At 71.5% G+C, this 57,456-nt stretch carries 51 protein-coding genes and 1 tRNA gene (2 of these 52 running past the window's edge); 25 read left to right on the forward strand and 27 right to left on the reverse strand.

Going from position 1 to position 57,456, the window contains the following annotated elements:
• Positions 1–1,355 carry the 5' portion of a dihydroxy-acid dehydratase gene (ilvD, locus tag FE634_RS14880; protein WP_138876316.1) on the reverse strand. Its footprint begins 346 nt before the window's first position, so 1,355 of the gene's 1,701 nt are visible here — the first part of the coding sequence; it begins with the start codon at positions 1,353–1,355; its stop codon lies beyond the left edge, outside the window.
• A gap of 145 nt (positions 1,356–1,500) precedes the next feature.
• Here ilvD and FE634_RS14885 point away from each other — a divergent pair, with 145 nt between their 5' ends.
• The 5 genes from FE634_RS14885 to FE634_RS14905 all read left to right on the forward strand — a co-directional run bounded on the left by FE634_RS14885 (position 1,501) and on the right by FE634_RS14905 (position 6,372).
• On the forward strand, positions 1,501–2,355 hold the full coding sequence (locus tag FE634_RS14885; protein WP_262347441.1) for an EamA family transporter: 855 nt from the start codon (positions 1,501–1,503) through the stop codon (positions 2,353–2,355).
• Positions 2,356–2,457: 102 nt separating this feature from the next.
• Entirely contained in the window at positions 2,458–2,685 is a 228-nt protein-coding gene (locus tag FE634_RS14890; RefSeq protein ID WP_138876317.1) for a hypothetical protein, read from the forward strand.
• Between the two features lie 93 nt (positions 2,686–2,778).
• Positions 2,779–3,714 carry an alpha/beta fold hydrolase gene (locus FE634_RS14895; protein ID WP_138876318.1) on the forward strand — a complete coding sequence of 312 codons (936 nt, stop codon included), beginning with the start codon at positions 2,779–2,781 and terminating at the stop codon, positions 3,712–3,714.
• Between the two features lie 4 nt (positions 3,715–3,718).
• Positions 3,719–4,918, forward strand: a complete 1,200-nt coding sequence (locus FE634_RS14900; protein WP_222847587.1) for a PQQ-dependent sugar dehydrogenase — start codon at positions 3,719–3,721, stop codon at positions 4,916–4,918.
• 116 nt (positions 4,919–5,034) lie between these two features.
• The gene (locus tag FE634_RS14905) at positions 5,035–6,372 is read left to right on the forward strand and encodes an HAD family hydrolase (protein ID WP_138876319.1); all 1,338 of its coding nucleotides are present in this window, start codon (positions 5,035–5,037) and stop codon (positions 6,370–6,372) included.
• A 51-nt stretch (positions 6,373–6,423) separates the two neighbouring features.
• Here FE634_RS14905 and FE634_RS14910 read toward each other — a convergent pair whose 3' ends face one another.
• From FE634_RS14910 to FE634_RS14935, 6 genes are all read right to left on the reverse strand, one after another.
• A complete protein-coding gene (locus tag FE634_RS14910; protein ID WP_138876320.1) occupies positions 6,424–8,787 on the reverse strand; it encodes an ATP-binding cassette domain-containing protein in 2,364 nt (787 codons plus the stop codon).
• Positions 8,788–8,872: 85 nt separating this feature from the next.
• Positions 8,873–9,790 carry an AEC family transporter gene (locus tag FE634_RS14915; protein ID WP_138876321.1) on the reverse strand — a complete coding sequence of 306 codons (918 nt, stop codon included), beginning with the start codon at positions 9,788–9,790 and terminating at the stop codon, positions 8,873–8,875.
• Positions 9,791–9,934: 144 nt separating this feature from the next.
• Complete coding sequence (locus FE634_RS14920) at positions 9,935–10,339, reverse strand: VOC family protein (RefSeq protein ID WP_138876322.1); 405 nt, start codon at positions 10,337–10,339, stop codon at positions 9,935–9,937.
• A complete protein-coding gene (locus FE634_RS14925) occupies positions 10,336–10,959 on the reverse strand; it encodes an HAD family hydrolase (RefSeq protein ID WP_222847588.1) in 624 nt (207 codons plus the stop codon). The genes FE634_RS14920 and FE634_RS14925 overlap by 4 nt, the downstream gene beginning before the upstream one ends.
• A complete protein-coding gene (locus FE634_RS14930) occupies positions 10,956–11,750 on the reverse strand; it encodes a 3'(2'),5'-bisphosphate nucleotidase CysQ (protein WP_138876323.1) in 795 nt (264 codons plus the stop codon). The genes FE634_RS14925 and FE634_RS14930 overlap by 4 nt, the downstream gene beginning before the upstream one ends.
• Before the next feature lie 83 nt (positions 11,751–11,833).
• Positions 11,834–13,474, reverse strand: coding sequence for a hypothetical protein (locus FE634_RS14935; RefSeq protein WP_138876324.1), 1,641 nt, complete (start codon positions 13,472–13,474; stop codon positions 11,834–11,836).
• Positions 13,475–13,785: 311 nt separating this feature from the next.
• Here FE634_RS14935 and FE634_RS14940 point away from each other — a divergent pair, with 311 nt between their 5' ends.
• Both FE634_RS14940 and FE634_RS14945 read left to right on the forward strand, forming a co-directional pair.
• Positions 13,786–14,763 carry a glycoside hydrolase family 26 protein gene (locus tag FE634_RS14940; protein ID WP_138876325.1) on the forward strand — a complete coding sequence of 326 codons (978 nt, stop codon included), beginning with the start codon at positions 13,786–13,788 and terminating at the stop codon, positions 14,761–14,763.
• A gap of 188 nt (positions 14,764–14,951) precedes the next feature.
• Entirely contained in the window at positions 14,952–15,746 is a 795-nt protein-coding gene (locus FE634_RS14945; protein WP_138876326.1) for a hypothetical protein, read from the forward strand.
• Between the two features lie 87 nt (positions 15,747–15,833).
• On the opposite strand, the gene FE634_RS14950 is transcribed toward FE634_RS14945, so the two are convergent.
• A complete protein-coding gene (locus FE634_RS14950) occupies positions 15,834–18,872 on the reverse strand; it encodes a fibrinogen-like YCDxxxxGGGW domain-containing protein (RefSeq protein WP_148240736.1) in 3,039 nt (1,012 codons plus the stop codon).
• A gap of 311 nt (positions 18,873–19,183) precedes the next feature.
• Between FE634_RS14950 and FE634_RS14955 the strand changes: the two genes are divergently transcribed.
• Positions 19,184–20,440: a hypothetical protein gene (locus FE634_RS14955; protein WP_148240737.1), complete on the forward strand. Its 1,257-nt coding sequence runs from the start codon at positions 19,184–19,186 to the stop codon at positions 20,438–20,440.
• A gap of 30 nt (positions 20,441–20,470) precedes the next feature.
• On the opposite strand, the gene FE634_RS14960 is transcribed toward FE634_RS14955, so the two are convergent.
• From FE634_RS14960 to FE634_RS14970, 3 genes are read right to left on the reverse strand one after another with little or no spacing between them, the layout of a single operon-like run.
• Entirely contained in the window at positions 20,471–21,373 is a 903-nt protein-coding gene (locus FE634_RS14960; protein ID WP_138876329.1) for a sulfotransferase family protein, read from the reverse strand.
• A 10-nt stretch (positions 21,374–21,383) separates the two neighbouring features.
• The gene (locus FE634_RS14965; protein WP_187366716.1) at positions 21,384–22,955 is read right to left on the reverse strand and encodes an oligosaccharide flippase family protein; all 1,572 of its coding nucleotides are present in this window, start codon (positions 22,953–22,955) and stop codon (positions 21,384–21,386) included.
• Position 22,956: 1 nt separating this feature from the next.
• A complete protein-coding gene (locus FE634_RS14970; RefSeq protein WP_148240738.1) occupies positions 22,957–24,513 on the reverse strand; it encodes a Wzz/FepE/Etk N-terminal domain-containing protein in 1,557 nt (518 codons plus the stop codon).
• Positions 24,514–24,611: 98 nt separating this feature from the next.
• Here FE634_RS14970 and FE634_RS14975 point away from each other — a divergent pair, with 98 nt between their 5' ends.
• A complete protein-coding gene (locus tag FE634_RS14975) occupies positions 24,612–25,985 on the forward strand; it encodes an O-antigen ligase family protein (RefSeq protein WP_148240739.1) in 1,374 nt (457 codons plus the stop codon).
• On the opposite strand, the gene FE634_RS14980 is transcribed toward FE634_RS14975, so the two are convergent.
• On the reverse strand, positions 25,933–26,469 hold the full coding sequence (locus FE634_RS14980; protein WP_222847589.1) for a serine acetyltransferase: 537 nt from the start codon (positions 26,467–26,469) through the stop codon (positions 25,933–25,935). The genes FE634_RS14975 and FE634_RS14980 overlap by 53 nt on opposite strands.
• Positions 26,470–26,656: 187 nt before the next feature.
• Here FE634_RS14980 and FE634_RS14985 point away from each other — a divergent pair, with 187 nt between their 5' ends.
• Both FE634_RS14985 and FE634_RS14990 read left to right on the forward strand, forming a co-directional pair.
• On the forward strand, positions 26,657–27,565 hold the full coding sequence (locus tag FE634_RS14985) for a sulfotransferase (RefSeq protein ID WP_222847590.1): 909 nt from the start codon (positions 26,657–26,659) through the stop codon (positions 27,563–27,565).
• A 2-nt stretch (positions 27,566–27,567) separates the two neighbouring features.
• Positions 27,568–28,506, forward strand: a complete 939-nt coding sequence (locus FE634_RS14990; protein WP_138876336.1) for a glycosyltransferase — start codon at positions 27,568–27,570, stop codon at positions 28,504–28,506.
• A gap of 4 nt (positions 28,507–28,510) precedes the next feature.
• Here FE634_RS14990 and FE634_RS14995 read toward each other — a convergent pair whose 3' ends face one another.
• A complete protein-coding gene (locus tag FE634_RS14995; protein WP_138876337.1) occupies positions 28,511–29,371 on the reverse strand; it encodes a glycosyltransferase family 2 protein in 861 nt (286 codons plus the stop codon).
• A 215-nt stretch (positions 29,372–29,586) separates the two neighbouring features.
• Between FE634_RS14995 and FE634_RS15000 the strand changes: the two genes are divergently transcribed.
• The 3 genes from FE634_RS15000 to FE634_RS21115 all read left to right on the forward strand — a co-directional run bounded on the left by FE634_RS15000 (position 29,587) and on the right by FE634_RS21115 (position 33,513).
• Positions 29,587–30,792 (forward strand): Gfo/Idh/MocA family protein, encoded by a 1,206-nt coding sequence (locus tag FE634_RS15000; protein ID WP_138876338.1) that lies wholly within the window; start codon positions 29,587–29,589, stop codon positions 30,790–30,792.
• Entirely contained in the window at positions 30,789–31,691 is a 903-nt protein-coding gene (locus FE634_RS15005; protein WP_222847591.1) for a hypothetical protein, read from the forward strand. The genes FE634_RS15000 and FE634_RS15005 overlap by 4 nt, the downstream gene beginning before the upstream one ends.
• 520 nt (positions 31,692–32,211) lie before the next feature.
• Positions 32,212–33,513, forward strand: coding sequence for a LamG domain-containing protein (locus FE634_RS21115; RefSeq protein WP_187366719.1), 1,302 nt, complete (start codon positions 32,212–32,214; stop codon positions 33,511–33,513).
• Positions 33,514–33,550: 37 nt separating this feature from the next.
• Here the strand turns inward: FE634_RS21115 and pth are convergent, their stop codons facing one another.
• Positions 33,551–34,138, reverse strand: coding sequence for an aminoacyl-tRNA hydrolase (pth, locus tag FE634_RS15015; RefSeq protein WP_138876339.1), 588 nt, complete (start codon positions 34,136–34,138; stop codon positions 33,551–33,553).
• Positions 34,139–34,274: 136 nt separating this feature from the next.
• Positions 34,275–34,964, reverse strand: a complete 690-nt coding sequence (locus tag FE634_RS15020; protein WP_137293317.1) for a 50S ribosomal protein L25/general stress protein Ctc — start codon at positions 34,962–34,964, stop codon at positions 34,275–34,277.
• Between the two features lie 294 nt (positions 34,965–35,258).
• On the opposite strand from FE634_RS15020, the gene pepN reads away from it, so the two are divergent.
• Positions 35,259–37,688: an aminopeptidase N gene (gene pepN / locus FE634_RS15025; protein ID WP_138876340.1), complete on the forward strand. Its 2,430-nt coding sequence runs from the start codon at positions 35,259–35,261 to the stop codon at positions 37,686–37,688.
• A gap of 30 nt (positions 37,689–37,718) precedes the next feature.
• Here pepN and FE634_RS15030 read toward each other — a convergent pair whose 3' ends face one another.
• From FE634_RS15030 to glmU, 3 genes are read right to left on the reverse strand one after another with little or no spacing between them, the layout of a single operon-like run.
• Positions 37,719–38,897, reverse strand: a complete 1,179-nt coding sequence (locus tag FE634_RS15030) for an MFS transporter (protein WP_138876341.1) — start codon at positions 38,895–38,897, stop codon at positions 37,719–37,721.
• A gap of 36 nt (positions 38,898–38,933) precedes the next feature.
• Positions 38,934–39,878, reverse strand: a complete 945-nt coding sequence (locus tag FE634_RS15035; RefSeq protein WP_262347675.1) for a ribose-phosphate diphosphokinase — start codon at positions 39,876–39,878, stop codon at positions 38,934–38,936.
• A 45-nt stretch (positions 39,879–39,923) separates the two neighbouring features.
• Positions 39,924–41,402: a bifunctional UDP-N-acetylglucosamine diphosphorylase/glucosamine-1-phosphate N-acetyltransferase GlmU gene (gene glmU, locus FE634_RS15040; RefSeq protein ID WP_138876343.1), complete on the reverse strand. Its 1,479-nt coding sequence runs from the start codon at positions 41,400–41,402 to the stop codon at positions 39,924–39,926.
• A gap of 352 nt (positions 41,403–41,754) precedes the next feature.
• Here glmU and FE634_RS15045 point away from each other — a divergent pair, with 352 nt between their 5' ends.
• Positions 41,755–42,885, forward strand: a complete 1,131-nt coding sequence (locus FE634_RS15045; protein ID WP_138876344.1) for an ImmA/IrrE family metallo-endopeptidase — start codon at positions 41,755–41,757, stop codon at positions 42,883–42,885.
• Positions 42,885–43,367 carry a hypothetical protein gene (locus FE634_RS15050; protein ID WP_138876345.1) on the forward strand — a complete coding sequence of 161 codons (483 nt, stop codon included), beginning with the start codon at positions 42,885–42,887 and terminating at the stop codon, positions 43,365–43,367. Before FE634_RS15045 ends, FE634_RS15050 begins: the two co-directional genes overlap by 1 nt.
• Here FE634_RS15050 and FE634_RS15055 read toward each other — a convergent pair.
• Complete coding sequence (locus tag FE634_RS15055) at positions 43,362–44,201, reverse strand: DUF6602 domain-containing protein (protein ID WP_138876346.1); 840 nt, start codon at positions 44,199–44,201, stop codon at positions 43,362–43,364. The two genes, FE634_RS15050 and FE634_RS15055, sit on opposite strands and share 6 nt — an antisense overlap.
• Positions 44,202–44,511: 310 nt before the next feature.
• Positions 44,512–45,492 (reverse strand): hypothetical protein, encoded by a 981-nt coding sequence (locus FE634_RS15060; RefSeq protein WP_138876347.1) that lies wholly within the window; start codon positions 45,490–45,492, stop codon positions 44,512–44,514.
• A 209-nt stretch (positions 45,493–45,701) separates the two neighbouring features.
• On the opposite strand from FE634_RS15060, the gene FE634_RS15065 reads away from it, so the two are divergent.
• The gene (locus FE634_RS15065) at positions 45,702–46,589 is read left to right on the forward strand and encodes a hypothetical protein (protein WP_138876348.1); all 888 of its coding nucleotides are present in this window, start codon (positions 45,702–45,704) and stop codon (positions 46,587–46,589) included.
• Between the two features lie 58 nt (positions 46,590–46,647).
• Here the strand turns inward: FE634_RS15065 and FE634_RS15070 are convergent, their stop codons facing one another.
• Positions 46,648–47,070, reverse strand: a complete 423-nt coding sequence (locus FE634_RS15070; protein ID WP_138876349.1) for a hypothetical protein — start codon at positions 47,068–47,070, stop codon at positions 46,648–46,650.
• A 247-nt stretch (positions 47,071–47,317) separates the two neighbouring features.
• Here FE634_RS15070 and FE634_RS15075 point away from each other — a divergent pair, with 247 nt between their 5' ends.
• Positions 47,318–47,632, forward strand: coding sequence for a hypothetical protein (locus tag FE634_RS15075; RefSeq protein WP_138876350.1), 315 nt, complete (start codon positions 47,318–47,320; stop codon positions 47,630–47,632).
• Between the two features lie 200 nt (positions 47,633–47,832).
• Here FE634_RS15075 and FE634_RS15080 read toward each other — a convergent pair whose 3' ends face one another.
• From FE634_RS15080 to FE634_RS21120, 5 genes are all read right to left on the reverse strand, one after another.
• Entirely contained in the window at positions 47,833–48,483 is a 651-nt protein-coding gene (locus FE634_RS15080) for a hypothetical protein (RefSeq protein ID WP_138876351.1), read from the reverse strand.
• A gap of 221 nt (positions 48,484–48,704) precedes the next feature.
• Positions 48,705–49,313, reverse strand: a complete 609-nt coding sequence (locus FE634_RS15085) for a hypothetical protein (RefSeq protein ID WP_138876352.1) — start codon at positions 49,311–49,313, stop codon at positions 48,705–48,707.
• Between the two features lie 196 nt (positions 49,314–49,509).
• Positions 49,510–50,223, reverse strand: a complete 714-nt coding sequence (locus FE634_RS15090) for a helix-turn-helix domain-containing protein (RefSeq protein WP_148240740.1) — start codon at positions 50,221–50,223, stop codon at positions 49,510–49,512.
• 192 nt (positions 50,224–50,415) lie between these two features.
• Positions 50,416–50,703, reverse strand: a complete 288-nt coding sequence (locus FE634_RS15095; protein ID WP_138876353.1) for a hypothetical protein — start codon at positions 50,701–50,703, stop codon at positions 50,416–50,418.
• A complete protein-coding gene (locus FE634_RS21120) occupies positions 50,700–51,026 on the reverse strand; it encodes a helix-turn-helix domain-containing protein (protein WP_187366720.1) in 327 nt (108 codons plus the stop codon). The genes FE634_RS15095 and FE634_RS21120 overlap by 4 nt, the downstream gene beginning before the upstream one ends.
• Positions 51,027–51,073: 47 nt before the next feature.
• Here FE634_RS21120 and FE634_RS15105 point away from each other — a divergent pair, with 47 nt between their 5' ends.
• Positions 51,074–51,679, forward strand: coding sequence for a hypothetical protein (locus tag FE634_RS15105; RefSeq protein WP_138876354.1), 606 nt, complete (start codon positions 51,074–51,076; stop codon positions 51,677–51,679).
• Between the two features lie 36 nt (positions 51,680–51,715).
• Positions 51,716–52,912, forward strand: a complete 1,197-nt coding sequence (locus tag FE634_RS15110; RefSeq protein ID WP_138876355.1) for a site-specific integrase — start codon at positions 51,716–51,718, stop codon at positions 52,910–52,912.
• Positions 52,913–53,040: 128 nt separating this feature from the next.
• On the opposite strand, the gene FE634_RS15115 is transcribed toward FE634_RS15110, so the two are convergent.
• Positions 53,041–53,119 (reverse strand) — tRNA-Gln (locus FE634_RS15115).
• A 308-nt stretch (positions 53,120–53,427) separates the two neighbouring features.
• Here FE634_RS15115 and FE634_RS15120 point away from each other — a divergent pair.
• The 4 genes in view from FE634_RS15120 to FE634_RS15135 are tightly spaced (at most 25 nt apart) and all read left to right on the forward strand, a layout consistent with a single transcriptional unit that may run on beyond the window.
• On the forward strand, positions 53,428–54,570 hold the full coding sequence (locus FE634_RS15120; protein WP_187366721.1) for an ATP-dependent DNA ligase: 1,143 nt from the start codon (positions 53,428–53,430) through the stop codon (positions 54,568–54,570).
• A gap of 3 nt (positions 54,571–54,573) precedes the next feature.
• Positions 54,574–55,113, forward strand: coding sequence for a hypothetical protein (locus FE634_RS15125; RefSeq protein WP_138876356.1), 540 nt, complete (start codon positions 54,574–54,576; stop codon positions 55,111–55,113).
• Positions 55,114–55,138: 25 nt separating this feature from the next.
• Positions 55,139–55,987 carry a hypothetical protein gene (locus FE634_RS15130; protein ID WP_138876357.1) on the forward strand — a complete coding sequence of 283 codons (849 nt, stop codon included), beginning with the start codon at positions 55,139–55,141 and terminating at the stop codon, positions 55,985–55,987.
• On the forward strand, positions 55,984–57,456 hold the 5' portion of the coding sequence (locus tag FE634_RS15135; protein ID WP_138876358.1) for a stealth conserved region 3 domain-containing protein. It continues 1,242 nt past the right edge of the window; 1,473 of the gene's 2,715 nt are visible here — the first part of the coding sequence; it begins with the start codon at positions 55,984–55,986; the stop codon falls past the right edge of the window. Before FE634_RS15130 ends, FE634_RS15135 begins: the two co-directional genes overlap by 4 nt.

The raw sequence follows: 57,456 nt of genomic DNA on the forward strand, positions 1-57,456 counted from the left end.
GGGCCGCCCTTGGGGCCCTCGTAGCGGATGACGACGACGTCGCCGGCGCCGATCCGGCCGTCGGTGAGCGCGTCCATCGCGGCCCGCTCGCCGTCGAAGACCCGGGCGGTGCCGGAGAAGACGGACTCGTCGAAGCCGGCCGACTTGACCACCGCGCCCTCGGGGGCGAGGGAGCCCTTGAGGATGGTCAGCCCGCCGGTGGCGTGGATGGGCCGGTCGAGGCTGCGGATGACGTCGCCGTCGAGCGCCGGCGGGGCGAGGGCCTCGAGGTTCTCGGCCATCGTCCGGCCGGTCACGGTGAGGCAGTCGCCGTGCATCAGGCCGGCGTCGAGGAGGGCCTTCATCACCACCGGGATGCCGCCGATCTTGTCGACGTCGTTCATCACGTAGCGCCCGAACGGCTTGAGGTCGGCCAGGTGCGGCACCTTGTCGCCGACCCGGTTGAAGTCGTCGAGGGTGAGGTCGACCTCGGCCTCGCGGGCCATCGCCAGCAGGTGCAGGACGGCGTTGGTGGACCCACCGAGCGCCATCACGACGGTGATGGCGTTCTCGAAGGCCTCCTTGGTCATGATCTGGCGCGCGGTGATGCCGTGGCGCAGCAGGTTCACGACGGCCTCGCCGGAGCGGTGGGCGAACCCGTCGCGGCGGCGGTCGACGGCCGGCGGCGCGGCCGAGCCGGGCAGCGACATGCCGATCGCCTCGGCCACGGCAGCCATCGTGTTGGCGGTGTACATCCCGCCGCAGGCCCCCTCGCCGGGACAGATCGCCCGCTCGATCCGGTCGACCTCGTCGCGGCTGATCTTGCCGGCCAGGCAGGCACCGACGGCCTCGAAGGCGTCGATGATGGTGACGTCCTTGCCGTCGACCGACCCCGGCATCGTGGAGCCGGCGTAGAGGAAGACCGAGGAGAGGTCGAGGCGCGCGGCGGCCATCATCATCCCGGGCAGCGACTTGTCGCACCCGGCGAGCAGCACCGAGCCGTCGAGGCGCTCGGCCATCATCACGGTCTCGACGGAGTCGGCGATGACCTCGCGGGAGACCAGCGAGAAGTGCATCCCCTCGTGACCCATCGAGATGCCGTCGGACACCGAGATGGTGCCGAACTCGAGCGGGTAGCCGCCGGCGGCGTGCACGCCGTTCTTCACGGCCTTGGCCAGCCGGTCGAGGGAGAGGTTGCAGGGGGTGATCTCGTTCCACGACGAGGCGACGCCGATCTGCGGCTTGACCCAGTCGTCGTCGCCCATGCCGACCGCCCGCAGCATCCCGCGCGCGGCGGCCTTCTCGAGACCGTCGGTGACGTCGCGCGAGCGGGGCTTGATGTCGGGGTGCTGCGGCGGAGCGGGAGCGTCGTCCATGCTCCGAGGATAGGGCGCGGCGCCGGCCGTCGGGCGTCGGGTTCAGGCCTCGAACCACCGGGGGGTCCGCGCCGACCCACCGGTGCGCCGGACCGGGCCGGGGACGCCGTCCGGTGGCGCCCGGGGGCCCTCCTACAGTGTGCGGGTGCCACGACCGTCCCCCATCGTGCTGGTGCTGGTCGGCATCGCCTCGGTGCAGCTCGGCGCGAGCATCGCCAAGTCCCTCTTCGACGAGGTCAGCCCGACCACGATCGTCTGGCTGCGCCTGGCCACCAGCGCGGTGGTGCTCGTCGCGATCGCCCGCCCCCGCCTGCAGCTCCGCTCGCGCGCCGACCTGCTCGCCGTCCTCGGGTACGGCGCCAGCCTGGGCCTGATGAACTGGGCGATCTACCAGTCCTTCCAGCGCATTCCGCTCGGCATCGCGGTCACCGTCGAGTTCATCGGCCCCCTCACCCTCGCGGTGCTCGGCTCGCGCCGGGCGCGGGACCTGGCCTGGGTCGCGCTCGCGGCCGTCGGCGTCGCGCTGCTCGGTGCCGAGCGCGCCGACCTCGACGTCCTCGGGGTGCTCTTCGCGCTGCTGGCCGGGGCGGCCTGGGCCTCCTACATCCTGCTGGCCGGCTCGGTCGGACGCCGCTACGACGGCCTCGACGGGCTCGCCCTCGGCAGCGTCGTGGCCGTGGCGCTGCTGACGCCGTTGCTGCTCACCGACGACGCGACCGACGGCCTGCTCGACCCGCGGATCCTCCTGCTCGGTGCGGCGGTCGGGCTGCTGAGCTCGGTGGTGCCCTACAGCTGCGAGCTCGTCGCGCTGCGCAGCATCCGGCCGGCGGTGTTCGGGATCCTGATGAGCCTCGAGCCGGCCGCGGCCGCCCTGGCCGGCCTGCTGGTGATCGACGAGCGGCTCTCGCCGGTGCAGTGGCTGGCGATCGCCTGCGTCATCGCGGCCAGCGTCGGCGCGACCCGGCAGCGCGGCACCCTGGCCGACCCCGTGCCCGACTGAGGCCGGTCCCGCGCGCGAGGCCGCACCCCACGGACGCAGGGTTCACGCAGATGTCACGTCGAGGTGATGCCCCCGGGGCATCGGCGGCGTAGCGTCGGGTCCATGTCCCACTCCCCCACCGCCGGCAGCCCGTGGCGGGTGCTGGTCCAGATGGTGCGCGACTGGCCGGTCGCCTCCCAGCAGCAGGCCCGCCGCAACGCGATGGTGGCTACCACCTCCTGCGCCCGGCGGCGCGTCGAGCGGCAGGAGGTCGCCGACTTCCTGGCCGCCCGCCCGGCCGACGGCACCGCACCGGCGGAGCAGCGGGCCGGGCACCGGACCGGGCACTGACCTGGCCGGTCCGCCGGCACCGAACCGGGACGAACCGGCTCCGCTGCGGCCGCGCGACGGCGCGCGGCACCGCCGACCGGGCACAATCACCGCATGCCGACCTCCCGCCCGCGCGCCGTCACCCCCGCCACGGGGCCGCGCTCGCTGCAGCTCCGCGACGTGCTCTCCGACGACGGCACCCACCTGCGGGCCTGGACCAACGACCCCGACGGCGCCCTCGCCGAGGCCGGCGCCCCGACCGTCGTGCTGTGCAACGGGCTCGGGACGAACCCGTGGTGCTGGCCGGCGCTGCTCGACCCCGGTTGCGGGGTCCGGGTGGTCTCGTGGAACCACCGCGGGGTCGGCGGGTCCGAGCGCCCGCGCGACCCGAGCCACGTCGAGGTCGAGCACTTCGTCGAGGACGGTCTCTCGGTGATGGACCACTTCGGCGTCGACCGGGCGGTGCTGATGGGGTGGTCGATGGGGGTCAACACGATGTTCGAGATGGCGGTGCGGCAGCCGGAGCGGGTGGCCGGGCTGTTCGCGGTGGCCGGCGTGCCGGGTGACACCTTCGCCACGATGCTCGGTCCGCTGCACGTGCCGCGCGTGGTGGCGCGGGCGGTGACGGTGTCGCTGTCGCGGGCGATGGCGGTCGCCGGCCGGGCGCTCTCCCCGGTGGCGCGGTCGCTGCCGATCGGGCCGCGCGCGATCGCTGTGCTCTCGCACTCGGGCTTCATGCTGCCGGTGCGCGACCCGGAGCTCGCCGCGCTCGGGGTCAAGGAGTTCCTCACCACCCCGCTCGACTGGTACTTCCACCTCGCGCTGAGCACCTCGCGCCACGCCCGGGTGTCGCTGAGCGGCATCGAGGTGCCGGCGTTCTTCGTCGCCGGGCGCTACGACGTCCTCGCCGGCTCGCGCGACATGGCCACCGCGGCAGCGCGGATGCGGGACGCCGAGTACGTCGAGCTGCCGACGTCGCACTTCGTGCAGATGGAGCAGCCCGACCGGGTCCACGCGCTGCTGCGCGACTTCCTCGCGAAGGTCGGCTGACGACGTGCGGGCGAGCGCGACGCCGCTGCTGGCGGCCCTGACCACCGGCGTCCTGGTGCTGGCCGCCTGCGGCGGCGGTGACGACGGGCCCGACGACGCCGCCCCCTCGTCGAGCTCGGCCGCGCCGAGCCCGTCCGGGTCGGTGAGCGACCCCACCGGTGCGCCCACCGGCGACCCGACCGGTGACCCCACCGACGCACCCACCGACACCCCGACCGCCGACCCGCCGTCGGGCCCTCCCCGGGCCGAGGCGATCGTCACCGGCCTCGAGGCGCCCTGGGGTCTCGACTTCTTCGCCGACGGCGACGCCATCCTCACCGAGCGCGACACCCGTCGGGTGCTGCGGGTGACGCCCGAGGGCGAGGTGACCGAGCTCGGCGTCGTCGAGGCGGCCGAGCCGACGGGCGGCGGCGCGGAGGACGGCCTGCTCGGCGTCGCGCTGTCGCCGACGTTCGAGGACGACGCCTTGGTCTACCTCTACCTGACCACCGCCGAGGACAACCGCGTCGTGCGCACCGAGCTGCGCGGCGACCGGCTCGGCGAGGACCTCGAGGTGCTCCTCGACGGCATCCCCAACGGCTTCATCCACGACGGGGGCCGGCTCGAGTTCGGCCCCGACGGCCTGCTCTACGTCTCCACCGGGGAGTCCGGCGAGCCGGCGCTGGCCCAGGACCGCGACTCCCTCGGCGGCAAGGTGCTGCGCCTGACGCCCGACGGCGACCCCGCACCCGGCAACCCGTTCGGCTCGCCGGTCTACTCCTACGGCCACCGCAACGTCCAGGGTCTCGCCTTCGACGACCAGGGCCGGCTGTGGGCCTCGGAGTTCGGCGACCAGGAGTCCGACGAGCTCAACCTGATCCGCCCCGGGGGCAACTACGGCTGGCCGGAGGTCGAGGGCACCGGCGGCGCCCCCGAGTACGTCGACCCGCTGCAGACCTGGGACACCGACGAGGCGTCGCCGTCCGGCCTGGCCCACGCCGACGGCACGCTGTGGATGGCCGCGCTCAAGGGCGAGCGGCTCTGGAGGGTGCGGATCGACGGGCGTCGCGCGGTGGACCCGCAGGCCTTCTTCATCGGCCGCTACGGCCGGATGCGCACCGTCGCGGTCGCCCCGGACGGGGCGCTCTGGGTGACCACGAGCAACCGCGACGGCCGCGGCACGCCGGCGGCCGACGACGACCAGGTCCTCCGGGTCACCCCGTAGCCGGCCCGTGGGTGGCCCGTCGGTGGCCCGTCGGTGGCCCGTCGCCGGCGGGCGTAGCCAGGGCCCGCGCGATGTGGGACGGTCGGAGGACGCTTCACTCTCGGGAGGTACTCCGCATGCGTCGTCCCCGTCCCGGCCTCGTGGTCGCCGGCATCATCGCCGCCGTCCTCGGCGCCACCCTCACCGCCACGCCCGTCGCCGCGGGCACCCCCGACGCGCGGCCAAGCGCCGCAGCCGTCTCCGCGCCCACCGCGGCGCGGTGCCCCGAGCTGCGCCTGGCCGAGCGCTGGTACGGCGACAACGCCCGGCTGATCCAGCGTGTCATCGACCGCCGCGGCCGCTGCTCGTGGCCGGGCGGGAAGGCGCCGGGGCACCGCCCGTACGCGGTCTTCGACTTCGACAACACCCTGATCAAGAACGACATCTCCGACCAGACCATCTTCTGGATGCTCGGCCACGACAAGATCCTCCAGCCGCCGCGCCGCGACTGGCGCGCCACGAGCCGCTACATGACCGACGCCGGCGCCCGCGCCCTGCGCCGGGCCTGCGGCTCCCTGGCCCGGCCGGGCGAGCCGCTCCCGACCCGCACGAACACCCGGTGCGCCGACGAGATCCTCTCGGTCCGCAAGGAGCAGACGACGACCACGGGCGAGGAGGTCTTCGCCGGCTACCACCACCGCCGGATGGAGGCGATGTACGCCTGGGTCGGCCAGGTGCTCCAGGGCTACCGCCCCGCCGAGGTGCGCCGGCTCGCGGCGCGGGCCCGCACCGCCGCCCTGGAGGCACCGATCGGCGCGACCCAGCGGATCGGCTCGACCCGCCAGACCGCGTGGATCCGCTACTACCCCGAGATGAGGGACCTGGTGCGGACGCTGAAGCGCGCCGGGATCGAGCCCTGGATCGTGTCGGCGTCGCCGAAGGAGTTCGCCGACGTGTGGGGCGGCGGCCTCGGCATCGACCGCGCGCACACCATCGGGGTCTCCCAGCTGACCACCCGCGGGCGGCTCAACGGCCACCTCGAGGGCTGCGGCGGCATCCCCGACGGGGCCGACGCGATCATGACCTACGTCGACGGCAAGCGGTGCTTCATCAACAAGCGGGTGCTCGGCATGGAGGGCCCGCGGGCGTTGCGCCCGGCGCGGCGCGCGCTGCGCCCGGTGCTCGCCGGCGGCGACGCGACCACCGACGTCTCCATGGTCAAGGACGCGACCGGCGTGCACGTCGTCCTCAACCGCAACTCCGCGGAGCTGATGTGCGTGGCCTACGACGGCGACGCGACCGGCGACGGGCGCTGGGCGATCAACCCGATGTTCATCCAGCCGCTGCCGCGGCTCGAGGAGCCGTACCCTTGCTCGACCACCGCCGCCCTCGGCCCGCGCGGGCGCGAGCGCCCGGCGCGCCGCGACGACGGCACGGTCATCCCCGACCAGGAGGACACCGTCTTCGCCGGGTGAGACCCGGGACGCCCGCCCGGGCCGACGACGGCGCTCGGCCGGCGACGGCGCTCAGCCGGCTCCGACGTAGGCGGCGAGGTGCTGACCGGTGAGCGTCGAGCCGGCGGCAACCAGGTCGGCCGGGGAGCCCTCGAAGACCACGGTGCCGCCGTCGTGGCCGGCGCCGGGCCCGATGTCGATGATCCAGTCGGCGTGCGCCATCACGGCCTGGTGGTGCTCGATGACCACGACCGACTTGCCGGACTCGACGAGCCGGTCGAGCAGGCGCAGCAGGTTGTCGACGTCGGCGAGGTGCAGGCCGGTGGTCGGCTCGTCGAGCACGTAGACGCCGCCCTTCTCCCCCATCCGCATCGCCAGCTTGAGCCGCTGCCGCTCGCCGCCGGACAGGGTGTTGAGCGGCTGCCCGAGGCGCAGGTAGCCGAGCCCGACGTCGTCCATCCGCTCCAGGATCGAGGCGGCGGCGGGCGTCCTCGCCTCCCCCGCGGCCAGGAAGGCGTGCGCCTCGGCCACCGGCAGGTCGAGCACCTCGGCGATGTTGAGGCCGCCGAGGCGCAGCTCGAGCACGGAGGCCTGGAACCGCTTGCCGCCGCACTCGTCGCACAGCGTCGCGACGGTCTCCATGAAGCCGAGCTCGGTGTAGATCATCCCGTTGCCCTTGCAGCTCTCGCAGGCGCCCTCGGAGTTGGCGCTGAACAGGGCCGGCTTGACGCCGTTGGCCTTGGCGAAGGCCTTGCGGATCGGCTCGAGCAGCCCGGTGTAGGTCGCCGGGTTGCTGCGTCGCGAGCCCTTGATGCCGCTCTGGTCGATGACGACGACCCCGTCGCGGCCGGCGACGGAGCCGTGGATCAACGAGCTCTTGCCCGACCCGGCCACACCGGTGACGACGCACAGGACGCCGAGCGGCACGTCGACGTCGACGTCGCGCAGGTTGTGGGTCGAGGCGCCGCGGACCTCGAGGACCCCGGTGCGCGCGCGGACGTCGTCCTTGAGGGCGGCGCGGTAGCTGAGGTGGCGCCCGGTGAGGGTGTCGGAGGCGCGCAGCCCCTCGACGTCGCCCTCGAAGCAGACCGTGCCGCCGCCGGTGCCGGCGCGCGGGCCGAGGTCGACGACGTGGTCGGCGATCCGGATCGTCTCGGGCTTGTGCTCGACGACGAGCACGGTGTTGCCCTTGTCGCGCAGCTCGAGGAGCAGGTTGTTCATCCGCTCGATGTCGTGCGGGTGCAGCCCGATGGTCGGCTCGTCGAAGACGTAGGTGACGTCGGTGAGGGCCGAGCCGAGGTGGCGGATCATCTTGGTGCGCTGGGCCTCGCCGCCGGACAGGGTGCCGGCGGGCCGGTCGAGGGAGAGGTAGCCGAGCCCGATCTCGACGAAGGAGTCGAACAGGTGCAGGAGGTTCCGCACCAGCGGCGCCACCGACGGGTCGGCGATGGTGCGGGCCCACGTCGCGGCGTCGGTGATCTGCATGGCGCAGACCTCGGCGATGCCCCGGCCGGCCACCCGCGCCGACCGGGCCGCCTCGTTGAGCCGGGTGCCGTCGCAGGCCGAGCACGCCGCGAAGACGGCGGCCCGCTCGACGAAGGCCCGGACGTGCGGCTGGAGGGAGTCGACGTCCTTGCTGAACATCGACTTGCGGATCTTGGGGATCAGGCCCTCGAAGGTGATGTTGATCTTGTCGATCCTGACCTTCTGCGGCTCGCCGTGGAGCAGGGTCTGGCGCTGCTCGGGGGTGAGGTCCGCGATCGGGACGTCGGGCGGCACGACCTCCTTGTAGGGCGCCACCAGCCAGCCGTCGGCGGTGTAGCCCGGCACCAGGATCGCGCCGTCGCCCAGCGACCTGCTCTCGTCGATGATCGCGGTGAGGTCGAGGTCGGAGACGGTGCCGCGACCCTCGCACTGCGCGCACATGCCGCCGAGGTAGACGGCGTCGCGGACGACCTGCTTCTCGCCGGTGGCCGAGGTCATCACGCCGCTGGCGCGGCGAGTGGGCACGTTGAAGGCGAACGCCGTGGGCGGGCCGATGAACGGGTCGCCGACCCGGCTGAAGAGCACCCGCAGCATCGCGTTGGCGTCGGTGGCCGTGCCGACCGTGGAGCGCGCGTTGGCGCCCATCCGCTCCTGGTCGACGAGGATCGCGGTGGTGATGCCCTCGATGTGGTCGACGTCGGGGCGGGCCAGCGAGGGCATGAAGCCCTGCACGAAGGTGCTGTAGGTCTCGTTGATCATCCGCTGCGACTCGGCGGCGATCGTGCCGAAGACCAGGGAGCTCTTGCCGGAGCCCGACACGCCGGTGAACACCGAGAGGCGGCGCTTCGGGATCTCGACGCTGACGTCCCTCAGGTTGTTGACCCGGGAGCCCTGCACCCGGATCAGGTCGTGCTGGTCGGCCGCGTGCTCGCCGGTGGTGTCGTCGCTCATCTGCTCGTCTCCTCCTGGCTCCCGGTCGCGGGACGCGCCACAGGATACGGAGGACCACCGACGGCCACCGGATTCATCGCGTCGCTCAGGCGAGCACGGCGACGATCCCGATCACCACCGGCACGCAGCCCAGGGTGCTGACGAAGATCGCGTCGCGCGCCAGCAGCTCGGCGCGTCCGTAGCGACCGGCGAGCACGAACACGTTCTGCGCCGTCGGCAGCGCCGAGATCACCGCGACCGCGAGCAGGGCGGCGTCGTCGAGGCCGACCAGGAGCCCCACGGCGTACGCCGCCGCCGGCTGGACGAGGAGCTTGAGCCCCGTCGCGAGGGCGAGCTCGCCCGGCGGCACGCCGCGGCCCGGGAGCGGCCCGAGCCGCAGGCTGACGCCGTAGGCCAGCAGCATCGCGGGCACCGCCATCGCGCCGACCAGCGCGAGCGGGTCGTTGACGGCGCCCGGCACCTCGACGCCGCTGAGCGCGACGGCCAGCCCGGTGGCGCTGGCGACGGTGATCGGGTTGGTCAGCGGTCGGCTGAGCACCCGGCCGAGCGAGGGGCGCTCCGGGCTGGCGGCGACGTCCAGGACGGTCAGCGCGAGGGGCTGGAGCACCAGCAGCTGCAGGAGCAGCACCGGTGCGATCAGCGCCGCGTCGCCGAGCGCGTAGGCCGCGATCGGCAGGCCGAGGTTGCCGGCGTTGCAGTAGGAGGAGCACATCGTCGCGATGACGCTGCGCCCGAGCTCCTCGCGGCGCGCGACGGCCACCGTGATCGTCACCGCGCCGGTGACCACGACCCCGCCCACGATGGCGACCAGGTTGCCGGAGAAGACCCGGCCGACGTCGTTGTCCTGCAGCACCGTGAACAGCAGCGCCGGGCTGGCCAGGAAGAACGCCACCGCGCTCAGCGTGCGCTGGCCGGCGTCGTCGACGATCCCGGCGTGCGCCAGCAGCATCCCGAACCCGATGATCACCGCGATCGTCGCGAACCCGGCGAGCACCCCTGTCACGACCCGACCCTACGACCCCACCCCCGCTGACCCGTCAGTGATCAGCGACGGGTCGACGTCCCACCCCCGCTGACCCGTCAGTGATCAGCGACGGGTCGGCGTCAAACCCCGGCTGACCCGTCAGTGATCAGCGACGGGTCGGCGTCAGGGGGTGGCGCGCTCGGCCTCGGAGCGCAGCACGCAGAGCTGGTTGCCCTCGGGGTCGGCGAGGGTGACCCACCCGGTGCCGGGGCCGTGGTTCCCGCGGTGGTCGGCGACCTGGGTGGCGCCGTGGGCGAGCAGCCGGTCGACCTCCTCGTCGCGGGTGCCCGTGCGCGGGACGACGTCGAGGTGGATCCGCTTGCCCGGCAGCTCGGCGCCCTCGGCGACCGGCACCTCGATGAAGAGCACCTGGTGGCCGCTGTCGGGGTCGCGGATCATGCACTCCTCGTGGCCCGGCTCGTTGGGGTCGCCGTCGATGTCGACGTAGCCGAGCACCGGCTTCCACCACTCGGAGAGCGCGTAGGCGTCACGGCAGTCGATGGTCGTGTGGGAGACGAAGGAGGTCACGACCCGACTCTCACACCGTGCTCGGCCAGGCGCGACTCGATTTCGCCGAGCCCCTCCAGGAACGTCCAGTGGACGCCGACCAGCCCGACCGAGCGCGCGCTCTCGACGTTGTCGAGCCGGTCGTCGACGAAGAGCACCTCGCCCGGCTCGGCGCCGATCCGCTCGACGGCCCGCTCGAAGTAGGCCGGCTCCGGCTTGAGCGCCCCGAGCTCCCACGAGTAGCAGGAGACGTCGAACAGGTCGTCGTAGCCGAGCCTCGTGCGCATGTACGCCGCCCGGTGCCGCTCCTGGTTGGTGCCGAGGTGGACGCCGTACCCGGCCCGGCGCAGCCGGTGCACCAGCTCGATCGAGGAGGGCACCAGCTCGATCGAGTGCCACACGGCCGCGTAGACCTCCTCGACCGGGACGTCGACGTCGTAGGCCCGCAGGTGGGCGGTGAGGTGGTCGAGGAAGTCACCCTCGCCGCGCAGGTAGGGCAGCTCGGTGCGCCAGGACTCGCGGACGAACTCCTCGGCGCGGTCGCCGAGCCACGGCCGGAGGCCGTCGAACCACCCTCCGGGGAGGTCCTGGAGGACGCCGTCGGCGTCGAGCAGGACGTGCCGCACCTCGGGGGTGCTCACTCGACCCCGTTGGCCGCGATCCAGGCCAGGATCCGGTCGGCCAGCTCGGGACGGCACACGACCAGGTCGGGCAGGTAGACGTCGTCCTGGTTGTAGCGCAGCGGCGAGCCGTCGATCCGGCTCGTGAACAGGCCGGCGGCGCGGGCCACCGCGACGGGCGCGGCGCTGTCCCACTCGTACTGGCCGCCGGCGTGGACGTAGGCGTCGGTGACGTCGCGGGCCACCGAGAGCACCTTGACGCCCGCCGAGCCCATCGCCACGAGCTGGGCGTCGAGCTCGGCGGCCAGGCCGTGCACGAACTCCGGCGGCCGGCTGCGGGACACCGCGATGCGGGGGCTCGCGCTCGTCGACGGCGGGACGACGGGCGGCCGGCCGGTGTGGAAGGTCTCGCCCAGGGCGGGCTGGCCCACGGCCCCGGCGGTCAGGTCGCCGTCGTCACCGGCCGAGCGCTCCCAGAGCGCGACGTGCACGGCCCAGTCGTCGCGCGGCGGCTCGGAGAACTCGCGGGTGCCGTCGAGCGGGTCGACGATCCACACCCGGTCGGCGCCGAGGCGGACCTTGTCGTCCTTGCCCTCCTCGGACAGCACGGCGTCGCCGGGGCGGTGCTCGGCCAGCAGCTCCATCAGCAGCACGTGCGCGGCCCGGTCGCCGGCGTCCTTGAGCTCGCGGCCCTCCAGGCCCTGGCTGCGGACGTCGAGCAGCCGGCGTCCGGCCTCCTCGGCCAGCCAGGCGGCCAGGACGTGGTCGTCGGTGGCGGCGGCGTCGGGTGCGGTGCTGGGCTCGTAGTTCACGAGCCCAGCGTAGGTGCGGCGGCCACCGGAGCCCCGCGCGGCTCGCGGCACGCCTCTCGCGGGCGCCGCGGCCACCACCGGGGCTAGCGCGTGCCCGGCACGTCTCCGGAGAGACGCAGGTCGAAGCCGAGGTCGGAGGACGACGGTGAGTCCTGGTGCACCTCGACGGCGACGACGTTGAGCCCGGGGACGACCAGTCCCGCAGGGACGACGAAGCCCCGCCAGGCGTTCTCGGCCGTGCCGGACCGGTTGGAGGAGGCACGGGTGCTGTTGTCCACCTGCCCGCCCGGCATGTTGTCGCGGACCACCTCGACGCCGTTCAGGTAGACGACGGCGCCGTCGTCGGCCAGGAGCTCCAGTCGTGCGGCCACCGGGGTCGCGGACGCCGTGAACGCAGCACGGAAGTAGGTGGAGACGAAGCGCTGGGGTCCGAGACCGGAGCCGACCACGGTGGTCTCGTCACCGTCGCCGTACCCGAGCTGTGCGCTGCCGACGCGCCAGGCCGTGTCGTCGTGCGAGACGCCCTCCCACCCGTTCGGACGGGTGCCGTTGTCCCAGTAGCGCCACCGGGTGGTGCTGCCCACGAAGGTGGTCGACGTCGTCGGCGGGTCGCTGGTGACGGCGAACCGGACGAGGCCCTGGGCCGGCACTCCTGAGACGGCGGTGAACTCGCCGCCGGCGACCAGCACGTCGTCGCTGACCCCGATGGCGAAGACCCCCCAGAAGCTGTCGAAGCGTGGCCGGAAGGTGGGGTCGAGGACACCGGTCGCCTCGTCGGCGGCGCGGAGCTTCTGGGTCGTGTCTCCCTGGAACCCGTCGTGGAAGCCGAAGAAGACGGTGCCGTCGTGCTCCTCGACGGCCTGGATGTCGCCCATCGCCACCTGCCGCCACAATCGCGTGCCGCTGGTCGTGCTCCAGGCCGAGAGCGCGTTCTCGCCCGTGCCGCCGGCGCCGAAGAGCCGGGTGCCGGCGTCGTTGACTGCCAGCCCGAGCGTCGGGCGGGCTGCCGAGGCGAACGTCACGCCGTTCACCAACCCGGTCGTCGAGCTCACCGCGGCGACGCCGTTGCGCCCGATGCCGCTGACCGTGCTGAACTGCCCGGCCGCGTAGACCACCGCCGACGTCGGGTTCTTCACCACCGCCCACACGGCGTTGTTGGCGTTCGCGACGAAGGAGCCGTCGGTGGCCCCGGTGTCGGCCGACACCTTCGCCAGGCGGTTGCGCTGGACCCCGTTGACCAGGGTGAACGCCCCACCGAGGTAGATCCCCGTCGCATCGAGGTCGAGGGCGCGGACGTTGTCGTTGACCGCCGGCCGGAACTGCTGGTCCAGCGCCCCGGTCGCGACGGAGACCTTCGCCAGCCGCGACCGGGGCTGGCCCGCGACCTGCCCGAAGGCGCCTCCGACGTAGAGCGCGGTGCCGTCACTGACGATCGCTCGCACGGCGGCGCCGGTGTCTGCCCTCCAGGTCGTGCGCAGGGCCCCCGTCGCGACGTCGAACGCAGCGAGGTTCAGGCGTGGCTGTGTCTGACCGCCCGGACTGGTCGCCGTGGTGAAGGTGCCGCCGACGAACACGGTGTCACCAACGACCTCGACGGCGTAGACCCTGCCGTTGACCCGCCACGACGGGCTCGGCGAGGAGGCGACCTCGGTCGTCGCCGCGGCCGGCCCGGCCACCACGCCGGCGAGGACCGACGACACCGTGGTCGCGACCGCCAGCACCACCACTGCGACCTTGAGCCGACCGCCGGACCTTCTCGTCCCCATCGCGTCTCCAGCCGTCGCCACCGCAGCCCGGGACAGACCCCCTGGCACCACCAGTTGGACGGCGCCGATCAGGGACTGCTGCTCCCCACCAGCGTAGGACGAGCCGCGGGAGGGCGCAGCAGATCGAGACGTCGCGAAGGCAAAGATTCGGGTCCACGGCGTCCGGGCCGGACATCTTCGCGAGAAGTCCACGCCCGTTGGGTGCCGGCGTTAACATCGAGACGTCTCTCCCGGGTACGCCGGGCACTCACCTCGGCTCGGAGTAATCGATGCGACCCGTCCACCTGATGCGCAGTGTCGTGCTCATCGCCACCATCGCCCTGCTGGGCCTGCTCGTCGTGCCGCTGGCACCCACCGCTGCCGGTGTCGCCCCGGCTCCCGCCACGACTGCTCCCGCTGCCGCGCGCCCTACCGCCGGGTGCCCCACGGCGCCCGCCTACCGGAACGACGGCGCCAAGTTCGGCGTCCACCTCTCGACCGGCTCCACGAGCTTCGCCGACGCCTTCCGGACGAGCGAGCGCACGTTCTCCGAGATGCCCATCGTCCGTGTCTTCGACGGGAACGTGCCTCCGGCCGATGCCTGGACCAACCGGACCCCGGTGCTGGACGGGACGCCCGTGGTCACGTCGTTCCGCATGCCACCGGGCCGCGTGCTGAAGGGCGTCTTCGACAGCAGGCTCACCACGTTCTTCGAGAACGCTCCCCCCCAGCCGATCTTCTGGAACTACTTCCACGAGCCCGAGAAGGAGATCGACGTCAACCGCACCTTCACCGCCCGCAAGTTCCGTCGCGCCTTCCAGCACGTGGCTCGGCTCGCCGCCGCGGTCTGCCGACCGAACCTCTACCCCACGCTGATCCTCACGGCCTGGACGACGAACCCACTGTCGGGTCGCAACTGGCGCGACTACTACCCCGGCGACAAGTTCGTGTCGATGTTGGCGTTCGACCCCTACAACAACGCCAACGGGCGACCGACCAGCTACCCGCGGCCTGCCAGCGTCTTGGCGAACGTGGTCGAGGCGGCTCGTGCCTCCGGCAAACCCTGGGGTGTGGCCGAGATCGGCAGCGGACTGGTGCGCGGCGACTCCGGCCGGGGCCGGGCCCGCTGGCTGACCCGCACCGGCCGCTACCTCAAGTCCCACGACGTGTCCTTCGTGTGCTACTTCAACTCCCGCATCGACACCGTCGACTTCCGGCTCCTGGACCGGCCGTCGATCCGAGCCTGGCGGGCGCTGGTCGTCGGCTGACCGTCCCACCGACGGCGTCGGCAGCGCGTCCTCACGCGGGTCACGGCGGGGGCACATAGGATCGCGGAGCGGCGGGACACCGCGGCGATCCGACGACGCCAAGCGCGTCAGCGTGAAAGGCCTTACCTGTGGTGCACCTCCGACCGCTGCCCGTGCCCGGTGGCGCCGCGGCGGTCCGTGTGGTGCCGGTGCTGGCGCTTCTGATCACCACCGGCTGCGGCAGCGACGTGGTGACGCCGCCGTCCGACCTGCCCGACGCCAGCTCGTCCGCACCGCCCGGCGAGGCCAGTCCCGTCGTCCCCAGCGACCCCGACGTGCTCGTGGGGCTGAGGGCGGACGAGCCGCGCCAGCTGGGGTCGACCCCGGCCGAGGTCGAGGTGGCCACCCTCGACGGGGGCAGGCTCGAGCAGGGCCCCGGGCCCGACGGGGCCGCGGGCGGCGCCATCGACTTCCCCGACTTCACGACCGACCCGGAGTACCCGCGCGCCGTCGTGCGGTTGCAAACCGTCGCAACGGGCGACGTCAACCCCGGTTCCGCCGACCTGGTCTGGGGCGCGACCGTGAAGATCGACGCCGTCTCGAAGGGCAACGCGGTCGACAACGGGGACAACATCATCCAGCGTGGGTTGTCGAGCGACCCGGTGATCTTCAAGGCGGAGGTCGACGGGGACCGACCGGCGTGCCTGCTCCGTGGCGCTGCTGGTGAGCTGATCGTCCGAGCCGACCTGGTGATGGACCCCAGTCACTGGTACACGGTCCAGTGCCGCCGCAGCGGCGACACCCTCACCGTGTTCACCCTCGACCACGACACCGACGAGACGACCGCCCGCCAGGTGGAGGGACCGGTTGGCGCCCTCGACTTCCCCGACGCGACCGTCCCGGTGACCATCGGCGGCAAGCTCTCGCACGAGGGGGCCATCATCGCCTCGAGCACCGACCAGTTCAACGGCCTGATGAGCGAGCCCTACGTCAAGATCCTCTGACGCCGTCGACCCGGACGCCTCCGGGGAGCCGTCCGGGTGGACGACCCCCCGGGGCAACGGGTGGAGTGCTGCAGACCGCGACGAGCCTCAACCCTGGGTGGTGAGGGCGGCGTCGAGGTCGAAGGTCATGTCGCGAGTTGCGCGGAAGTTCAGGTGGGTCTCCGCCGCGATGACGTTCGTGCCGCTGACCAGGAGGTTGGTCGGAACCTCCACCACGACCGGCGCAGCGTTGGCGACGGTTGAGTTCCGCGCCGACGAGGCGTAGGTCTGGCCGGTGATCGTCCCTGCCGGCATGTTCGACCGGGCGACCTCCACGCCGTTGACGTAGACCACCACGCCGTCGTCGGCCACGGTGGTGAGCACGAGGCGCGTGACCTTCGTGGCGTCGGGAACCGTGAAGGACTTGGTGAAGTAAGCGGCGCGGGCGCGGTCGGCGGTGGTGGCGAACGTGTCGATGTTGGTGCCGAGCGGCGTCGAGCCGAACCCGAGCGTGCCGTTGCCCTGGCTCCACCCGGAGGCGTCGAAGGTGCGGGCGTTCCAGCCCGCCGGAACGGCGACGCTGGAGTAGCGCCACGCCCAGCTCGAGCCGCGCTCCACCACCGCAGACGTCACCGGCGCACCGGTCACGACGACCTCCTGGGTGACCGGGTCGCTGACGTTGCCCTGGTCGTCGGTCACGGTCAGCGTCACGGTGTAGGTGCCGGGAGCGCCGTAGGTGTGGCTGGAGAGGCGCCCGTTGCCCGTGCTCGTGTCACCGTAGTCCCAGGCGTAGCCGACAACCTGGCCGTCGCTGTCGGTGGACCCACTCGCGTCGAGGTCGACCTCCAGCTCCGTGCTGGTCGAGGAGAAGGCGGCCGTCGGCCGGACGACGCCGGCGCCGACGATGCGCACCGGCGTGCTGGCCGAGACGTTCCCGGCAGCGTCGACTGCTCGGACGAAGAAGCGTCCGTCGCCACCCAGCGGCACCGTCAACGACGTCTGGCCGGTCGTCGCGATCGTGCGGTCGTCGCGCAGGACCTGGTAGGTGACCCCGCCGCGGTCGTCGCTCGCGGCCGACCAGGAGAGCCGGACCGTGGTCGCCGTGGCGTTGCTCGAGGTCAGGCCCCCGGGAAGAGTGGGTGCCGTCGAGTCGACCATCGGGAACCGAGCGAAGCCCGCCGCGAACCCGGAGCGCCGGGTCTGGGTGCGGGCGCCCACGATGTCACCGCCCACCCAGAGGTTGTCGGCGGTGTCGGTGTCGATGGCCCAGACACCCGAGCCCAGACGCATCAGGAGGGTCGCGGTGAACTGCGGCATCATCTTGCCGGTCGACGCGTCCCAGGCCCCTACCCAGTTCATGGCGTCGGACTGGGTCCAGTCGGGGGTGATCGAGGGCCAGGTGAACTGGTTCTCGTAGGAGAAGTTGTTGCAGTGGCACCCGGCGTACAGGACGCCCTGGTCCTCGTCGATCGCCTGGATGTCGCCCTTGGGCTGCATGATGTAGCCCGCCTTGCGCACGAAGCTGGCGGCGTCGAACTGGAAGAGGCTGTGCTCTGAGCCGCCGACCCAGACGTCGTTGCCGACGGCCTTGATCGAGCGCTGGTAGTCCTTGCTGGTGCTGCTCCACGAGGGGTTCCAGGCGGGCGTCACGAGGGCGGCGCCGGCCGCCGTGGACAGGGCGGCGACCCGCTTGGCCGCCACGCCGTTGGAGGTGCTGAAGAAGCCGGAGGCGTAGACGCGGGCGCCGTCGGGGCTGTAGCTGATCGAGGACACCGTGCCGTTGAGCTTCGGGTTCCAGGCGTTGTCGGTGGTGCCGTTGCTCGTCGAGACACGTCCCATGTTCCAGGCAGCCACGGCCGAGACTCGGGTGCCCCCGGTCAGGTGGGTGAAAATCCCGCCGAGGTAGAGGTGCGACCCGCCCACCTCGAGGGTGTAGATGCTCACCGACGGGATCTCGCGGCGGTTTTCGGGCATCACCCTCCAGGTCGTGGAGTTCGCCCCGGTGGTGGGGTTGAGCGCGACCACCCCGGCGACGACCGCGCCGTTGCTCGAGGTGAAGTCACCACCGGCCACGACCTCGCCGCTGGGCAGCGTGGCCAGGGCGTGGACCTGCTCGTTGAGGACCGGCCGGAACGACGAGAGCCACTGGCCGGTCGTCACGTCGAAGGCCGCGAGGAACGGCTGGTTGACGGCGCCGGTGCCGCCCTCCTGCGTCACCCGGGCGAAGTTGCCGCCGACGTACATGGTGTTGCCGGACTGGGTGAAGGCCTGCACCTCGACCGCGCCCTCGCGCGCCGTCGACCCGGCGATGCCCGAGACCCCCCACGGGGAGTCGAGCGCGTCGTTGGCGGCAACGCGGGCCTGCGCCTGTGCCGCGGTCCCCGAGTCGGGGATGGCGGCGAAGCCCGCGTCGCCCGAGGTCACGCGCGGCCGCAGGTAGACCTGGGTGTAGGGGATCGCCCCGCCGCCGTTGTCCTTCGACCACAGGTAGGACGTGCTCGCGCTCGAGCCGGCCACACCGGACCCGAAGGCAAAACCCTGGGCGAAGCCCTGGCTCGTCTGGGGGACGTTGTTGACCCGGCGGAAGGACTGGTCGCTGCCGTAGCTGCTGGTGTTGCCACCCGAGCCGTTGACTCCGTCGAAGGACCACGCGCCGAGCGGGTGCACAGCACCGAAGGTCCACGCCCACCGGTCACGCTTGGCGAGGGTGAACCGGGACTCCTGCCACGAGGTGCCCGCGACGTTGGTGGCGCGGCGCAGCCGGATCCCGTCGGTCAGCGACTTGACCGGCTGCCCGTTGAGCAGGGCGTCGACGGCCGTGGACGGCAGCTGCGTGGTGGTGGCCGACATGGTGGCGAGGTCGGGCGACTGCAGGTCGGACTGGCGTCCTATCCCGTTGTAGTCGGTGATCCAGCCGTTGCGGCCCTTGCCCACCAGCACCCAACCGCCACCGTCGGTCGTCATGTCGCAGTAGAACTGCTGCGGGGCCTTCATGGCCGGCGTCAGGAGCCAGTAGGCGCCGTCGGCCGCGGCCGGTCGCACCTGCTTGATCTCCCAGCAGGAACCGGCAGCCTGGCTCGCACTGGTGCCCAGCGTCGCGGGGTCGGCCGGCGCAGCACTGGCCGACGGCGACACCCCCGGCAGCATGAGTGCAGCGGCAGCGGTTGCGCCCGCCAAGATGGCGTACTTGAACGATCTGAGCATCATGTGAATCCCCCCGGCGCCAGCGGCGCCGCTTCAGCTCGCGAACGAGCAGCCCCCAATATCATTCGAGACGCTACCAGGCGGCAGCACCCCCCACAGCGTTTTCGACAACCGCCACCAATGTGGGGTAGACCACCGCCGTCGCGGCACGCGTCGGGTCGGTTCCGGGCCGGCACGGGGAGGTCGGGCCGTGGGACGATGACGGCGCTCACCGCGGTACCCGCGGGTTGCCGCACGAGAGGAGCACGAGACCCATGTCGCCGATCGACCTGTTGTGCGAGCAGCTCTGGGGCCTCGCGGTCTCGCACCCCGACCTCCGGGTTACCCGTGAGGCAGCCGGTGGCGAGTGGCAGGACGTGGAACGCTACTGGCTGGTGCCAAGTGCGACCAGGGCCCGCCTGTTGCTGCCCGCCGCCGCTCGCGCCGTGACGGCAGGGGCCTGCCTCAACTACCGGGGACTGCGACCGCGGCACGTCAATCTCGCCCGCGCAGGGCTCGGCGCCGCCGCCCGGGCCGGCGCGCCGCTGTCGTTGCACACCGTGGCGGTGCAGGTGCGCAGGTCGCGGCCGACCGTGGCGGGTCGGCTGCCGCTGGCATCGGTCGGCGCGACCCTCGGGGTGGGCGAGGTCTTCGCCAGCCTGGGAGTCCGATCGGGGGCCAACCGCAAGGCCACACTGTCGCTCGTCGACTCGACCGGCGGCCCGGTCGGGTACGCGAAGGTGGGATGGAACGAGCTCACCGACGGCTTCGTCACCACCGAGAGCCGCGTGCTTCGCGCGCTGGACGGTGGCGCGAGCCAGGTCCGCACGCCGCACGTGCTGGCCGACGTCGACGTGGACGGGCACGCGGTGGTGGTCACCGAGCCGCTGCCCGAGGACGTCCGGTCCATCACCTCCACGACGCACTGGCCCACGGCCCAGGAGCTCTACGCCCTGACCCCGGTCCACCGGCGCGCGCGCCTGGCCGACACCGACCACGCCCGCGCCCTCGGACAGCGCCTCGCCGGGAGGCGGGCGGGCTCCTCCGACAGGCCGACGACGGAGCTCCTCGGACGAGCGGAGCGGCTCCTGGCCGAGCTGGGCGCGCTCCCCGGGCAGCTCCCGGTCGCGCGCCGCTGGCACGGCGACCTCACCCCGTGGAACGCCGCACGCGACCGGTCCGGCCGGTTGTGGATCTGGGACTGGGAAACTGCTGAGGACGACGTGCTGGCCGGGCTCGACGCCTTCCACTGGATGTTCAGCGTCGAGCGCCTCCGCGCCGGCTCGATGACCGGGATCGGGCTCGACGCGTGCCTGGACCGGGCGCTCCCCCACCTCGTCGCGGCGGGCCTCAGCCGGTCGCAGACCCCCGTGGTCGCGGCGGTCTACAGCGTGGTCGTCGTCGAGCGAGCCGCCACCCTCGCCGCGCTCGCCGGAGGCTGGGAGCGGGTGTGGTGCGGTGTCGACGAGCTCGACTCACTACTCGACCGGGCCCGGGCGCTCCTGGGCCGGTCGGAGCCGGCGTCGGGTTGACCCGGACGCACCGGTCGGGCCGGGATGCGGTCACGCCGGCGGCGCGGCCCACCCCAACGGACGACCGAGCCACTGCGCGAGGTCGGCGTTGAACGGCGCGTAGTAGTCGTAGAGCTCTGCTCCGGTCGCCGCGGGCAGGTCGGGGCGCCGGCTGGCGTTGAAGCGCTCCGTGGTGGGCAGGGCGTGGCGCGCGATCCCCAGGAAGTCGCAGACGGTGTCGAAGGTCCCCTGGACGTCGGCGTACATGTCCTCGCTGCGCACCACCAGGAGCTGCTCGCGGGGGAAGGCGGTGCACCAGTTCTCCAGCTGGGGCCGGTAGATGCCGCGCGCGCGGTAGCTGTACCAGTCGTGGGCCTCGCCGTGGTAGCTCGGATCGGCCCCCATCCGCTCGAGCTCGCCGGCGGTCCGCGAGGCCTCGGCGTCCAGGGCGTCGGGGAAGCTGAGCGGCTCGACGCCGTTCTGCACCCGCTCCTGCCAGTGGGAGAAGGCCCGCTCCACGGGGTCGCGGACCAGCATGATCGCGCGGGCCTCGGGGTTCACGGCCCGCGCGAGGGGGGCGATGCGGGGGTCCCAGACGTAGTACGGCGACGCCTCCCCGACGACGGGCCGGTACCCGAGTCGGCGCGTGTGCCGGGCCATCACCGTCTCGGGGTAGAAGTGCGACCGATACCAGGTCTCGCCCTTCGGGGCGCCGCCGAAGAAGTAGTCGGTGCTCTTGGTCTCGCGCGAGCGCGGGAAGAGGCCGAGGACGCCGGGGTGCATGCGCAGGTAGCGGAACAGCGACGTCGTGCCGCCCCGCTTCGCCCCGATGACGAAGTAGTCGGGAACGCCCCGTCGCGACGCCGTCGCCATGCCCGCCCCCCGCGTCAGCCCGCGCGCGGCCTGACGCACCCAGTGCGGCGAGCGGTCCTTGAGACTCCTGGACGACACCATGGGCGAGATGCTAGCGAGGACCGGGCGACGTGGAGCGGCCCCGTGACAGGCCGACCAGCTCCTGGAGCCGGAGGCGACGGCGGTCGAGGCGACAGTAGGCACCCAGGAGCACGACCGCGAGGACACCGGCGACGACCAGCTGCACCAGGCCCTGGCCCGCGACCGCCACGACGGCGAGGGCCGGCGCCGCCACCGTCGCGACGACAGCGACCAGGGTGCGCAGGATCGCGCCGGCCGCGACCGACACCCCGGCCGCGCGGCGCACCTGGAGAGCGGCGAGGACCGTGTCGAGCGCCATGCTGGCGGCCCACGTGGCGGCCGCCGCCGTGATGCCGTAGCGGGGAAGGAGCACGACGTTGCCGGTGACGTTGAACGCCACCACGAGCAGCTTGTTGAACGCGCTCCACCCGCTGCGACCGCTCATCAGCAGGAGAGCCTGGACGTTGCCGGCCGCCAGGACCACGATCGACCCGCAGCACAGCACGACGGTCGCGGGCACGCCGTCGTCGAAACCCGGGCCCAGCCACGAGAGGACCGTGGGAGCGAAGACCGCAAGCACGACGTAGACCGGGGCTCCCAGCAGCAGGATCCAGCGGGCCGTCACCCGGTAGAGCTCCTCGACGGCACCGAGCTCCTCGCGGGCCAGGAGCGCACTGAAGCGGGGCGCGACGACGATGCGCAGGGCGGTGGCGATGATGACGCCGGCGCTGACGAACCGGGACGCCGCCCCGTAGACGCCGGCCTCGGCGGAACCGAGGATCACCCCGACCAGGATCACGTCGAGCCACACGACGGTCTGCTCGAGCCCTGAGGCCAGCGTGCGGGGCAGGGCGAATCGGGCGATCCGCCCCCGGAGCTCGCGTCGCAGGACCCACCCCGACGCACCGTGCCGATCCAGCTGGCGGTGCAGGACCACGAGCGCTGCCGCCGCGCCTCCCAGCCACGGAGCCACCCAGCTGGTCACCCCGCCCAGCACGGCTCCGCCGCCGGCGGCAAGGGCGACGAGCAGCGCCGGCCGCAGCAGCGGCACCGCGACGTTGCCGATCAGGGTGAAAGGGAGGACTCCTCCCAGCCCCCGGGTGGCCGCGAGGGCCACGGTCATCAGGCTCGCCGCCGGCAGGAACCAGGCGGCGAGCGACACGCTGTCGACCACGGCCTCCGAGACCGCGCCGCCCAGGAGCAGCGGTCGAACGGCGAACCACGACGCGGTCGTGACCACCGCGGCGACGAGCGCCGGCACCAGCATCGCAAGCACCGCGGCGCGCAGGGCCGTGGGCTCGGACTGGACCAGTCGGGGCAGCAGCCACACCGCGGCCGTGTCGAGCCCCAGCTTGACCAGGCTGAGCGCGATCGTGAACACCGCGATGGTCTGGAAGACGACGCCGGCCCCGACCGCGCCGAGCTCGCGGGCGAGCAGGACGCTGAAGACGAACCCCAGGCCCGAGCTCGCCACCGCTCCGACCAGGGTCACCAGGCCGCCGCGGGCCGCCCGGCCGAGCTCACCGGTCGGCGGTGCGCCCGGACCGTCGGGGCGGACGTCGGCCGCCAGCCGGGGATCCGGCGCGCCGCCCCCCTCGGTCACCTCAGCCCTTGGTCGCGCGGCCGGCGAGGTCGCCACCCACGTCGGTGGTCACGTCGTCGGCCAGCTCCGCCGCGTCGGCGGCGAGACGCCGGTTGGTGGGAACCACCAGGCTGCCGTAGACGACGGCGTCGACAGCCTGGAGCTCGTCAGCCAGGACGCTCACCGCACGAAGCCGGGTGCCCATCCGGCTGACCACCAGCATGATGGAGTGCCCGACGCGCGCCGCGGCCAGCCGCAGCGACCGCGTGGCGTCCGCCGGGAGGTAGACCAGGGTGAGGGCGTCGTCGTTCGCGGGGTTGGCCAGCAGCTCGCCGAGGGCGGCCGCCGAGGCACCCCCCTCGTCGGTCGAGTCGGGAACCCGGACGACCAGCTCGGGGACGCGGGCCGACTGCCACGACGACCAGCCCTTCACCGCGGCGTCCTTGGTCGCCGGCACCCGCTTCAGCTTGAGCTGGACCTTCATGGTGTTCATCAGGTCGACCGTGCGGCCGGTGTGCACGAGCTCGACCGCACGGCCGGACTCGGCGAAGGTGAGTGCCAGGTTGACCCCGACGTCGGAGGGCTGCCCCGACGTCGTGAGGTCGATGAGCGCGAGCACGGACCGATCCGGAACGGCGGCCAGGAGTCGCTCACGCAGGCTCTGGAAGGCGTCGTGGTCGGGCCCGGTGACGGGGATCGTCGCCTTCGAGCCGGACAGCGTGGCGAGGACGATGCCACCGCCGCTGGCCTGCAACCGCTCCACGGAGTACACGCGGCGGTCCAGTCGGTTGGCCAGCAGGGCGAGGATCAGACCCAGGATGAAGCCGACCGCGGCCCCGGTCGCCAGGGTCACGTCACGAGCCGGGGTCACGACGGCGCCGTTGTCGCCGGCACTGCTCACCACCTCGCCCCCGCTGGTGTCGACGCCTCGCAGACCGTTGATCTCCTCCACCAGGGCGGGGAGCTGCAGGTTGATCAGCTCCGCGTCGCTTGCGGCCTGGATGGCCGCCGGGGTGCCCGGCTCGGCGTTCGACCGCAGCGTGTTCGCCTCGATCAGCTGCGCCCGGAGGTCGGCCCGGTCGGCCTCGAGCCGGTCGGTCGCCGCCGAGATCTTCGCCTGGGCCGATCCTGAGCGCTCGTCGAGGTAGGCCTGGGCGATGGCGTCCGCGCCGGCGACGGCGTCGCCGAGGTTGGGCGCGGAGAAGGAGATCCGCACGATGGTGGAGAGCGGGAGGATCTCGACGGTGGTGCGACCGCGCAGCCGACTGCCGGCCACGTCGGAGCCCATGGCCTGCGCGGCGTCGTCGAGCACGGCGGAGGACCGCGCCAGCTGGGCCTCGGTCTGGGTGTCGATGAGGGTGGAGGCGGCCCGCTGGTTGCTGAAGAGCTGGTCGGAGACCACGTTGAGGTTGACGACCGACGTCGCGGTGACCTCACTCGGGCGCAGCTGGAGGTACGCCGCCGCCACGATCACGCCGAGAACCGTGACCACGACCACCACCTGCCACCGCCGACGAAGGGTCCGCAGGTAGCTGCCGAGCTCGAAGGACGAGGTCTCGACGGCAGCTGGTGTGGTCAATGGGTCCCCCAAGCAGACGAGACGACACGGAAGCGCGTGTCGCCCGCCTAGGATAGCCAGCGTCCCCCCCGCTCCAGACAGAACGTCTCCCCGCCCCCATGACGCTCACGACCGACCTGCCCGGCAGCCGCCCCGGCGACGACCGGTCGACGCCGCCTCCGCCGCTCGGCGCCCGCCTGCCCGCGTGGCCGCTCGTGGCAATGTTCGTGCCGTTCCCGCTGTGGTGGTTCCTCGGCCTCGCGGACCTGGTGTGGGTCGTGCTCGCCGTGCCCATGGCGGCCTACCTCGGGGCGCAGCGCCGCGTCCTGGTACCGGTCGGCTTCGGGCTCTGGCTGGTCTTCCTGTTGTTCGTGGCGGCTTCCGCGACCCGGGTCGAACCGACGTTCGGCAACCTGGTCGAGTACGGGTACCGGTCGTCGGTCTACCTGGCCTGCACCGTCGTGCTGGTCTACGTGTTCAACGCGCGGCACCGCATCGGTGAGCGACTCGTCGGCGGGTCCCTGAGCGCCTACTGGCTCACGACGGTCGCCGGTGGCTACCTCGGGGTGCTCCACCCGGAGGGCGAGCTGCGCACCCCGCTGTACCACGTGCTCAGCCAGGTCGGGGGTGGCCTTCTGTCGAACGACCTGGTCAACCACATGGTGGTGCGCCGGTTCACCCAGTACTCGCCCACCTCGTTCCTCGACATCGCGCCGCGGCCGAGCGCTCCGTTCCTCTTCACCAACAACTGGGGCAGCGTCTACTCGCTGGTCCTCCCGGTCGTCGTGGCCTACCTGCTCGGCGCGCGACACCGCGGTCCCTGGTGGTGGCTGCTGGCGGTCTCGGTGCCGGCCTCCCTCGTGCCCGCCTTCCTGACCCTGAACCGCGGGATGTTCATCGGGCTCGGCCTGGCGATGGCCTACTGCGCTCTCCGCCTGGCCCTGCAGGGCAGGGTGAGGGCGCTCCTCGCGCTCTTCGTGATCGGCGTCGTCGCCGCCGGCGTGTTCCTCGCGCTCCCGGTGCAGGAGCGGCTGGACACCCGCCTCCAGGCCGACGGCACCTCGACGCGCGCCTCGCTCTACGACCGCTCCCTCGAGGCCGTCCCGGGCTCGCCGTGGGTCGGCTACGGCCTGCCCATCCCGTCGGAGAATCCCAACGAGCCGGCCATCGGGACCCAGGGCCAGTTCTGGATGATCCTGGTGTCGAACGGCGTCATCGCCACGGCCGCCTTCATCCTGTTCTTCCTGTGGGCCTTCGTCGTCTCGATGAGACGCACCGACGCGATGGGACTCTCGCTGAACGCGATGATGCTCGTCAGCGTCGTCGAGCTCGCCTACTACGGTGTGGTCCCGTACGGCCTGCCAGTGATGGTCGTGGGCGCCGCGGTGCTCCTGCGCTCGCCCGCAGCCCTGCCGGGCACCGGCCCCACACCTGGCCCCGTCACCGGCCCGGACGACCCGGTTCCTGACGGGGTGCCGGGCGCGACTCGATGATGGTCGGACTGTAGGCAACCCCGTGCGCGGGCACGTCCTTGACCACGACGGCACCCGCGCCGATCTTGGCGTGGTCGCCGACGGTGACGGCCCCGATGACGGTGGCTCCAGCGCCGAGCTCGACACCGCGCCCGATGACCGGGCAGTCGTCGGTCGAGCGTCGGTTGCCGAGCGTGACCGACTGCCGGATCATCACGTCCTCACCGATGACCACGTGGGGGTTGATCACCACCCCGATCCCGTGCTGGAGGCTGAGTCCGGCGCCGATGCGGGTGGCCACGGGGATCTCGACCCCGAGCACCCACTCGGTGAGCAGCTTGTACCAGGTCACCACGACCAGGTAGGACAGTCGCCAGAGCAGGCCCTTGCGCGAGCGGAACAGCTGGGCGGTCCGGAAGGCCGTCAGCACGAGGATGCTCTTGGGGGCGCCACGGTTGGCCGCCCGGTCGCGCCGACACAGGACACGCCACTCGTCCACCGTCACGTGTCGCTCCTTCGTCGGGTCTCGCGATCGCGGATCCTTGCTCGCAACCTCCGATATCCTCACCGAGTCCCGCACGTCCCACAAGCGGTGGTTGTCGACCCCCGGGGCGCCGGGGCACGACGAGGACTCGAGAAGGAGGTGCAGGACTGTGGGCACCTCACCGTCCTCGAGGCGGGACCGACCCGCCGTGCTCTACATCGGGGGGTCCGGTCGCAGCGGCTCGACGCTCCTGGAGAGCCTGCTCGGCGAGATGCCCGGCGTCGTGGTCCTCGGCGAGGTGGCGCACCTGTGGGAGCGCGGTGTCCGCCTCGACGAGCTCTGCGCGTGCGGCGAGCACTTCAGCGCGTGCCCGTTCTGGAGCGAGGTCGGTGAGCTGGCGTTCGGTGGGTGGTCCCACGTCGACCTCGATCGCGTCACCTTCCTGAAGGACGCCGTCGACCGCCAGCGACGCATGCTCAGGACGGCGCGACGGCGCGCGGCGCCGGAGGTCCACGACCTCGCCCAGGAGTACGCGGCCCTCTTCGTGAGCATCTACCGGGCGGCCCGCGAGATCAGTGGCGCCCGGGTGGTCATCGACTCGAGCAAGGTCGCCCCCACCGCCCTGGCGTTGAGCCACCACGACGAGCTCGACCTGCGGGTCCTGCACATCGTGCGCGACAGCCGTGGGGTGGCCTTCAGCTGGTCGAAGCACGTGGCGCGACCAGAGACCGGCGGCACCGAGGACATGCCCCGCCTCACCGGACGACAGAGCACCCAGCTCTGGCTCTCGCACAACCTCGCGCTCTCGGCGGTGGCCCACCGAGGGGTGCCCCTCGCGAGGATCAGGTACGAGGACCTGCTTCACGACGTGTCCGGCACCATCGACGCGGTGTGGCGGCGCCTAGACCTCCCGCCCCCAGCGGTGCTCCCGATGCTCGACGAGCACACCGTCGAGCTGCACCCCACGCACTCGGTGGCCGGCAACCCGATGCGGTTCAGGACCGGGACGACCCGCCTGCAGCCCGACACCGAGTGGCGGGAGGCGATGGGCACTCGCGAACGCAGGATCGTCACTGCCATGAGCCTGCCGCTGCTCAAGTACTACGGGTACGTCTGACCATGGGCAGGACGATGCTGGTGGCCTCCCCCGGTGGCCACCTCGACGAGCTGAGGATCATGGTCGACCTCCTCCACCTCGACACCAGCGACCTCTTCTGGGTGACGGGTCGGACGCCGCAGACCGAGTCCCTCCTCGAGGGCATGGCGGTCGAGTGGATCCCCCGCGTGGGGTCCGGCGAGATCCGCAAGGCCGCCCTCGGGCTGCCCGCGGCACTGCGGCTGCACCGGCGGGTCCGACCCGACCTGCTGGTCAGCACCGGTGCGCTGTTCTCCTCGCCGCACCTGGTGGCGGCCACGCTCCTGGGGTGCACGACCTGGTTCATCGACAGCGCGACCCGGGTCAAGGCTCCGTCGCGCACCGGCGCGTTCGCCGCCCGCTTCACCCGGGCCGAGCTGTTCGTCCAGGGAGCCGGGTGGGGGGACCCCCGCTGGACCTGCGTGCCGAGCGTCTTCGACGCCTTCGAGGTGGGGCCGACCGACGACCCGGTCGGCCTCGGCGACCTGCACACGGCGACCGTGTCGCTCGGCACCGAGCTCTGGCCCTTCCGCCGCGCCGTCGACGCGGTGCTCGGGCGGCTCGGCGACCTCGACCTCGACCTCACCTGGCAGACCGGTGTCACCGAGGTCGTGCACCACGGCGCGCTGCTGCCCCAGTGGCAGCCGGCGTCCCAGCTGCACCGCGCCTTCGGCGCCTCCGACGTCGTGATCACCCACGCCGGCGTCGGCTCGGTGCTGTCGGTGCTGGCCCAGGGCCGGGTCCCGCTGATCCTCCCGCGCGTCTCGTCGCACGAGGAGATGATCGATGACCACCAGGTCGAGTTCGCCGAGATGATCGCCGAGCTCGGTCTCGCCGTGGTCGTCGACCCCGACGACCTGACCGCCGACCACGTGGTCCGCGCCGCGAACCTGCGCGCGCGGCGGGTACCTCCCGCCGAGTGACGGCTCAGATGCCCTTGCCCAGGCGTTGGACGACCCGCACCACGAGGCCGGCTGACAGCACGCGGCAGGCGATGCCGAGCGCCAGCCACGCCTTGACCTGTGTGGGGTTGCTGCGCACGGCCCGCCACACCCACGAGCGGGCGACCGCTCGGTCGCCGTTCGCGGCGCGGGCGAAGGCGATCTGGCTGGCGATCCGACCGAGCGCGACGCGATCCGCACTGAAGCCCTCGTGGGTCCGCAACAGGTACTCCAGCCCCTCGGCGTAGGCGCCCCACCGTCCGAAGAAGTAGGAGCTCTGGGACCACGTCACCCGCACCAGCGACGCGTTCACCACCTCGATCGGAGCGAGGAGGGCGGTCCGCAGCAGGAGGTCGTAGTCCTCGCCGTAGCTGCCGGGGAGCGCCTCGTCGACCATGCCGAGGGGGTCGCGCAACGGTGCGGTGCGGAACACGAAGGTGCTCGAGTGCAGCCCGGGCATCCGGTCCCGCAACAGGTCGGCGTGGGTGACCTGACTCGTCGGCACCAGCCGCTCGTGGGTGTGCTCGCCGTCGTCGAGGGACATCGCCGTCCCGACCAGGACGGCCGATGGGGACTGCTCGAAACGGTCCATCTGCCGGCCCAGCTTGGCCGGCAGCCAGGTGTCGTCGTCGTCGAGGAAGGCCACGAAGTCGTGGCTCGCGCCCAGGATGCCGGTGTTGCGCGCCCCGGCCAAACCGCGGGTCCTCGTGTTGGTCACGACCCGGACGGCACGACTCGGGCCGTGCTCGACCTCGGGGAGGAACGGCTCGCAGGCGTCGAAGACGACGATCACCTCGATCGCACCGTCGTAGTCCTGGTCGAGGACGCTCTGCACGGCCCTGCGCATCAGCTCCGGACGGTTGTGCGTGGGAACGACAGCGGTGACCGACGGCCTGGGTGACACGGGCAACCTCCGTGGGCGATGACGCGGTCCCCGAGCGTAACGGTGCGGGCGGACCGGCGCCGGGCTGCGGGGCGGGTTGCTGTCGCGACGACCTCGACCCCGACTAGTGTTCCTCACTGAGCGCTCCACCTCTGGCGCTCCCGAACCGGAGGGCTCCCGTGCTACGAATCGCAGTCGTCGGCGTCGGCAAGATGGGTCTGTCGCACCTGTCGATCCTCGGCGCCCACCCCGACGTGACGATCGCCGCCATGTGTGACACGAGCGGCTACGTCCTCGACGTGCTCGCCAAGTACACCGGCATGCACGCCGCCAGCGACTACCAGAAGATGCTCGACGCCGTCCCGCTCGACGCGGTCGTCATCGCGACGCCGACCAAGGCGCACTACCCGATGGTCCGCGCGGCGCTCGAGCGCGGGCTGCACGTGTTCTGCGAGAAACCCTTGACGCTGAGCTCCGAGGAGTCCACGGCCCTAGCCGGGCTCGCGGCCGAGAAGGGTCTGGTCGCCCAGGTCGGCTACCACAACCGGTTCGTCGGTGCCTTCGCCGAGGCCCGGCGGCTCCTCGACCTCGGTGCCATCGGCCGGGTGACCCACGCGACGGCCGAGGCGTACGGTCCCGTCGTCCTGAAGACCAAGGGAGGCACCTGGCGCTCGCAGCGCTCCGAGGGCGGCGGCTGCCTGTACGACTACGCGGCCCACCCCCTCGACCTCCTCACCTGGTACCTCGGAACCCCCCGGCGCGTGGGCGGCACCCACCTTGGCAAGATCTTCTCCACCGCGACCGAGGACGAGGTCTACTCGACCCTCTTCTACGACGACGGCTCGACAGCCCAGCTGTCGGTCAACTGGTCCGACGAGTCGTACCGGAAGATGTCGACCCGCATCACCCTGTCCGGGACGCACGGCCGAATCACCGTCGACCGTCAGGAGTGTCAGGTCTACCTGCGCGACACCCAGCCGGCCCCCGATGGCTACCAGCACGGGTGGAACGTGAAGTACACGACTGAGCTCACCGCTCCGGTGTGGTTCTACCTGAGGGGCGAGGAGTACAGCGCCGAGCTCGACTACTTCGTCCGCTCGGTCTCCGGGACGCTTCGCGACGACGAGCCGACGACCCAGAACTCCTTCGAGACCGCGGCCGTCACCGACCGAGTCATCGAGCTCCTCATCAGCGACGCCGAGCAACCGGGCTCCGGCGCCGACGACGCCCTCGGCCAACCCGCCCGACGCCCGTCGGCGGCCGTCCAGCGTCGACAGCGGCTGGCTGTTGGGTCGGCCCGGGCCCGTGCGCTCCTCGTCCACACCGTCGCGTCCGGGCGCGCCCGCATCGCCCGGGCACGGTCCACCCGAAAGGCCGCCCGATGACCACTGCCGCCAACGACCACGTGATGGATCGCCTGCTCTTCGGCGACAACCAGTTCTTCGGGGTCAACCACATGTCGGAGGAGAAGGCGCGTGCGCAGGCCATGCGCTTCCAGGACTTCGAGTCCGTGATGGGGGTGCTGGACAGCGCGCAGGCCGAGGGCATCAAGACCTTCATGTGCACCACGCACGAGCGCGTGGCCCAGATAGTCGACCGTGTCCAGGAGCGACCTGACGACTACCGGGACTTCGTCTTCTACCCGTGCATGCCCTATGCCCACAAGTACGCCAACGCCGTGACCGAGCACGGCCCGTTGGAGGCCGTGCGTCGACTCCTTCCTGACGAGGGACTGGTGTCCACGGCCCTGCGCGGCGGGAGGGCGCTGGCAACCAAGGACATCGAGGGCCTCGTGACGATGCTCGTCGACGCCGAGATGGCCATGTTCCGAGGCGTCACGACGCCCGTCATCTTCCTCCAGAACGTCGTGGTGGACCTGCTGCTCGGACTCGGCTTCGACGAGGCCTTCGCGATCTTCGCCCGACACGTCCGCGCTCGCTACGGCGCGGAGCCGGGCTTCATCACGATGAACCTCCCCCGGCTGCTGGACGCCCTCGACCGCGTCGAGGTGCGCAACCCGATCGTCTGCAGCAACATGAACAAGCTCGGGTTCCGGATGTGCGGCGGGATCGAGGCCTACCGTGAGGCACTGGACGAGCGCGAGTTCCGGGCGGTCGCGATGTCGGTCTACGCCTCGGGCGCCCTGCGCCCGGAGGAGGCCTTCGAGTGGATCGCCCAATTCCCGAAGATCGAGTCGGTCGTCTTCGGCGCCTCGAGCGCGGCCAACATCCGCGGCACCCGCCTCGTGGTCGACGAGGTCTGGCTCCCGCGCCTGGCCACCTGAGGCCGAGCCGCCACCTCGACCTCGACACAGGTGTCCCAGCAGTCCCGACAGTCCCAAGGGCCACGCGTTCGCCTTATTTTGCCTCGCCGAGCATGATCTCGGCGCCCGGGCCGGCTACCGTCGTGTCATCACCTGATGCGTATTGGCCCCCGTCCTCCGGGTACGTACGGATCAGCTGAATCGCAACCGCGGTGCATCCACCCTTCAGTCATCCCCCCCGGGTGCCGAAGAACCAGACGCGCCGACCCCCCGGTGGCGGGCCACTGATGGTCGACTCGGAGCCAACGCTCCGACTCGCCCTCCTTGGTCGCACTGTCTCTCCCCCCGAGATTGAGGACCGTTCGTGCTTGAGACTCTCCCCGACCCATCCCCCCGTACCACCCTCCCCCGCCTGGCCTCCCGAGCCGTGCTCGCCGCAGCCACGGCTGCGGCCCTCGTGACCTCCACCGTCACCGTCGGCGCGACGGCTCAGGAGCCGGCCGGTCACACCCCTGCCCGGGTCGGCTCCGACCGTGGCTCGGTGAGCCAGACCGAGTTCGACCGGCTTCGGCCTGGCCTGAGCCGCCGGGAGGTGCGCGCCATCACCTCCGCCCGAGGCGCGGTCGTCGCCCGCTGGGACAAGGACCGCCGCCGCAACCACCGCGCGCTCTACGCGAGCGACGCACGGGAGTCGTCGGTCGAGATCGACTTCCACAAGCGCGGCGGCGCTCCGTGGCGGACCAGCGCCATCCGGTGGATCCCGGCTGCCGACGCCGAAGGCACGGTGTCGCGCGCCGAGTTCGCCAGGCTCAAGCCCGGCCTGACCCACCGCCAGGTCTACGCCGTCACGGCCGCGGCCGGCGTGCTGAGCTCGAGCACCACGCAGGGCAACTACCTGGTGCGCAACTACCGGTACTCCACCGATGTCGCCGGCGCCTCCGTGGCCATCCGGTACCGCAACCTCGCCGGCGAGCCCTGGAAGGTGGGTGCGGTGACGTGGGTCCCCGCGAGCGGCAGCCCCACGCCGCCCCCCGTCCCGCCGACCCCGCCCGCTCCTCCGACCCCGCCGACGCCGCCCGCCCCGGGTGAGCCGCCGGTGCCGTCCGGCGGACATGGCGGCACCAACGGCTGGCGCATCGTCCAGGACGTCGACCTGACCCGTGAGCCGACCGGCACCGCGTACACCACCGGCGTCAGGAACACCGACCAGAGCTACAACCGGCGCGACAACGCCGTCTGGGACTCCCGCGGCCTGACCGTCACCGCGACCCGTGAGACGGAGGGCGCCCGCATCTACTCGGCCGACGTCCAGATGCGCGGCGTCCGCATGCCCGACACGTTCGCGCTCGAGGCCGACGTCACCCTGGTCGGGCTTGGCTCGGGCATGTTCCCGTCGCTGTGGGCCCGCCCGTCGGGCGAGGGCCAGGGAGAGCTCGACTTCTTCGAGTACTGCGGCTCGCAGATCGGCAAGAAGCTGGAGATGAAGTCGACGATGATCCGGACCGGATCGCTGGGCTCAGGCTACAACTTGGGCCAGGCGATGGTCGGTCTCCCCAAGGCCGCCTTCGGCAACCGCTTCGACGGACGGCACCTGTGGCGCTTCGAGAAGACTGCCCAGGCACTCACCATCTGGGTCGACGGCCGGCTGGTCGACCAGATCACCAAGGCCGCCTACGAGTCCGACGCCGGTGCGGGGCAGTGGGACGCGCTGGCCGACAACTGGTATCCGCGCGTGACGTTCCAGGTCGGCGACGGCGCCGGGGCGAAGCTGGGCGGCCCGATCCCGCCGGCCTGGCGCACCTCCACCATGACCGTGTCCGCGCTGCGGGTCTACGGGCGCTGAGCGAACCAGCCGGGCCCGGGCCGACCGGCCCGGTTGGTCAGCTGTTGAACTGCTGCTGGGTCCTCTCCAGGCCCTCGGTGACGAGCGTCTCGACGGCGTCGGCGGCGGAGTCGACCTGGAAGGGCAGCTCCTTGCGCTCGGTCGAGGAGTAGTTCGACAGCACGAAGTCGGCCACCTCCTGCCGCCCGGGCGGCCGGCCGATGCCGGCGCGGACGCGGTAGAAGTCGCCGGTGCCGAACGAGGAGCGCATCGACTTCAGGCCGTTGTGGCCGTTGTCGCCGCCGCCGAGCTTGACCCGGAGGGTGCCGAAGGCGATGTCGAGCTCGTCGTGGATCGCGACGACCCGGTCGGGCGCGACCTTGTAGAAGCTCGCCAGGGCCTTGACCGGCCCGCCCACCTCGTTCATGTACGAGCGGGGCCGGGCCAGCACGATCCGGGGCGCGTCCAATCCGGTCGGACCCACGCGGCCCTCCACCACCTCTGCGCGCCCGGTCTTGTGGGCCCGGAACGGGCTGCCGAGGCGGCGGGCCAGCTCGTCGACCACGAGGTAGCCGATGTTGTGCCGGTGCCCGGCGTACTTCTCGCCGGGGTTGCCGAGCCCGACGACCAGCCAGACGTCAGACATGTCGTCGTCCTTCCCGGGGTTCGTCGGGCCACCGGCGGTGGCGGGAGCGAGCGCGCGGCCCAGGTACCACCTGAGCCGCGCGATCGTCGTCCTGGTCATGCCGTGCAGGTCGTCCGGTGCCGGACGCTCCGCAGCCTCACTCGGAGTCGGAGGTGCCCTCGGCGTCGCCCTCGGCGGAGGCCTCGGCCTCGGCGTTCTCGGCGGCCTCCTCGTCGGACTCCTCGCGCTCGATGCCGGCCTCGGCCTCGGCCTCCTCCAGCTCGGCCTCGAGGGCCTCGGCGCTGATCTGCTCGGTGATGTTGACGACGAGGGTGTCGGCGTCGACCAGCAGGGTGGTGCCCTTCGGGAGCGCGAGCTCGGAGGCGAGGATCTGCGTGCCGGCCGCGAGGCCCTCGACGCTGAGCTCGATGCTCTCGGGGATGTTGGTGGCCTCGGCCTCGACCTGCACCGAGTTGTTCTCGGTGACGACGAGGGTGTCGGGGCCGGCCTCGCCGACGACGTGCACGAGGACGTCGACGACGACCCGCTCGCCCTTGCGGACGGCGACGAAGTCGATGTGCTCGAGCGTGCGGCGGATCGGGTCGACCTGGATCTGCTTGGTCAGCGCGAGCTGGCTGGTGCCGTCGATGTCGAGCTCGAGGAGCGCGTTGGCGCCGCCCCGCTTGAGCGCCATCATCGTCGAGTGACCCGGCAGGGTGACGTGGACCGGCTCGTTGCCGTGGCCGTAGATGACCGCGGGGACCTTGTTGTCGCGGCGGATGCGGCGGGCCGCGCCCTTGCCGAACTCGGTGCGGCTCTCGGCCTGGATCTTCTCGGTGTCGGACATGCTGGACTCCTGGCGTTCGCTGGGTGGGTCGACGGGTGCGTCGAGGTCGGCGGGCCCGGCTCCGGGAGCGACGAGCTCCGCGCGACAGCGCGGCGCTCAAGTCACTGAGTTCAGCCGGCCCTGTCGATCACGGAGCGTCCACTCCCTCGCCGAGGCAACCCGGGAACCCTACGCGACGCCCGCCCCGGGCCGCCAATCGACCGCTCCGGCGACCGCTCCGGCGACCGGCCGGCGACGTCGCTCCGGCCCACCGACGCGGACCGGCGGCGGACGCCCGAGTCCTAGAGTCGTCCCGTGAGCCTGACCCTCGACGAAGCCCGTACCCGCGCCGCCGCCGTCTCGGAGGTGTCCTACGACCTCGACCTCGATCTCACCGACCCGGCCCGCGGCGACTTCGGGCTGGTCGTGCGGATCGGCTTCACCTGCTCGGCCGCGACGACGTTCCTGGAGCTGACCGCGGCCACCGACGTCGTGGTGACCCTCGACGGCCGCACCGTCGACCCGGCCTACGACGGCCGGCGCCTGCACCTCGCCGGGCTCGGCGGCACCCACGAGGTGGTCGTGGACGCGCGGGTCCCGCTGGTGACCGACGGCGACGGCATGCACACCTTCACCGACCCCGCCGACGGCGCGACGTACGTCTCGGCCTACCTCGGCATGGACGTCGCCCAGAAGGTCTTCGCCTGCTTCGACCAGAACGACCTCAAGGCACCGGTGAGCCTCGCGGTCACCGCGGACCCGAGCTGGACCGTGGTCGCCAACGGCCGCGTGACCAGCCACGACCCGGCCGCCGGCCGCTGGACGTTCGCGACCACGAAGCCGATCCCGGTGGCGATGTGGGTGGTCTGCGCGGGCCCGTGGCACTCGCGCCGGTGGGAGCACGCCGGGCTGCCGTTCGCCTGGCACGCCCGGGCGTCGCTGGCCGCCGAGCTCGACCGCGACTTCGACGAGCTGCGCCGCACGACGCAGGCCTGCTTCGACCACTACGCCGAGCTCTTCGCCGAGCCGATGCCGTTCGACTCCTACGAGCAGGCGTTCGTGCCGGGACAGAACTGGGGCGCCCTCGAGACGCCCGGCTGCGTGACCTACCGCGACGAGTACCTCCCCCGCGGCGTCCTGCCCGAGCGGATGCGCGCCTCGCGGGCCACGACCATCGCCCACGAGATGGCCCACATGTGGTTCGGCGACCTCGTGACGATGACGTGGTGGGAGGACACCTGGCTCCAGGAGAGCTTCGCCGACTACATGGGCTACCGGGTCGCCGAGGCCGCGGCCGGCTACCCGCACCTGCTCGTCGGCTTCGAGACCACGCGCAAGGTCGCCGCCTACCGGGCCGACGCGCGCCGCTCGACCCACCCGGTCGCGCCGGCGGCCGAGGACGTGCCGGACGTCGACGCCGCGGCCACCAACTTCGACATGATCAGCTACGCCAAGGGCAACGCGAGCCTGCGCCAGCTCGTCACCTGGCTCGGCGACGAGACCTTCCTCGACGGCGTCAACGGCTACCTGTCGCGGCACGCGTTCGGCAACACCACGCTCGCCGACTTCGTGGCCGCCCTCGACGCGGCGTCCGACCGCGACGCCGTCGCCTGGGCCGACGCCTGGCTGCGCACCAGCGGCTTCGACACGATCCGGGTCGAGCGCGACGCCGACGCGACGCCGGTGCTGCGCCGCCTCGGGAGCCGGCCGCACCGGCTGCGCGTGGCCTCCTACGACGGCGCCGGCGGGGCGCTGACCCCGCTCGACACCGTGGTGGTCGACCTGGCCGACGAGCCGGTCCGCCTCGAGGGCTGGGCCGGCCGGGTGGTGCTCCCGAACGTCGGCAGCGAGACCTACGCGCAGGTCGACCTCGACGAGGCCTCGATGGCGGCCTTCGCGGACGGCCTCGGCCGGCTCGAGGACCCGTTGGCCCGCGCCGTCGTCTGGGGCCAGTGGTTCGACGGCGTCCGCACCCGGCGGATCGACCCGCTCGCCTACCTCGACGTCGTCACCCGGCACCTGCCGGGCGAGACCCACCCGATGATCGTGACGTCGGTCGTCAGCCGCACCCTGGCCTCGGTGCTGCCCGAGCGGGTGCCGGCCGAGGCGGTGCGCCCCGCCGTCGACGACCTCGCCGCGACCTTCGCCGCCGGTCTCGGGGCGGCGACCACCGACGAGCTCCGGCTCACCTTCGTCGAGGCCCTGGCCTCCACGAGCCGCGACGTCGACCTGCTCACCGGCTGGCTCGACGCCGACGGCGTCGAGCACGGCGACGGCCGGCTCGCCTGGTACGCCGCCCTGCGGTGGCGCGTGGTCGCCCGGCTCGCGGCGATCGGCGGCGCCGACGCGGCGTTCGTCGAGGCCGAGCGGCGGCGCGACGGCACCGTCGACGGCGAGCTCGGCGCCGCCCGCGCCCTGGCCGCGCGGCCCACCCGCGAGGCCAAGGAGGCCGCCTGGGCCGCCGCCACCGAGCCGGGCGTGGCCAACCGTCGCTTCGGTGCGGTCACCGCCGGGCTGTGGGACGTCGAGCAGGTCGACCTGCTGGCGCCGTTCGTCGACCGCTACCTCGACGAGGCCCCGGGACTGGCCGAGCGCGGCCAGGCCTTCGCGCAGGCCGTCGGCCACGCGTTCCCCGCCGTCGCGCTGAGCACCGCGCAGCTCGACGCCGTCGAGGCCCGTGCGGGCGACGTCCGGAGCTCGATCCTGCGACGGGCCTGGGAGGACGCGCTCGACGACCGGCGCTGAACCCCGCGCACGGGCACCGCCGCATCGCGGTCACGAGCGGGGTGCGGCGCGTCGGCCGAGGCTGACGACGACCAGGCACCCCACCGCCACGACGCCGGCACCGGCCAGCGCGGCCGCTCCCCCGCCGAACGCCCCGAGCGCGTACGGCGCCGCGAAGCCCAGGTAGGTCAGCGCGTAGAAGACCGCGACGGTCGCGCCGCGCTCGTCGGGCGCCGAGAGCCGCTCGGTCTCGCGCAGCCCCGAGACCAGCACCATCCCGTAGCCGGCGCCGAGCACCGGTCCGGCCACGAGGAGCAGCAGCCGCTCGTCGGCGACCAGGGCGCCGACGCCGGTCGCGCAGCCGAGGGCGGCGGCGACCAGCCCGACCTCACCCGCGAGCAGCGGACGGCGGTCGTCGAGCCGGCGGGCCCACCCCTGCACCAGGACGCCGGTGCCGAGGGTGATCCCGGCCAGGACGCCGGCGAAGGCCAGCTGTCCGGGCGGGTCACCGCCCAGGCCGCCGGGCAGGAACGCGATCGAGATCGCCGCGCTGCCGAAGACCCACGGCGCCGAGGGCGCGACGACGGTCAGGAACCGCCGCCCGCGCGTCACCGCCGGCAGCCGCAGCAGTGCGCGCGGCTCGGCCGCGCCGCGGTCCGGGAGCGTCTCGGGCACCCGCAGCACCAGCACGAGCGCCACGACGCCCAGCACGACGTGCGGCAGGTACGGCGTCACCAGCGGCTCCGGCGCCCACTGCGCGACCAGCCCGGTCACCAGCGGGCCGACCCCGAACCCGGCCGACAGCGCGATCGCGGCGCGCCGGGCCGCCGTCCCGGGTGCCTGGTCACCGGAGCGCTCGGTCAGCTCGGCCACCCACGCGCTGGCCGCGCTGAACACGACGCCGGAGCACAGGCCCGCGACCAGCCGCGCCACGCACAGCCCCAGCGTTAAGCGCTCCTCGACCATCAGCAGCACGCTCGCCAGCGGCGAGAGCACCACGGCCGGCAGCACGAGCGCGCGCCGTCCCCACCGGTCCGACGCCGCCCCGCCGACCAGCAGCGCCGGCACGAGGCCCGCGGCGTACACGCCGAAGAGGAAGGCCCGGGTCTGCGTCGACATCCCGAGCTCCTCGCGGTAGGCGAGCAGCATCGGGGTGAACTGGTTGGCGCCCCACCCGACCGCGAACATCGCGAACGCGACACGCTGCCAGGACCGGTGGACGTCGTTCACGGGACCGACCGTAGGCGGACCGGCCGGCCGGGGCCCCTAGGCGTGGCCGTCGAACATCGAGGTGACCGAGCCGTCCTCAAAGACCTCGCGGATGGCGCGCGCGACGAGCGGCGCGATGGAGAGCACGGTGAGCTTGTCGAAGCGCTTCTCCGGCGGGATCGGCAGGGTGTCGGTCACGATGATCTCGATGGCCGGGGAGTTCTTGAGCCGGTCGACGGCGGGGTCGGAGAGGATCGCGTGGGTGGCGGCGATGACGACGCCGGCGGCGCCGTCCTCCAGCAGCGCCTCGGCGGCCTTCACGATGGTGCCGCCGGTGTCGATCATGTCGTCGGTCAGGATGCACATCCGGCCCTTGACCTCGCCGACGACGCGGTTGGCGACGGTCTCGTTGGGCCGGTCGGTGCGCCGCGACTTGTGGATGAAGGCCAGCGGGGCCCCGCCCAGGCGGGCCGACCAGCGCTCGGCGACCTTGATCCGGCCGGCGTCGGGCGAGACGATCGCGAGCTGCTGGCCGCCGTAGGCGCCCTTGATGTAGTCGGTCAGCACGGGCAGCGCCATCAGGTGGTCGACGGGGCCGTCGAAGAAGCCCTGGAGCTGGTCGGCGTGCAGGTCGACGGCGATGATCCGGTCGGCGCCGGCGGTCTTGAACATGTCGGCGACCAGGCGGGCCGAGATCGGCTCACGGCCGCGGTGCTTCTTGTCCTGGCGGCTGTAGCCCCAGAACGGCATGACCACCGTGATCCGCTTCGCCGAGGCGCGCTTGAGCGCGTCGACCATGATCAGGTGCTCCATGATCCACTCGTTGATGGGGGCGGTGTGGCTCTGGAGGACGAAGGCGTCGCAGCCGCGCACCGACTCCTCGTAGCGCACGTAGATCTCGCCGTTGGCGAACTCGTAGGCCGCGGTCGGCACGATCGGCGTCCCGAGGATCTCCGAGACCTCCGCCGCGAGCGAGGGGTGGGCCCGTCCGCTGAAGACCATGAGGTTCTTCTCGGTGGTCTTCTGGATGCCGATCACGCGTGCTCCTCAGTGGTCGTGCGGGCGGTCGGCCTGCTGGTCGTCCGCCGCCGCTGATTCTGCCAGTGCTGCACGCGCGGCCTCCGCCTGGTCCGTCCCCGGACGTCGGCGCATCGACCAGCCGACCAGGTTGCGCTGCGGTCCGCTGCTCACCGCGAGCGCGCCGGGCGGGACGTCGCGGCGGATCACCGAGCCGGCGCCGGTCGCGGCGCCGTCCCCGACCTCGACGGGGGCGACGAAGGTGTTGTTGCTCGCGGTCTTGGCGTGCCGGCCGATCTTGGTGTGGTGCTTGGCGATGCCGTCGTAGTTGGCGAAGATCGTGCCGGCGCCGATGTTGGCGCCCTCCCCGATCTCGGCGTCGCCGACGTAGGACAGGTGCGGGACCTTGGCGCCCTCGCCGATGACGGCGTTCTTGGTCTCGACGAAGCCGCCGATCTTGCCGCGCGCCCCGAGCCGGGTGCCGGGTCGCAGGTAGGAGAACGGGCCGACCGTGGCCTCGGCGCCGATGACGGCGAGCTCGCCGTGGGTGCGGACGACGCGCGCGCCGGCGCCGACCTCGCAGTCCTTGAGCGTGGTGTCGGGCCCGACGACGGCGTCCTCGCCGACCTCGGTCAGCCCGAGGAGCTGGGTGCCGGGCAGGATCGTGACGTCGGGGGCGAGGACGACGTCGGCGTCGATCCAAGTCGTGGCGGGGTCCATCACGGTCACGCCCGCGCGCATCCAGCGGGTCACGATCCGGCGGTTCATCTCGCGGCCGAGCTCGGCGAGCTGCACCCGGTCGTTGGCGCCCTCGGTCTGCATGACGTCGTCGATGGCCCACGCGCCGACGGTGAGGCCGGCGTCGCGGGCGATCTGGACGGTGTCGGTGAGGTAGTACTCGCCCTTGGCGTTGTCGTTGCCGATCCGCGGGAGCGCGTCGAGGAGGAACCCGGCGTCGAAGGCGAGGATCCCGGAGTTGATCTCGCGGATCTCGCGCTGGTCGGCGGTGGCGTCCTTCTCCTCGACGATCGCGACGACGTCGCCGTCCTCGTCGCGGACGACGCGGCCGTAGCCGAACGGGTTCGCGAGCTCGCCGGAGAGGATGCTCACTGCCCGCTCGGCCGCCTCGTGCTCGGCCACGAACGCCCGCAGCGAGTCGCCCTCGAGCAGCGGGGTGTCCCCGTAGGCGACGACGACGGTGCCCTCGGTGGGCCCGTCGGTCGCGACCAGCGTCTCGACGGCGGTCCGGACGGCGTGCCCGGTGCCCTTCTGCTCCTCCTGCACCGCGAGCAGGCTGTCGGGCGCGAGGTCGCGGATGTGCGGGCCGACCTGCTCGCGCTGGTGGCCGACGACGGCGACGACCCGCTGCGGCCCGGTGGCCTGCACGGCGGCGATGACGTGGCCGATCATGCTGCGCCCACCGACCTCGTGGAGCACCTTCATCGTCTTCGACTTCATGCGGGTTCCCCCGCCGGCGGCCAGGACGATGACAGTCAGGTTGCTCGGCACCGGGTCACTCTAAGCCCGCGCGCCGGGACGCCGCGATGCGAGGACGCCGTGCTGCGGGATCTCAGGCACCGGGCGGCGAGCACGCGGCGGTCGTCGCTCCCCGGGATGGAGTCGAACCATCGTCGCTAGTCCTGATTCAAAGGCGCGCCGACCTGTGTCGCGACGTCCTCCGCTGTCCCGTCTCGTCCGCGAGACTCATGCCATCTAGTCCCCAGGGCCGTCCGGTCTCGTATTGTGACGAGACGTCCGTGAGACGTTTGTGAGACGAGACGCGTGCAGCCGCCTTGATCAATGCCCGGCCAGTTCGCGTGGTTCGCTGTAGCTGTCATCCGTGTCGGTTAGTGTCCGGGCCATGGCGAAAGTGCCGATCAACTCAGTGATGCTGGCGTGGGCCATGAACCAGTCCGACGCGACTCCGCGACAGCTCGCGAGCGTGACCAGCCGGCCCATCCATGCAGTCGAAGCATGGCTCGAGGGCACGGACAACCCGCATGTTGGGGACTTGAGTTCTCTTGCCCGATTCCTGGGACGGTCGCCCCAGTTCTTTCGGCTGCCGAAACCTCCTGACACTGCCAAGTCGCCTGTAAACCGTCGCGCAGCCCTCGTGGACGCGGTGGACGCAACACCAAGGGAATCACTTGCTGTTCGGCAGACGGCGCGTCTTCAGACGATCTCAAGATGGAGTGCTGACAAGCTCGGAGCCGAACCACTTCGTCTCCCAGCCGTTCAAGGGCGGACCGCTGCCGCGTATGCACAGACGGTTCGCGCGTGGCTCGGCTGGCAGGTCAGAGAGCAGGTCAGGGCTACGTCGAAGGCCAGGGTCTTCCGAGACCTCCGTCGCGCGATCGAGGCGAAGGGCATCCTGGTCTTTCTACAAAAGATCGGGGACGACAACTCACGGGGATTCTCAATCCCTGACAGCCACGTACCAGCGATCTTCATCAACGCGTCGTTCCGGCTAGGGAGCGTTCGGTCCTACACGTTGCTTCACGAACTGGCGCACCTTGCTCGGGGCGACGCCGTTCTTCATCACGAGCAAGACAATGCGGCGGAGCGCTGGTGCGAGGCGTTTGCTGCGGCGTTCCTGATCCCAGCCGACGACCTAGCCGAGTATTTGTCCAAGGGAGTCGTTTCAAAGACGAAACCCGACGACCTTCGACGTGTGCGACTCGTGTCAAACCGCTACGGCGCCAGTTGGCAGTCCGTCGGCTATCGATTGGTCGAACTGAAACACGCCCCGGACCATCTCCCAGCAATTATCGCTCAGGGCTCTGAACCAAGTGAGTCGGGCTTCGGCAGTCCAGACGGCGGGGGCCGAACGGCGGCCGAAATTCGACTCGACGAGTATGGGTCGGAGTTCTCCCGCTTGATCGTCTCTGCACTGCAGGAACAATCTCTGTCTGCCCTCGACGTCCGGAAATTCTTGCGCGTCGACGCGGAACAGTTGCAAGAACTAGTCACGCACCTCGGCATCAGCGCCTGATGAATCTCTATGTCATCGACGCCTACGGGCTGTCGGCAGTCGGCGACCTTGTGGAACCGAGTCTCCTGAAGAAAGCACTCCACGAACTGACCGATCTTGTGAAGGACGGTCGACTTCGCTTTCCGGACTCCGTGTGGCGCGAGTGCTGCAAGTACCTCGACGAACACGGACTCGGCCTCTGGGCGAAGTCCGTAGCGGGCCACCTCTCAACAGATTCGTCTACGTGGGCGCACGAGGACGAGGTCCTCGATCAAGCGTCGGATCTCGTGGACCCTGACGCCACCGAGTATCAGACACAGGTAGATGTTGCGAAGATCGCCGTTTGGCTTCAGAGCAGCGGGCACGCAGTCGAGGTAGTGACCGAGGACGTGGGAGATCGCCCCGACCGGATGTCCCTGACTGATGCGTGCATCCAACTCGGGCTTGCGACGCTGTCTACGACAGATTTCTTAGACGCTGTTCTCTCCTTCGAATACTCATGAGTCTTCCGGCTCAATCAGTTCTCTAGCTGTACGGGACAGGTAGCGCTCGAGCCAGTGCGCTTCGACGCCCGCAGACTCACTCAGGATTCCCAACAACTCGGCACAGAACAGTAGTAGTGCGCGACCAGGATTGCCAACGACTTTTTCTTTTCCGTAGGCCTTGATGCGCGTCGTGGGATAGGACGAGCCGCCTATGATGATTGCCGGCCCATCGCTCTCAGGTGTCACCCAACTGTCTGAGATCGACACCCCATGCTCGTCCAGTTTATGCAATGCGACGAGTCCTGCCTTCGCGGCCGGAAGCGATTGCCCGAAGACTCCGGGCCGCATCACGCAAGTTGCCCTCGGCATGACGTCCGCTCCTAGACCGAGCAATTCCGAGACGATCGTCCCGGCACTGTTTCCGCACGAGTAACCGAACAGAGCAAAAGGAACGTTTTCAGCCTTACCCACCCACGATAAGGCGTTCAGGCTGCCGATCTTCGCCGCAACGTCCTCAATCTCAACCTTCGTAACCGTCGTCTTGACCTCGATAACGAGCCTCACGGTCTCGACAGGAAACAGCATCTGACTTGTCTGCGCGAGTAGGTTCGGACTGTTGCTCTGATCGAAGACGATCAAGTCGCACTGCTGCGAGCGCCGCCCGTCACTGTCGATTACGATCCCGGTTCCCACGCCCACGGTCGGGGGCAGAAACCTCCGCACAATATCGGTCAATGAGGACTCGTTCTCACGACCAGACTCGGCGTTGTGCATGATGAGTCGGTTGAACACGTCGGCCTCGACCTGCAGCCGCTGAGCAACTCCCTGCCAATATTCTTCGACGATCGACATCCATCACTCCCCGCTCGCACTTCCACCAGTCTTGACCTGATTAGTGGACCACGTGCTGCTAGCGCAGTAGTCGGGTGGCCTTGGCAACTTGGCGCTGCAGCCGTGAGAGGCCGTAGCGTGGCTTGTGAGAGGTACTCCGTACCAGCAGGTCAGTCACGTATCCGTCTTGACTGATTGTCAGGATGGAGCCGTTCCGCGGGCATCGTCTGCGGAGGTTGCCGCCGCGGAGCCAAATCTGCAGATCGCCATGAGCCCGGCGTCCATCTGCGGGATGTGCGCCGCCGACCAGGCGTTCTCCGGCACCGACGGACTAGTAGCGCTGGATCTCGTCGGCCAACGACTCAAGCATTGCTGGCCATGCCAGGACGACTCCTGCTCGCGCGGCCAGTTGCTGCCACCTCTCGAAACTCGGACGGCGATCGACGAAGAGCAAGGGAACGGCGTTCAACTGATCGGCATAGTCGAGGACTTGCCCCATCCCCATCCGCAGTTGGCGGATCTCGTTCTGCGGCCGAACCGACTTGACCTCAGCGACGACCATTCGGGACAGGTCGTACCAAGCAACATCGAAGTCCGGACCGTCGAGACCAGGACTGAGGGGGTGCAACCGGCGGCCGAGAACCCATTCGGCAAGCACGTTCTGCGCGGTCGCATGTGCCTGAAGAGCTCGGTCCTGCTCATTCGGGTCGACGCTAAACGGCAGGCGATCCCGAGTGGTCACGACGTGTTCGTTGGCCCCGCGATATGAGGTCGGGGCAGCACTCCCGCCGACCGGTACGGCACCTCGTGCGCCTTCGAAGGTTCCTGTATCGGCCGTCGCGACCGTCGAAGTCGGTCTGACGGAGGTCTCGGTGAAGCCCAATGGACGGAGGCGAAAAACCACGACCCGGCGCTCGACGCCGTCGCGGCCTAGACCAAAGGCAAGGTAGTACGGCTCCACGGGATCGAGTCGGAACTCGCCCTCATAACTGACCGGTCCTCGCCACCCGAAGAAGAGTCGCAGAGACTTCCCGTCCTCGACATGCTCACGAACCGACTTGTTGTACCGCACGACCTGCTGGTGACCGCTTTGTCCTTCGCCGCAGTACTCGAAGAGATCAGGCGCGACCCACCTGTCCTCGATGTAGCCGTGCTCAGCATTGGCACCGGGGTCCGCAAAAAGGAAGATGTTTGGCGTGTTTGAGGATGGCGAGATACCGCCTTGTCTGACACCGCCGTACTTGTCGTGAAGATCCTTGCGACGGATCGGGTCACCACCGCGCGCCAGGTCCCAAACCGGGTTCGCGATCATGCCGACCGTCGAGAGGCTGACGGTCTCGCAGAGGGCGGGGGGATCCAAACTCCTTGAGCGATGCTCACGACAACCTTCCGTTCCGGGCGTTGAACGCCCGACCCTAGGCGGCCGGACTCGACAAGGTGGCGGTATTCGAGGAGATCAAGCCGGAACCGTGAGGGGCTGCCCCCTCGACGCGGTAGCCCTGAGACTGGTACGAAGTGGCCGTGTCATCTGACCTCGCGTATGCCCTGTTCGGCTTTGGCGCCGGTCTCGGCCTTTCGGCCGGACTAGGCCTCATCATTTGGGCTCGCGGGCGACGGAACGAGTCGAGCGACGACACGGCACTTCGGAAACCGCTGGCAGAGTGGGCGAGGTCTCGCGAACTCCAACAGTTCGCCCTAATCGTGTTTGGTCTCGCCTCGATCGTCACTGGCGCTGCGGCCGTCTTTCATGAGCGCGATGGAACTACGGCGACGGCAATCGTTGTCGCCGGGTTTGCAGTCATCGCTCTCGTGTACTTGGGCCCCCGGTTGCTCAGCATCAAGTTGGGAACTCTCGAGCTGGTTCTGACAGAACTTGAGAAAAACGCGCAGCAGGCTGAGAACGCAGGCGAAGACGACCGGGCCGAGGAGCTGCGTCGAGCCGCCTACGGCGCGCTACGTGCCGCGCTGAACGATCAGGCACCGTCGCCATCGTCAAGTCTGCCGGCAGTTGGGCAAGGGGCCACCGAGGCGGAGACGATCGCGATCTTGAGAGCGGCGCTCTCAGTGGCCTTCGTAGATTCCGTTGTGTCGACCTATCCAGTCGTCAACGATGGCGCGCGGGGACGCCCTTCCCGGGCCGACCTGTTGGTTGAGCGAGCGGATGGTCGGCGGGTGTACATCGAGTACACCTCGCGGGCGCCCCGGTCTGCGATTGAGCGACTCGAGCGCATGGCTGCCCACGTCGCCAGCAAAGACCGCAGCAAGTTCCTGGTACTCACTAGTGAGGTGAACGCCGATGAGGTCCGAGAACAACTCGAAGCGGCGCCATCCACGGAGGTGTTGGCTTGGACGTCAGATCCCGATCTTCGAGCTGTCGTGCAATCGGTCGAACGTCTCCTGACCGACTAGACGGCTACTAGCACAGGCGGCGAGCCGCGTAGGTAGGTCGGCGTCAGGCGCCGATCACCTATGTGTTGGTTCGGGAGAGCTGCTCAAGGGCCTTAAGGATGCCCTCGAGACGCGTTGTGCTCACCAGGTCCCATCTTTCGACCAAGACAAGTGCGCGCCCTGCGTAGGAACTCGCAATAGTGCCGTCTCCCAAGAGGTAATCCTCGCCGTGGAGGGCTGACCCGCGGTCGTCGACCCAGAACGCGGCCAACTTGAATCCGCCGCGCTCGCGCTCACGAGAGCCGGCGACATCCACAACCTCCAGTGCTGGGTAACCGGCTGCCTGTTGGGCATCCAGCGCAGGCTGCGTGAGTCCCTTGATCTCAGCCAGCAAGGCCGATCGCCGATTCGACTCTTCGCGCGTCGCGTCGCTGCCACCTGTAGCCAGCGCGTCTCGTTGCGCCTGAGCCCGTTCCCGTGCCACCCGATCCGCATCATCCATGACCGAAGGTTCGCACGCCGAGCCAGCGACGGAGCAGCACTTCGGCGGAAGCACCAACAAGGTGACTAGACACGGCCCACTTCGGCCTGCGCTCGACAGCGCAACGCTCGATCCGTTCAGGGCGTCCTGCTGCCTGATCAGGCCTCTTGACCGTTTGACCTGCGGGCGACCGTCGCCTCTCACGGTCGCCCGCCTACGGCTCTCACATCGGGGTGACGGGGAGTCTGATCGCTGGCACCATGCACTCATGTTCAAGCGCAAGAAGCAGGACCCGTATGCGACAGCTCCAAGCGACGAAGAGACCGCGATCCTTCAGGCCGTCCTCGTTATGGCCAACCGGCTAGGCACCGTGGGTGAAATCATGACCCCCGAACTCGTCGAGGTCGCTGCCGACGGCGCTGGTGCTGAGGCCGCTGTCAAGTGGATGCGGAACGGGGCCTCCGCCGAGGCGATCAGGCAAGGTCGCGAGGCCTACCGGTTCGTCGGGGTCAAGGCAGCTCGGCTTTTCGGTCCGGGTGGGGAGTTCGAGGGTGCTGTCGTAGCCGATCCCGAATCGGAGTAGGTCCCGGCCGATCAAGGGTCCTCGCCTTCGGCGCGGGCGCGTTCGTCGGCCCTGACCCACGGCCGACAGTCGCGGCACGTCGTTGCCGCGGCGCTGAGATCGATCCCGCAGCGACGGCAGAGGCCGCGTGTTCGACGGTCGAGACGGTCGCCCGAAGTCCCGGTGACGGGCGCGGTGTGTCGGTTGATCACGGCGCGGGCTCAGCGGCGGCTGAGACGGTTGCTGGTCGGACGGCCGAGGGCCTCGAAGTCCTCGAGCACCTGGGCCGGGTCGGCGGCCTCAGGATCGCGCCGCGGCCACGAGCGCCGTCCGTCCACTGCGGCCAGCGCGGCCGGGAGAGCGCTGATCCCGGCGACGTAGGGCGTGAGGTTCGCCTCCGCCTCCGCCAGTGCCGCGCGGGCTCGTTCGACCTTGCGGCGCAGCGGGTCGGCTTTGCTCTCGAGCACCTGGCGCCACCGGTCGGCGTCGTCCTCGAGCAGACCAAGCTCCGCGGCTTCGATCGCGCCGTGGAGCCGGTCGAAGGTCTGGCGGGAGTGCTGGGGGTAGGGCCACGGCTCGAAGGACAGCGGAGCCGGCGGCGGGGTGCCGGTCAGCATGGCTTCGCGCTGTGCGGCGGAGTGCTTGGCCTTTGCGACCTCGTTGCGGGCGGTGAGTTCCTCGTGCTCGCGGTGCAGGCGAGTCTCTGCGGCGCGTACGGCGTCGCGCTCGGCCGCGAGGTCACGGAAGGTGGGTTCGGATGCCAGGACGGCAGGTACGCGGCTCTGGCGCGACGGGTAGACGGGCAGGTGATGGCCCCAGCGGGCCTCGCGATCGCGTACCTGCTCGTCGGAAGGGATCGGGGTCTTGCTCATGGGTGGGGCCTTTCGTTGGTTGGTGGTCTGGTCGTCAGTCGAGGCCGAGAGCGCGGCGTAGGTAGCGGTCCCGGTCGGTGGCGGGGTCGGCGTTGTCGATTCGGCGTAGGCGGTCGCGCAACGCGCGTTCACTCGGTGTCGGGTCGTGGATCTCGTCGAGTCGGTCGAGGTGTGCCCGTCGCTGGGCGCGCTGGGTCTCCTCGTGGGTGGTCGCCCTCGGTTTAGTCCTCATCGGTGGTGTCGTCTCCTTCGGTGTCGCTGTCGGTGTCGGTGTCGTCGTGGTGGTGTGGCCGCTCGGTGACCTCGAGACGCTCGTCGATCTCGCGACGGAGCGCCCTGAGGCGGGTGTGCCGTTCCTCGTCGGTGAGGTGGGCCATGACGCCGATAGGACCCCCGCCGGGCCCGCTGAGCTCGACACGGGTCGGCACCTGCAGGGCTTCGCGCTCGGTGCGGGTGGCGAGGTCCCACAGGCGAGCGGTCTCGGCGACGGTGAGGCCGCTGGGGTCGATCCCGGCGACCGCGGCAGCGACCTTCTCCAGCGCGGTCCGGGACACAGCTAGGTGGCGATGGGCGAGGGTCCGGCGCGCCTCGATCACCTCGCCGAGGTACTCGCGGTTCAGGTCGGCGTCCCACGCCTGGGCGCGGCGGACCCACTTGTGGCGGGCCGACCACCGGTTGAGCAGCGACCGAGACTTGTTGCACTCTGCGGCCACCTTCGTGACACTCCGGCCGGCGCCGGCGCGGAGGTAGGTCTCGAAGGCGGCGTACGCCGGGTTGGTCTCGTCCGGTTGGCGCTCCCAGGGGCGCGGGTCGGGGGTGTCGGCGCTCATCGGCGGCTCCTGCGGTGTGTGCGGGCGAGGTGTGGCCGGCAGGTGAGGCAAGGGACGGGCCGACCTTCGTCGTCCTCGCCGAGCCATCCGTCGGCGCAGTCGCGGCCGTGGCGAGGCGCGGCGTCGCGGGCGGCGCGCTTGGCGGCGTCAGCCTCGCGCTGCTCGCGGGCCTCCTCGGACGACACCGGGGGCCAGGTCATGCCGACAACCGGCAGTCGGGGGCGGGCGACTCGACTTCGCACGCTCCGCACTTGCGGGAGGCGTTGGCGCCCACCCCGCTGACTCTCATCCCGTCGACCTTGCCGTGATTGCACTCGCGGGACTTGGCAGCGCGGGTGCGGGCATCGGCGGCGACCCGGCGTGCCAACTCGCGCCGGTAGTCACCGACCTTGAGACGGCCACCGACGCTGGTCTTGGTCGTCGGGTCGACCTCGGCCAGGGCGACGACGGCGCGGGCCGTTTGCTCGCTCCACTTCGGCTCCTCCCCCATCACCTGGGCCACGAATACGGACAGAGGCGCGGCCTCGGTGGCGGCGGGGGTGGTGGTCTTGATCTGGTCATGGTCTGGTGGTGGGCACTCGGCTGCCCGTTCTGTGGAAGCGGGCTGCCCGGACTCTGGTAGCGGAGTGCCCGGACTCTCGGCAGTCTGGGCAGCGGGCTTCCCGTTCTCGGTCGGAGTCCGGGAAACGGGCTGCCCGGACTCGACGACAATCGGTGTGCGTGCCCGATAGGTCGTCGCCGATCCAGGGCCCCGACCGGAGTCGCGCTCCAACCACCCTCGCTCGAGGGCAGGTCGCAGGTGGTTGCTCACCTGGCGGCGACTGAGATTGCAGGCGCCCGCCAGGGTGTCGAGGCTGGGCCGGGCGTTGGTGCCGTCGGCGTTCATGAAGGTCCCGAGGATCGCCAGCACGCCGCGGGTGCCGAACGGCAGGCCAGACGCACGGAGGGCGCGCTCCCAGTCGAAACGTCCCGCGGGCCTACTGCTCTCGGCCGCCGCATTTGGGGTGTCCACCGCTCGGGGTCTCCTCGTGGGTCGGGTGTGTGAGGTGGCGGGCAGGCTCTGGCGGTCGAGCAGGGGTCACAACGGGCGGTGCGTGGTCGGTCAGGGCTCGTTCGCGAGGATCGACGCCTGGGCATCCAGCAGCGCCAGGACGGTCGGCCCCCCGGGCTCAGCTGCGAAGACGTCGAGGGCGCCGCGAAACAGGTCGGCCGCGGCGACGGCGATCGAGAGCAGCGCCTCGATGCCTCCCACCGTGGCCGTGTGGTCGGGACCACCGGTCACGCTCCGGAGCAGGTGATCCTTCACGACGTCCGTCCGGGTCCCGGTCGCAAGCAGGCGGGCGATCTCGACAGCTGCGCGCTGCGCCCCGGCCTCGGTCAGCGCGCTCATCGGCGAGCATCCGTCGTGAGGGCGCCAGGCGTGGAGCTGTGCGAGGTGGCGGGTTCGTGCTGGTCAGCGGGTGGCAAGTCTTGATTGCCAATCGGAACCGAGCGCTCGCCGAGCATCGCGAGGAGGGCCGGCACCGGGACGACGACCCGTGAGCCGAGCCGGATTGTTGGCAGGTCGCCCCGATCAGCCATGCCGTAGGCGAGGGTGCGACCGATGCCGAGAACCGCGGCGGCCGACGGCTTGGCCTCATGCCACACCGGCAGCGTGGCGAGGTCGCGGACGTCGGCGAGCTTGAGCGTCGGGACTGCAATGGGTTGGGTCATGGTGTTGAGTGTCCGCACAGATTGCCGCGCCCTGTACGATCGGCACCATGGCACAGCAGCAGACGACCTGGGTTGGCACAACCGAGCGGGTCGAGGACGGGTGGCGGATTGTTGTGCACTGGCACGACGTCGACGGGCGGGTCGTCGCGGCCGGCGTCGAGGTGCGGACCTACGACGTCCCTGGCGACGCTCCGCTAGCCGACAATTCCGCGCCGCGTGACGGAAACCCGGACGCGCGTCACTACGACGGCTCGTTCCCACCGGGACGCGAGCCTCGGGACGTCACCTCGGGCCTCTTGAGCCGGCACATCCGCTGGCGCGACGAACTCCGAGTACACCTACCGCAACTCGTTGAGAGCTTGGACCTCTCGTCGGAGGCGGACCCGCGAGGGCTCGCCTGGACCAACGACAGCGCCGTGCGCGCCGGTCGACGAGCGGGGCGGACCGCTCGAGCGACCGATGACACCTATCGCTTGGTTGCCGAGCTCTACGGCAAAGCGACCAGAGACCCCGCAACCCGGCGCCAGGAGCCGCTAACCGTGCTGCGGCTGCTGCGAGACCGACACGCCTTCGACCTGGACGACGAGAGCAACACCGACAGGTCGAGGGTGCGGGCATGGATCAAAACAGCCCGCGACCGCGGCTACATCTGAGAAGACCGCAGACACCACTGAGAGGGGCAACACCTGATGAGGGTTACGAAACCGAGGGAGGGCGAGCCGATCCGGCTCGTCGAGACAGGCAAGGGGGTCCGCTACCGGGCCGTCCTGGACGTGGCGCCGACCGGCGGCAAGCGACGTCAGGTGACACGGACGTTCGACACGATCCGAGAGGCTCGAGCGTTCGTCGACGAGACCCGGACCGCGGTCATTCAAGGTGCGTTCACAGCGCCTAGCAAGGTCACGATGCGAGCGTTGGCCGACCGGTGGCTGGCCGACCGGCAGGCCGACAGCGAGGCGGGCGGCATCCGCGAGGTGTCGGTCAACGGATACCGGAGCGCGCTTCACGCCGTGCTCCTCCACATCGGCGACGAGCCGGCGCAAGGCCTCAGTCCCGCCGACGTGCGGGCGCTGCTGCGGACGCTGGCGACGGAGGGCGGGAAGTGGCGACGCGGGCTGTCGCACCGGAGCATCGTCTACGCGCTCGGCACGCTGCGTCAGGTGCTCGACCACGGCGTGGAGGCGGGGCTGCTTTCAAGGAATGTCGCCGCCGGCGTGAAGCCACCCAAGGCGAAGGCCGGCGACCGACGGACCGTCGTGGTGTGGTCTGCTGGCGAGCTCGCGACGTTCCGCGGGCACGTCGACGGGTTGCCGGTCAACGTGCTGGCGGCTGACCCGTGGCTCAGGGTCGGGATGCGCCTCACGCTCTGCGGGTTGCGGCGCTCCGAGGTGCTCGGGCTCGACTGGTGCCGAGTCGACCTGACGGCCGGAACGGTGCGTGTCGAGCAGGGCCGCGTGAAAACGGGCAGGGGTCGGGCTACGGCGCACGGTGACGCGAAGTCGGACGACTCGCACCGGACGGTGCCGGTAGAGGTGTTCCACGCCGGCACGGCGACCGCTCTGCGTGAGTTGTGGCTGGCGCAGGGCCGGCCGACGAGCGGGCTTGTGGTCGTGGACGCGCTCGGCACGCCGGTCGACCCCGACGTCTTCTCGAGGCGGTTCCGGGTGCTGAGCGACGGGGCCGCGGTGCCTGACCTCGGCAGTATCCACAACGTGCGGCACACGATTGCTACGGCGCTGCACGACAACGGCGTGGAACCGCGTAAGGCCGCATCGCTGCTCGGGCACAAGGTGACCACCCACCTGGCGTTCTACGTGCCGACGAGCGACGCCGGCGCAAGCGAGGCAGCTCAGGTCGCGGGAGGGCTGTTCACCGTGGCGCAGTAGTGGCAACCGGACCGCTGCGAGGACTAGTCGTGAGCGTTCTGTGAGAGGCCAAGACTCGACCCCCGTCCCTGGGACTAGCAGGGGCGGGGGTCGAGTGCTGTTTGACCTGCGGCGATGCCGTGGCCACGCTCCCCGGGATGGAGTCGAACCATCGTCGCTAGTCCTGATTCAAAGTCAGGCGGGCCCTGCCGGCAGACCAACCGGGGATTGCAGGAACGACCTTAGAGTGCGTTCGGCGGCTCGGCACGTCGGACCGGCCGGTCCGGACCCCGGCCACCCGTCGTACAACCACGTACACCACGCCGGGCGCGACGGCGTCGGCCGCGGCGGGGCGCGGGGTCACCCGGCGCCTCCTGCCGTGGTGTACGTGCTTCTACGACGCCGACGCCCGGTCTGAGCCGTTGGCGGTACTCCGCGAGCACCTCACGGACCCGTCGGAGCCGGCGGCGATCGGGGAGGCCGCGTGGTGGTGACAGGTGCCCACCCCCGGGCGGGTCGCGCACTAGGCTCCCCCCGTGGACCTCCCCGTGATGCCACCCGTCCAGCCGATGCTCGCCAAGGCGGTCAAGGGTGTGCCCGACCCCGCGAGGACCGTCGTCGGCGGGGTCAGCGGCCTCAGCTTCGAGCCGAAGTGGGACGGCTTCCGCTGCCTGGTGTTCAAGGACGGTGACGAGGTCGAGCTCACCAGCCGCAACACCAAACCGCTGACCCGCTACTTCCCCGAGCTCGTGGTGGCCGCCCGCGAGCAGCTGCCCGAGCGGTGCGTGCTCGACGGCGAGGTCTTCGTCGCCCTCGCCCAGGACGACGGCAGGGACCGCCTCGAGTTCGAGGTGCTCCAGGAGCGGATCCACCCCGCCGACTCACGGGTCCGGATGCTGTCGGAGAAGACGCCCGCCAGCTTCGTGGCCTTCGACCTCCTCGCCCTGGACGACACCTCCTACCTCGACCGCCCGTTCGTCGAGCGGCGGGCCGCGCTGGTCGCGGCGCTCGGTGGGCTCGACGACCAGGACGGTCCCTGCCACCTGACCCGCACCACCGACGACCCCGCGGTCGCCGAGGAGTGGTTCCACCAGTTCGAGGGCGCCGGGCTCGACGGCGTGATCGCCAAGCCGCTCGGGGCGCCGTACACGCCGAACGGGCGCACCATGATGAAGATCAAGCACGAGCGCACCGCCGACGTCGTCGTCGCCGGCTACCGCGAGCACAAGACCAGCACGCCCGAGCGGCCGTTGCTGGGCAGCCTGCTGCTCGGGCTGCACACCGAGGACGGGCTGCAGCACGTCGGCGTCAGCGCCAGCTTCACCGCCGCCCGGCGCGCCGAGCTGATCGAGGAGCTCCAGCCGCTGGTCTGCCCGATCCAGGAGCACCCCTGGGGGCGCTGGCAGGAGTTCCTCACCGCCAACCCCGACCGGGTGCCCGGGACGCAGAGCCGGTGGAGCCAGGGCAAGGACCTGTCCTTCGTGCCGCTGCGTCCCGAGCGGGTCCTCGAGGTGAAGTACGACGCCATGGAGGGCCGCCGCTTCCGGCACACGGCACACTTCAAGCGCTGGCGACCCGACCGGGAGCCCGAGTCCTGCGGTTACGAGCAGCTCGAGCAGCCGGTGAGCTACGACCTGGCCAGCGTCCTGTCGGCCGGGGTCCCGTCCGGAGGAGAGTGAAAGATGGCCGACTACGACGTGGTCCTGCTGGTGGAGCAGGCCCTGTCCACCCTCGACGCACGACAGGTGCGCTCGCTGCACGAGGGCCTCGACGACCCCGTGACCTACCACGTGCTGCTGCCGCTCGACGACGCCGCGGCGCGGGTGGAGGCCTCCCTCGGGTCGCTGTCGGGCAGCGAGCTGCTCGCCACCCGCGGCATGCCGATGAGCGACCTCGACATCGAGGCCGTCCAGGAGGACTGCCGCGAGCGGTCCACCGCCGACCTCACCGCCACCGTCGCGGCGCTCGAGGGCGCCGGCGCCACGGTCGCGTCGAGCGCCCTGGTCACCGGCTCGCCGGTCGACGAGCTGGTCGCGAAGGTCAGGGAGGTCGACGGCCGCGAGACGATCATCCTGACCCGCTCCCACGTCGTGGCCGAGCTGTTCCGCCTCGACTGGGCCTCCAAGGCGCGCCGCGACCTCGACATCCCGGTGCTGCACCTGCTGGAGCACGAGAGCTTCGACGAGCAGGCCGCCGGGCCGGACGGCATCGGCGGGGCGTAGGCCGCGGCGCACTAGGGTCGCGGGCGTGAAGTTCCGACGTCGCTCCGAGGCCGCCGAGCCGGACGCGACCCCCGCCGTGGTCCCCGCCGTGGCCCCCGCCGGGGTGCCGGCCGAGGTGCCCGCCGCCCCGACCGACCGGCTGGCGACGGCGTTCGCCGGCGTCCTCGACGGGCGCCGGCTGTGGGTGGCCGTCGAGCACGGGCCCGACGTCGTCGCCGGCACGTTCGGGCTCCGCGACGTCGCGACCGGTGACGTCGTCGCGCCGCCGGACGACGACGCCGGCGACCAGCCCGGCCACCTCACCGCGCGCCTGGACCTCACCGCGCTCCCCGACGGCCCCGGCCCCCACGACGTGGTCCTGCTGCCGGCCGGTGCCGGCGGGGCGCGGCCGCTCTGGACGCCGCCGCTGGGCGCCCACCGCTCGCCACTCGCCCCCGACGGCCGCAGCCGGTTCGCGCTGGCCCGCGCCGACGACGGCACCCTGCGGGTGCGCCGCGAGCCGGTGCCCGCGGCGGCCTGGCTCGACCTCGTGCGCGTCGGCGGGGAGGGCGCGGCGGACGTCGTCCTGCGGCTCTCGGGTCCCGGCGCCACGCTGCGGCTGGTCGCCGACGACGACGTCGAGCTGGCGAGCTGGCCGGTGCGCGACGGCACCGCCGTCCTCGCCGCCGACGCGCTCGCGGCGCTCGACGGCGTTGCGCCCCAGGTCGCGCGGCTGCTGCTCGACGACCTGCCGGTGCGGCGCCGTGACCACGACCTGGCCGACCCGGCCCGCGCCGTCCCGCTCCCCGAGATCGCGCGACTGCGGCTGCGCTGGTCGCCCCCCGGGCTGCTGCAGGCGCGCGTCCTCGACGAGCAGCAGGAGCGCGGCGCATGAGGATCGGCTACCTCGTCTTCAACATCGACGGCATGGGCGGCACCAGCCGCTCGGCGATCACCCAGGCCAACGCCCTGGCGGCCGACCACGACGTCCGGATCCTCAGCGTGACCCGCACCGAGGAGCGCTCGCACTACGCGATCGACCGGCGGGTCGTCGTCGACCGGCTCGTCGACCTGCGCGACCCGGCCCGCCCCGCCCACGACGGCGTGCCGGAGCGGGACGCCGTGGCGCTGCACGCCCGCGAGTCCGCCCTCGTGCCGGCGCGCTGGGACGCCCAGTTCACCGCGCTGTGCGACGTCGCCCTCGAGGCCGCGCTGCCGGCGCTCGACGTCGACGTCCTCGTCACCGTCACCCCCGGCCTCCTCGTCGCCGCCACCGAGCTGGCGCCGGGCCGGACGGTGGTGGTGCACCAGGAGCACCGCTCGAGCAGCGCGCGCACCGGCGGCCTCGAGCCGCTGCTCGCCCACGCTCCCCGCGCCGACGTCGTCTCGCTGCTCACGCCCGGGCTCGAGACGTGGCTGCGCGAGCAGCTCGGCGGGCTCGCCCCGGCGACGGTCGTCGTCCCGAACCCGCTCCCCCTCGGCTTCACCCCGCGCTCCACGCTCGACTCCCGGCTGATCACGACCGCCGGCCGCCTGGTCGGCGAGAAGCAGTTCGGCCGGCTGGTGGAGGCCTTCGCCCTCGTCGCCGACGACCTGCCCGGGTGGCGGCTGCGGGTGTGCGGCGACGGTCCCCAGCGGGTCGAGCTGCTGCGCCAGGTGCGCAAGTGGAACCTGTGGGACCGCGTCGAGCTGCCTGGCACCGTCACCGACATGGCGGCCGAGTGGGCCAAGGCCTCGGTCGTGGCCCTGTCGTCCAAGGCCGAGGGCTACCCGCTGGTGCTGCAGGAGGCGATGGCCGCCGGGGTCCCGGCGGTGAGCTTCGACTGCCCCTCGGGGCCGCGGGAGATCATCGACCACGACGTCAACGGGCTGCTGGTGGCGCCCCAGTCGGTCAACGGGTTGGCCAGCGCGCTGCGGCGGGTCGCCGGCGACGACGACCTCCGCCGCCGCCTCGGCCGCGGCGCCCTCGAGACCGCCCGGCAGTGGGACGCCGCCGCCGTCGCCGAGCGCTGGGTCGGGATCTTCGCCGAGGCCCGCGCCGCCCGCGGCGGCCGGGGGCGGCTGACCGCCCGCGCCCACGCGTCGGCGCCGCCCGCGCCGGTCGACCCCACCGCCGGCGTCGACGTCGGCGGGCTCACCCCCGCGCTGGCCCGCCACGCCGCCCTGGCCTGGGCGGTCGACGCCGCCCGGTCGGCGACCGACGACTGGCTGGTGGTGCCGGCCCACGAGCGCCCCGCGCCGACGGTCGTGGTGCCGATGAGCGCGCGCACCGCCGTCCTGGCGGCGCTGGCCCGGCCGGGGTGCCCGGCCTACCTGTGCCTGCGCGACCCGGCCACCCACGGCTGGCCGGAGCGCCGCGGCGCG

Source organism: Nocardioides sp. S-1144 (genome assembly GCF_005954645.2).
Taxonomy (GTDB): Bacteria; Actinomycetota; Actinomycetes; order Propionibacteriales; family Nocardioidaceae; genus Nocardioides; species Nocardioides dongxiaopingii.

Excerpts from the sequence above, each read along its gene's own strand:
- FE634_RS14890 (WP_138876317.1), top strand. The coding sequence starts at position 2,458 with ATGTCCCACTCCCCCACCGCCGGCAGCCCGTGGCGGGTGCTGGTCCAG.
- FE634_RS14895 (WP_138876318.1), top strand. The coding sequence starts at position 2,779 with ATGCCGACCTCCCGCCCGCGCGCCGTCACCCCCGCCACGGGGCCGCGC.
- FE634_RS14905 (WP_138876319.1), top strand. The coding sequence starts at position 5,035 with ATGCGTCGTCCCCGTCCCGGCCTCGTGGTCGCCGGCATCATCGCCGCC.
- FE634_RS14910 (WP_138876320.1), bottom strand. The coding sequence starts at position 8,787 with ATGAGCGACGACACCACCGGCGAGCACGCGGCCGACCAGCACGACCTG.
- FE634_RS14940 (WP_138876325.1), top strand. The coding sequence starts at position 13,786 with ATGCGACCCGTCCACCTGATGCGCAGTGTCGTGCTCATCGCCACCATC.
- FE634_RS14950 (WP_148240736.1), bottom strand. The coding sequence starts at position 18,872 with ATGCTGCCGGGGGTGTCGCCGTCGGCCAGTGCTGCGCCGGCCGACCCC.
- FE634_RS14955 (WP_148240737.1), top strand. The coding sequence starts at position 19,184 with ATGTCGCCGATCGACCTGTTGTGCGAGCAGCTCTGGGGCCTCGCGGTC.
- FE634_RS14960 (WP_138876329.1), bottom strand. The coding sequence starts at position 21,373 with ATGGTGTCGTCCAGGAGTCTCAAGGACCGCTCGCCGCACTGGGTGCGT.
- FE634_RS14975 (WP_148240739.1), top strand. The coding sequence starts at position 24,612 with ATGACGCTCACGACCGACCTGCCCGGCAGCCGCCCCGGCGACGACCGG.
- FE634_RS14990 (WP_138876336.1), top strand. The coding sequence starts at position 27,568 with ATGGGCAGGACGATGCTGGTGGCCTCCCCCGGTGGCCACCTCGACGAG.
- FE634_RS14995 (WP_138876337.1), bottom strand. The coding sequence starts at position 29,371 with ATGCGCAGGGCCGTGCAGAGCGTCCTCGACCAGGACTACGACGGTGCG.
- FE634_RS15005 (WP_222847591.1), top strand. The coding sequence starts at position 30,789 with ATGACCACTGCCGCCAACGACCACGTGATGGATCGCCTGCTCTTCGGC.
- pth (WP_138876339.1), bottom strand. The coding sequence starts at position 34,138 with ATGTCTGACGTCTGGCTGGTCGTCGGGCTCGGCAACCCCGGCGAGAAG.
- FE634_RS15020 (WP_137293317.1), bottom strand. The coding sequence starts at position 34,964 with ATGTCCGACACCGAGAAGATCCAGGCCGAGAGCCGCACCGAGTTCGGC.
- FE634_RS15035 (WP_262347675.1), bottom strand. The coding sequence starts at position 39,878 with ATGGTCTTCAGCGGACGGGCCCACCCCTCGCTCGCGGCGGAGGTCTCG.
- FE634_RS15045 (WP_138876344.1), top strand. The coding sequence starts at position 41,755 with ATGGCGAAAGTGCCGATCAACTCAGTGATGCTGGCGTGGGCCATGAAC.
- FE634_RS15050 (WP_138876345.1), top strand. The coding sequence starts at position 42,885 with ATGAATCTCTATGTCATCGACGCCTACGGGCTGTCGGCAGTCGGCGAC.
- FE634_RS15055 (WP_138876346.1), bottom strand. The coding sequence starts at position 44,201 with ATGTCGATCGTCGAAGAATATTGGCAGGGAGTTGCTCAGCGGCTGCAG.
- FE634_RS15060 (WP_138876347.1), bottom strand. The coding sequence starts at position 45,492 with ATGATCGCGAACCCGGTTTGGGACCTGGCGCGCGGTGGTGACCCGATC.
- FE634_RS15070 (WP_138876349.1), bottom strand. The coding sequence starts at position 47,070 with ATGGATGATGCGGATCGGGTGGCACGGGAACGGGCTCAGGCGCAACGA.
- FE634_RS15075 (WP_138876350.1), top strand. The coding sequence starts at position 47,318 with ATGTTCAAGCGCAAGAAGCAGGACCCGTATGCGACAGCTCCAAGCGAC.
- FE634_RS15080 (WP_138876351.1), bottom strand. The coding sequence starts at position 48,483 with ATGAGCAAGACCCCGATCCCTTCCGACGAGCAGGTACGCGATCGCGAG.
- FE634_RS15085 (WP_138876352.1), bottom strand. The coding sequence starts at position 49,313 with ATGAGCGCCGACACCCCCGACCCGCGCCCCTGGGAGCGCCAACCGGAC.
- FE634_RS15095 (WP_138876353.1), bottom strand. The coding sequence starts at position 50,703 with ATGAGCGCGCTGACCGAGGCCGGGGCGCAGCGCGCAGCTGTCGAGATC.
- FE634_RS21120 (WP_187366720.1), bottom strand. The coding sequence starts at position 51,026 with ATGACCCAACCCATTGCAGTCCCGACGCTCAAGCTCGCCGACGTCCGC.
- FE634_RS15105 (WP_138876354.1), top strand. The coding sequence starts at position 51,074 with ATGGCACAGCAGCAGACGACCTGGGTTGGCACAACCGAGCGGGTCGAG.
- FE634_RS15110 (WP_138876355.1), top strand. The coding sequence starts at position 51,716 with ATGAGGGTTACGAAACCGAGGGAGGGCGAGCCGATCCGGCTCGTCGAG.
- FE634_RS15125 (WP_138876356.1), top strand. The coding sequence starts at position 54,574 with ATGGCCGACTACGACGTGGTCCTGCTGGTGGAGCAGGCCCTGTCCACC.